This is a genomic window from Streptomyces sp. NPDC001980 (genome assembly GCF_040296885.1).
GTDB lineage: Bacteria > Actinomycetota > Actinomycetes > Streptomycetales > Streptomycetaceae > Streptomyces.
In genome coordinates, this window is sequence record NZ_JBEOYD010000005.1 from 343205 (window position 1) to 399777 (window position 56573).

The following is a 56573-nucleotide window of genomic DNA, read 5'->3' on the forward strand; positions in this document are numbered from 1 at the left end:
GGACGGACTCCTCCGCCAGCCCCAGCGCCGACCCCCACACGGCGTCCTCGATCCGCCCGGTCTCCCGCAACGCTTCCACGACCGCCGCGGCCTGCCGCCCGAACTTGTACGCCACGACCGTCCCCGGCCCGCCCAGCGCGTCCTTGAGCACCTCGGCCCCCGCCGTCACCGGCACCAGCGTCAGCGGCTCGGTCCCCTCGGTGAGCACGGCCCCGGACCGGGCGGCGAGATCCTGCATGGCGGTGATCCCGGGCACGGTCTCCACCACCACATCCGGCACCAGCTCGGCGATGGTCTGCGCGAGATACGTGAACGTCGAATAGACATTCGGATCCCCGATGGTGGCAAAGGCGACCGTCCCGTGCCCCCGCAGCAGCTCGGCCACCCTGGTCCCCGCCGCGTCCCAGGCGGCCTCCCGCCGCTCCCGGTCACTGCGCTCGTTCAGCGCGAAGACGACCCGTACGACCTTCTCCGCGCCGACGTAGTGCAGCACGGTGGCCTCGGCCCGCCCCCGCTCGCCGGTGTCCATCACCGGCACCACGACGACATCGGCCGCGCGCAGGGCGTTGACCCCCTTGACGGTCACCAGCTCCGGGTCACCGGGCCCCACGCCGACTCCGATCAACCTGCTGCTGCTCATGACGTCCGGCACCTCTCCACGAACCTTCGGGCCACACCGGGCTCGGACGCCCAGTGCGTGTGCAGATAACTCGCGTGCACACCCCGCTGTACAAAACCTTCGACCCGCGGCCGGGGCGTACGCACCCCCCACGCGGGAGCCGCCCCCGCCCCCGGCTCCACCACGGTCCGGTGGAACTCGTGCCCGCGCATCCGCGTCCCGGCGACGGCCAGCACACTGTCACTCACGGCAACGGCATCCCGATACCCCAGCGTGAGCCGCTCCGACATCCGCGCGGTCACGTCGAGCACCCCGCACATGGGCAGCCCGTCGAGCTCCCGCCCCAGATACAGCAGCCCCGCACACTCGGCGGCGACCGGCCCACCGCGCTCCGCGAAGGCGGCGACGTCCTTCCTCAGCGACTCGTTGGCCGACAACTCACCGCCGTACACCTCGGGAAACCCACCCCCGATGACCAACCCGCAGGTCTCGTCGGGCAGTCGCTCATCCCGAAGCGGATCGAACACGACGACTTCGGCCCCGGCCGCGGCAAGCAACTCGGTGTGTTCGGCGTAGGAGAAGGTGAAGGCGGCCCCACCGGCAACCGCAACAACCGGCCTCTCCGGCGTCTGAGGGTGAAGGCCGTCCTGCACTCCTTCAAGCCGGTTCGGCGTCTGAGGACGAAGGCCGTACCCCACCCCCTCCAGCCCGTCCGGCGTCTGAGGACGAAGGCCGTCCCGCACCCCCACCAGCCCGTCCGGCGCTTGAGGACGAGGCCTTTCGGGCCGAAGCGGGGGTCCGGGGGCGGCAGCCCCCGAAGCGGGCGGTCGAAGGGGGCCCACCCCCTGGAGGGACGGGACGGGTAGGGGCGGCGGGGGCGAGGAAACCAGGGCCTCAGCCGCATCCCACGCCGCACCCGGCACCGCCCCGGCCCCCCGCGCGAGCCCCATCAGCCCCTCCAGGTCACACCCGTCGGCGACCTGCGCAGCCATCGCCGCCACCGCCACACCCGCCTCCCCCCGCCGCTCGGCCACCGGCACCAACCCCAGATGCCGGGACGGCGTATCCACCTGCGCCACCCGCCGCAACACCCCGAACACCGGCACCCCCGCCGCGTCCAGCGCCTCCCGCAGCAACTCCTCGTGCCGGTCCGACCCCACCTTGTTCAGGATCACACCCCCGACCCGTACCTCCGGATCCCACGACGCGAACCCGTGCACCAGCGCCGCCACCGACCGCGACTGCGACGACGCGTCCACGACCAGCACCACCGGCGCCCGCAACAGCTTCGCGACATGAGCGGTGGACGCCAGCTCCCCTTCGCCCGCGGCCCCGTCGTACAGCCCCATCACACCCTCGACGACGGCCAGGTCACAGCCCCGCGCACCGTGCGCGAACAGCGGACCGATCAGTTCCGGGCCGCACAGGTACGCGTCGAGGTTCCGCCCCACCCGCCCGGTCGCGAGCGTGTGGTACCCGGGGTCGATGTAGTCCGGCCCGACCTTGTGCGGGGACACGGCGAGCCCCCGCGCGGCGAACGCGGCCATCAGCCCCGTGGCAACGGTGGTCTTGCCGCTGCCCGAGGAGGGCGCGGCGACGACCAGCCGGGGCACGGACGAGGACATCACCACTCGATGCCCCTCTGCCCCTTCTGCCCCGCGTCCATCGGGTGCTTGACCTTCGACATGTCGGTGACGAGATCGGCGAAGTCGACGAGCTTCTCCGGCGCGTTCCGCCCGGTGATCACGACATGCTGGGTCCCGGGCCGGTTCCGCAGCACGTCGACGACCTCGTCCGTGTCGACCCACCCCCAGTGCATCGGGTACGCGAACTCGTCCAGCACGTACAGCCGGTACGTCTCGGCCGCCAGATCCCGCTTGACCTGCTCCCAGCCCTCCCGAGCCTTCTCCTCGTTGTCCATCTGCGCGTCGCGCTGGACCCAGGACCAGCCCTCGCCCATCTTGTGCCAGTCGACGGAGCCGCCCTCGCCGGAGGCGCCCAGCACCCGCAGCGCGTTCTCCTCGCCGACCTTCCACTTCGCCGACTTGACGAACTGGAACACCCCGATGGGCCACCCCTGGTTCCAGGCTCGCAGCGCGAGCCCGAACGCGGCGGTGGACTTGCCCTTCCCGATCCCGGTGTGCACGACCACCAGTGGGCGATTACGGCGCTGACGGGTCGTCAGGCCGTCGTCGGGCACGACACTCGGCTGTCCCTGCGGCATTACGCGGCCCTCCTCGAACGACCCTGAACGTCCTTCACCAGTCCGGCGATCGAGTCCGCCCGCAGTTCGTCGAGCGTGACCGCGGTACCGCCCAGCTCGCCCGCCAACTGCCCGGCGAGCCCCAGCCGTACCGGGCCGGACTCGCAGTCCACGACCACCGAGGCGACCCCGTCGGCGGCGAAGAGCCGGGCCGCCCTGCCGGCGAGCGCGACCGGCTCGGGCCCACCGGTGGCCCGCCCGTCCGTCACCACGACCACCAGTGCCCGCCGCGCCGGATCCCGCAACCGCTCCACCCGCAGCACGCCGTGCGCCTTGAGCAGCCCGGCGGCGAGCGGCGTACGACCGCCGGTCGGCAGCGACTCCAGCCGGGACGCGGCCGCCTCCACCGACGAGGTCGGCGGCAGCGCCACATCGGCCGCGGCCCCCCGGAAGGTCACCAGCCCCACCTTGTCCCGCCGCTGGTAGGCGTCGAGCAGCAGCGACAGCACGGCACCCTTCACCGCGCTCATCCGCTGCCGGGCCGCCATCGACCCGGACGCGTCGACCACGAAGAGCACGAGGTTCCCCTCGCGGCCCTCCCGGGTCGCCTGCCGCAGATCGTCCCGCCGGAGCACGAGCCCCGGCCCGGACCGCCCGCGCGCCCGCTGGTGCGGGGCGGCGGCCTGCACGGTCGCCGCCAGGTGCAGCTTGGTCAGGGCACCGCGCGGCCGTCGCGCACCCGTGGTCCGCCCGTGCTCGGTCCGCGCCCGGGACCGCCGACCGGCGGCCCCCTCGCCGATCCCCGGCACACTCAGCACCTTGGTGCGAAAGGGCTCGGCGGCCTGAGCAGGAGCCTGCTCCCCGGCACCGGCCTGCCGCGGCACGCCGTCGCTCTCCCCGGCCTCCGGCCGGGCAGAGCCATCCGCGTCACCGTCACCCTGCGGCCCCTCGTCGGGCTTCGGCTGCCCGCCACCCCCACCGGGACCGTCCGGCTCCGGATCGTCGTCCCCGGACTCCCCGGACTCCCCGGAGAACTCCTCCAGCGTCTGGTCCAGCTTGTCCTCGTCGAGGCCGGGCGCGTCGAAGGGGTTGCGGCGCCTGCGGTGCGGCAGCGCCAGCAGCGCGGCCTGCCGTACGTCCTCGGCGAGCACCTCGGTCCGCCCGGCCCACGCGGCCAGCGCGGTCGCGGTCCGGGCCATCACGATGTCGGCGCGCATCCCGTCGACCTCGAAGGCCGCGCAGGTCGCCGCGATCTGCCGCAACGCCCCGTCGCCCAGCCGCACCGACGGCAGCAACTCCCGTGCCGCCATGATCCGTTGCCGGACGGCGGCCTCCTCGCCGGCCCAACGCGTCGCGAAACCCGCCGGATCGTCGTCGTACGCGAGCCGCCGCCGTACGACCTCCACCCGCTGGTCGGGCTCTCGGGAGGCGGCCACCTCGACCGTGAGGCCGAACCGGTCGAGCAACTGCGGCCGCAGTTCGCCCTCTTCCGGGTTCATCGTGCCGACGAGCAGGAAGCGCGCCGCGTGCCGGACCGACACGCCCTCGCGCTCGACGTACGACGCGCCCATCGCGGCCGCGTCCAGCAGCAGGTCGACCAGGTGGTCGTGGAGGAGGTTGACCTCGTCGACGTAGAGGATGCCCCGGTGCGCGTCGGCCAGCAGGCCCGGCTCGAAGGCCTTCACGCCCTCCGCCAGGGCGCGTTCGATGTCGAGGGCGCCCACCAGTCGGTCCTCGGAGGCGCCGACGGGCAGTTCGACCATGCGCGCCGGGCGGGACTCGTAGGCGCCCGGCTCGTGCGGGCCGTCGGGGCAGGCGGGGTCCGGGGCGGCCGGGTCGCAGGAGAAGCGGCAGCCTGCGACGACGTCCACGGTCGGCAGCAGCGCGGAGAGGGCACGTACGGCGGTGCTCTTCGCCGTGCCCTTCTCGCCGCGCACCAGCACGCCGCCGACCGCCGGTGAGACGGCGTTCAGCAGCAGCGCGAGCCGCAGGTCGTCCTGGCCGACGACGGCGGTGAACGGGAACGGGGTACTCACTGGTCGTCGCCCTCCGAGTTGCCTTCCAGGTCGCCTTCGAGCTCAAGGTAGGTGGCGCGCAGCCGCTCCAGGGTGTCGGCGTCCGGCTCGGCCCACAGGCCCCGGTCGGCGGCCTCCAGGAGCCGTTCGGTGATGCCGCGCAGCGCCCACGGGTTGGACTTCTTCATGAAGTCCCGGTTCTCCGCGTCGAAGACGTACTCCGCGCTGAGCTTCTCGTACATCCAGTCGTCGACCACGCCCGCCGTGGCGTCGTAGCCGAAGAGGTAGTCGACGGTCGCCGCCATCTCGAAGGCGCCCTTGTAGCCGTGCCGGCGCATGGCCGCCATCCAGCGGGGGTTGACCACGCGGGCCCGGAAGACGCGGTGCGTCTCCTCGCCCAGCGTCCGGGTCCTCACCTGGTCCGGCGTGGCCGAATCACCCACGTACGCCTCCGGGTTGGCGCCGGTCAGGTGGCGCACCATGGCGACCATGCCACCGTGGTACTGGAAGTAGTCGTCGGCGTCCACGAGGTCGTGCTCGCGGGTGTCCACGTTCTTCGCGGCGACGGCGATCCGCCTGAACGCGGTCTCCATGTCCCCGCGCGCCGCCCGCCCGTCGAGCCCGCGCCCGTAGGCGTAGCCGCCCCACACCGCGTACACCTCGGCGAGGTCGGCGTCGGAGCGCCAGTTGCGGGCGTCGATCAACGGCAGCAGCCCGGCCCCGTAGGCCCCCGGCTTGGAGCCGAAGATACGGGAGGTCGCGCGCCGCCGGTCGCCGTGCTCGGCGGTGTCCTCGTCGGCGTGCGCCCGCACGTAGTTGGACTCCGCCGGCTCGTCCAGCTCGGCGACCGTGCGTACCGCGTCGTCGATCAGCCCGACCACGTGCGGGAACGCGTCCCGGAAGAAGCCCGAGATGCGGACCGTGACGTCGATGCGCGGCCGGCCCAGCTCGTCCAGCGGGATCACCTCGAAGCCGGTGACGCGCCGCGACGCGTCGTCCCAGACGGGGCGGCAGCCCAGCAGCGCCAGGATCTCGGCGATGTCGTCGCCCTGGGTGCGCATCGCGGAGGTGCCCCACACGGTCAGGCCGACGGACTTCGGGTGGGCGCCGGTGTCCTGGAGGTACCGCTGCACGAGCGAGTCCGCAAGGGACTGGCCGACCTCCCAACTCAGGCGGGAGGGAATGGCCTTGGGGTCGACCGAGTAGAAGTTCCGGCCGGTGGGGAGGACGTTGACCAGGCCTCGGGTGGGGGAGCCGGACGGGCCGGCCGGGACGTAACCGCCGTCCAGGGCCTTCAGGATGTGCCCGATCTCGTCCGTGGTCCGCGCGAGCCGCGGCACCACCTCGGTGCACGCGAACTCCAACACCGCCACCGCGTCCGGGAGTTCGGTGCCGCCGAGAACCTCCCGCACCAGCGCGCGGCTCTCGGCGGCCGCCCAGTCCCGCTGCTCCATGCCCTCCGCGACCCGGCGGCACAGCTGTTCCAGCAGGTCGATCGCGTCGGCCGCGGTACGCGACGGACCCTCGACCAGATCCGACAGCTCGACCGGCACCTTCACCGGCGCGCCCGGCTCGGCCAGCAGCTCCTTCTCGCTGAGCCCGAAATGGGCCGCGAACGAGGCCCTGAGCCCCGGCAGCGCGTTCGCCTGCCCGCCCCACACCTGCGAGGCGCGCAGCACGGCCAGCACCAGGTTCACCCGCGGCTCGCCGACCGGACCGCCGCCGAGGATGTGCAGGCCGTCGCGGATCTGCACGTCCTTGATCTCGCACAGATAGCCGTCGATGTGCATCACGAACGAGTCGAAGTCGCCGTCCTCCGGCTGCTCGTCCACGTGCAGGTCGTGGTGGAGCTCGGCCGCCTTGACCAGTGTCCAGATCTGGGCGCGGACGGCCGGCGCCTTCGTCGGGTCCAGATCCGACACCAGCGCGTACTCGTCGAGCAGCTGCTCCAGCTTGGCCAGGTCGCCGTAGGTGTCGGCACGGGCCATCGGCGGCACCAGGTGGTCGACGACCGTGGCGTGCCCGCGCCGCTTGGCCTGGGTGCCCTCGCCGGGGTCGTTGACGATGAACGGGTAGATCAGCGGCAGGTCGCCGAGGACCGCGTCCGGCGCGCAGCCGGCGCCCAGGCCGAGGCCCTTGCCCGGCAGCCACTCCATCGTGCCGTGCTTGCCCATGTGGACGACGGCGTCCGCACCGAAGGAGTTCTCCAGCCACCGGTAGGCCGCCATGTAGTGGTGCGACGGCGGCATGTCCGGGTCGTGGTAGATCGCGATCGGGTTCTCCCCGAAGCCGCGCGGCGGCTGGATCATCACGACGACGTTCCCGAACCGGAGCGAGGCGAGCACGATGTCGTCGCCGTCGACGTACAGGCTGCCCGGCGGCTCGCCCCACGCCTCCCGCATCCCGTCCCGCAGCTCCGGGTCGAGCTTCTCGAACCAGGCCCGGTAGTCCGCGAGCGGCACCCGTGCGGGCGCTGCGGCCAGCTGCTCCTCGGTGAGCCACTCGACGTCGTGGCCACCGGCGTTGATGAGCCGGTGGATCAACTCGTCGCCGTTGTCCGGGTGTCCTTCGACCACGTACCCGGCATCCCGCAGCGCGTCCAGTACCCGCACCGCCGACGCGGGCGTGTCCAGACCGACCGCGTTGCCGACCCGGGAGTGCTTGGTCGGGTACGCGGTGAAGACCAGGGCGATCTTCTTCTCCGCGTTCGGCTTGTGCCTGAGCCGCGCGTGCCGTACGGCGATTCCGGCGACGCGTCCGGCCCGCTCGGGGTCGGCGACGTACACCGGGACATCGTCAGGTCCCTGTTCCTTGAAGGAGAACGGGACCGTGATCAGCCGTCCGTCGAACTCCGGGATCGCGACCTGCATCGCCGCGTCCATGGGGGAGAGGGCGGCGTCGGACTCGTCCCAGGCCTGCCGGGAGGAGGTCAGGCAGAGGCCCTGCAGCACCGGCACGTCGAGGTCGGCGAGCGCCCCGATGTCCCAGGCCTCCTCGTCGCCGCCGGCCGAGGCCTGCGAGGCGTGCGTGCCGCCGGCCGCCAGGACGGTCGCCACCAGCGCGTCGGCCTCCGCGAGGAGCTCGTACAGCCCGGGGTCCGCCCCGCGCAGCGAACCGCAGTACACCGGAAGGGCGTTGGCGCCGTGCGCCTCGATCGCGTCGCACAGGGTGTCCACGAAGCCCGTGTTGCCGCTCAGTTCGTGGGCCCGGTAGAAGAGCACCCCGACGGTCGGCCGGCCGCTCTCCCGGGTACGGGAACCGTGGACGCCGTACTCCGGCATCTTCTGCGGCTCGGCGAACCCCTCGCCGGTCAGCAGCACCGTGTCGGAGAGGAACCGGGCCAGCTCGGTGAGGTTGGCGGGGCCGCCCTCGACGAGGTACCTGAGGGCCTCGGCGACCACACCCGCCGGCACCGACGACTCCGCCATCAGCTCGGCGTCCGGCACCGCCTCGCCGCCGAGCAGCACGGTCGGGATCCCGGCGGCCTTCAGCGCGGCCAGCCCGTCCTCCCAGGCCCGCTTGCCGCCGAGCAGCCGTACGACGGCGATGTCCGCGCCCGCGAGGAGCGCGGGCAGCTCCTCCGTGACGTCGACGCGCGTCGGATTGCCGATCCGGTAGTCGGCACCGGAGGCGGCCCGGGCCGCCAGCAGATCGGTGTCGGCGGTCGACAACAACAACACAGTGCTCATGCGGGCGCTCCCGGTGGAATGAAAGGCAGTCCTTGTGGCGCGCCCGACTCGATGAGCCGCCAGAGCGCGTCCGTGTCCGCGTGCTGTTCGATCAGGTCGCCGAGCCGGTCGAGCTGCTCCTCGCGCAGCGCGGCGAACGAGGTGTCGGGGGCCGGCACGAACCGGCGGCCCGCGGCGGCCGCCACCTCGCGCAGGAAGGCCCGGCGGAAACCGTCCGACTCCAGGGAGCCGTGCCAGTGCGTGCCCCAGGTCTGGCCGACCCGGCAGCCGTCCAGGAACGGCTCGCCCCCGGTCACCTCACCGACCCCGTGATGGATCTCGTACCCCTCGACCCGCTCGCCGAGGGCCTCCCCGACGGGCCGGGTGAGCGTCTTCTCCCGGGCGAACCGGACCCGCACGGGCAGTACCCCGAGCCCGTCGACGGCCCCCTTACGGCTCTCGACCTCGTCCTCGATGTGCTCGCCGAGGATCTGGAAGCCACCGCAGATGCCGAGCACGGGCCGCCCGTCGGCGGCGCGCCGCCGGAGCGCCTCCGCGAGCCCCCGTTCGTGCAGCCACTCCAGGGCGCGGACCGTCCCCCGGGTGCCGGGGATGATGACGAGATCGGCGTCGGCCAGCTCCTCCGGCCGGTCCACGAACCGCACCACGACGCCCGGTTCGGCGGCCAGCGCGTCCACGTCCGTGAAGTTGGACATCAGCGGGATCGCGCAGACGGCGACCCGGAGCACGTCCTCGCCGACGGGCGGGGCCGTGTTCGACTCCCGGACGGTCCCGCGCAAGGAGACCCTCCCCCACGCTCGGCTTCGCTCGCGCGGGGGGACCCCCATCCCGTCCTCCTCGTCGATGCCGAGCCCGTGCCGGAAGGGGAGGACGCCGTAGGTGTGCCGCCCGGTGAGCCCGTGGAGCATGTCGAGGCCCGGCTCCAGGAGGGAGACGTCTCCGCGGAACTTGTTGACGAGGAACCCGGCGACGAGGGCCTGGTCCTCCGGCGAGAGCAGCGCGACGGTCCCGAAGAAGGAGGCGAAGACGCCGCCGCGGTCGATGTCGCCGACCACGAGCACGGGCAGCCCGGCGTTCCGGGCGATCCCCATGTTCACGATGTCGGTCCGGCGCAGGTTGATCTCCGCCGGACTGCCCGCCCCCTCACAGATCACCGCGTCATACGTGCCCCGCAACTCGGCGAGACAGTCGAGCACGGTCCCGAGCAGCTTCTGCTGCCGTCCGCCGTGATAGCCACGCGCGCTCAGCTCACCGACCGGCTTGCCGAGCAGCACGACCTGACTGCTCTGCTCGCCGCCGGGCTTGAGCAGCACGGGGTTCATCAGCGCGGTCGGCTCCACCCGGCAGGCCTGCGCCTGCATGGCCTGCGCCCGCCCGATCTCGGCACCCTCGCGCGTGACAAAGGAGTTGAGGGACATGTTCTGCGCCTTGAACGGCGCGACCTTCACACCCTGCCGCACCAGCCACCGGCAGATACCGGCGGTGACGACACTCTTCCCGGCGTCGGAGGTGGTACCGGCCACGAGGAGACCGCCGTTGTTCATGACGCCCTTCCCGAGAGCGATCCGCGCAGCAGCGCCCCGGCCGCGCTCACCCCCAACGCCAGCCACCCCACCCGCCGCGACAACCGCACCGCCCGTTCGATGTCCGCGACTTCCACAGCGCGCCCCTCCCCGTTCAGCACCGGCCGGTGCTCGACCCGCCCCCCGTACGACAACGTCCCCCCGAGCCGCACCCCCAACGCCCCGGCGAACGACGCCTCCACGGGCCCCGCGTTGGGACTCGGATGCTTCGCCGCGTCGGCCCGCCAGGCCCGTACGGCTCCCCGCCGGTCATCCCCGGCCACCGCGGCCAGCACGGCGGTGAGCCGGGCCCCCGGCCACCCGGCCACGTCGTCCAGCCGGGCCGAAGCCCACCCGTACCGCCGGTACCGCGCCGACTTGTGCCCCACCATGGCGTCCAGGGTGTTGACGGCCCGGAACCCCACAAGACCGGGGACGCCGCCCACGGCTCCCCACACCAGCGCGCCCACGACCGCGTCGCTCGTGTTCTCGGCGACGGACTCCACGACCGCCCGGGCGATCCCGTCGGCGTCCAGGGCCTGCGGATCCCGTCCGCACAGATGCGGCAGCCGGGCGCGGGCCGCCTCGACGTCGCCCGCCGCCAGGGCCCGCCCGATGCCGCGGGCCTCGCGCGCGAGCGAAGTACCGCCGACCACGGCCCAGGTGGCCGCGCCGGTGAGGGCCACGGACGCGGCGGTGGACGGTCGTACGATCCGCTGGGCCACGGCGCCCAGCGCCGCAGCGCCGCCGGCGCACACGGCGGTGTGCAGTGCGCCCCACCCGCGGTGGTCCCGCCACAGCACCCGCTCCACGGCCCCGGCCGCCCGCCCGAACACGGCGACCGGATGCCCCCGGCGCGGATCGCCGAGCAGCAGATCACCGAGGAGGCCGGCGGCGGCGCCGTACGCGAAGACGCGATCGGCACCCATCGGCTCAGCCGGCCGCGGGGTCGGGGACGGGCCGGGTACTCAACCTCGATCGGCAGCCGCGCATGGCGTTATGTCCTCACTCAGGGTGTCCGCGCCCTGGTTCGACGAGACCGGCGGTGGGAGTTCCTGGCTTCCGGGGATTGCTACCCCGGTGACAGTGGCGGGACCGCGCCGGATTCACACCGGCTTCCTCCCTTGCCGCCGTACATGGCTCCGGAAGTCCACCACGCCCCCGGAAGACCCGTCAACTTGCCTTTGACCTGCGAGGGGAGTGTGTGGGAAGGCCCACACCGGTTGTCCAGCGGGGCTTGTGGGGCATGCGGAAGGCTCCTCTCCGGGCGGACGGAGAGGAGCCTTCGCGGCGCCGACGAGGCCCTTTGTGTCAGGCCTTCTCGTATCAGGCCTTCTGCCAGGCCTTCTTGTCTCAGGCCTTCGCCACGATCAGGTGGATGCCGTAGGCCACGGCGGCCGCGCAGCCGGCGAAGCAGAGGTAGGCGGCCGTCACGGCCAGGGCCGCGGAGTCGCCCTGGGCGGTGGCGCGTTCGCGGGCGGACAGGCCCTTGACGCCGAGGGTGAAGAGGGCCACCAGGCCCACGGTGGCCACGAGGCTGACGCCGAAGACGGAGCCGATGGCTGCCCAGTCGATGTTCATGTCGGTTCTTCCTCGGGGTCAGACGGTGGCGGCCGGGTCGGTCGCGGGAGCGGCCGGGGCGGAGGCGGGGGCGGGGATGGTGGCGGTCAGGTCGTCCGTGACCGTGACCGGGCCCGCGGGCGGTGGGGTCACGGCGGCGATCGCCGTGGTCACCACGCCGGCCGGCTCCTCGGTGCCGACGACGTTGCTGCTGTCCACGACCTCGCGGCGGGAGAGCTTCCAGATCGCGGCGCTGGAGGCCACGAGGAAGACGGCGACGACGGCCGTGCCCCAGTCGCCGAGGTCCGTCACGGACTCGGCGAGCGCGCCGACCACCGCGGCGGCCGGGAGCGTGAGCACCCAGGCGACCATCATGCGGGTCGCGGTGGACCAGCGGACCGTGCCGCCCTTGCGGCCGAGGCCCGCGCCCATCACGGAGCCCGAGACGACGTGCGTGGTGGAGAGCGAGAAACCGAGGTGGGAGGAGGCCAGGATGGCGGTGGCCGCGCTGGTCTGGGCGGCGAAGCCCTGCTGCGGCCGGAGGTCGGTCAGGCCCGTGCCCATGGTGCGGATGATCCGCCAGCCGCCGATGTAGGTGCCGAGCGCGATGGCGAGGCCGGCCGAGAGGATGACCCAGGTGGGAGGGTTCGAGCCGGGGGCGATGGCACCGCCCGCGATCAGCGCGAGGGTGATGATGCCCATCGTCTTCTGCGCGTCGTTGGTGCCGTGCGCGAGCGAGACCAGGCCGGCGGAGGCGATCTGGCCGGCGCGGTAGCCCTTGCGGGTGGCCTCGTCCTCGGCGTTCTTCGAGAGCGTGTAGGAGAGGCGGGTGGAGAGCGCCGCCGCCAGGCCCGCGACGACGGGGGCGGCGACCGCCGGGAGCAGGACCTTGGTGACGAGCACGTCGCCGTGGACCGCGCCGAAGCCCGCGGAGGCGACGGTGGCGCCGATCAGACCGCCCATGAGGGCGTGCGAGGAACTGGAGGGCAGGCCCACCAGCCAGGTCACCAGGTTCCAGAGGATGGCGCCGACGAGGGCGGCGAAGATGACCTCGGGACGAATGCCGTTCTCGTCGACGAGACCCTTGGAGATCGTGTTGGCGACCTCCACCGAGAGGAAGGCGCCCACCAGGTTGAGCGCGGCGGACATCGTCACCGCGATCTTGGGCTTGAGCGCACCGGTCGAGATGGTCGTGGCCATCGCGTTGGCGGTGTCGTGGAAACCGTTCGTGAAATCAAACGCGAGTGCGGTGACCACCACAATCGCGAGGATCAGCGAGAAGTTTTCCATTTACCCAGGCAATCTTTCGAGGTCATTGGCTGTTGGACCGTAGGCAACCTGAATGAACGGAAGATGAACTGAGGGGGTCTTGGTGGTGTATGGGGTCGATTTCAGGGCGGCCCTGGGTGGGGCGAGCCGAGGCCGCCGTCCCGGTTCCGGTCCGGCGGCCCGGTCGCCGCTTGGCTAGAGGCCCAGGGTGAACGCCTTCAACCGGTCCGCCGACCCGTTGAAGAGATTCTGGTCACCCGGCAGGCTGCCGCTGTTGTCGTACTGCCAGAAGGTCCACGACTTCCATCCGGCCGGCAGCGTCCCGGCGTCCGCCGAGCCGTGGCGGGCGATCCACAGCGCGTGGTCGGCGGCGAAGGCGCTGCTGCCGCCGGTGCAGAGGTTCCACCAGTTCGTGGTCGTGTAGATCACCGGCCGCCGGCCGGTCTCCCGCTTCAGCTCGTCACTGAAGGACCTGATCCACTTGACCATCCGGGAGTTGCTCAGCCCGTAGCACTTGTGCTTCTTGTCGTACGGGTTGTACTCGACGTCGAGCGCGGGCGGCAGCGTCCAGCCGTCCGCCGTCCAGGTGCCGCCGTGGCTCACGAAGTACGCGGCCTGCCGGGCGCCCGACGACTTGTCCGGCAGGGCGAAGTGGTACGCACCCCGCCTGATTCCCGCCTTGCGTGAGCCGTTGTACTGCTGGCCGAAGTACGGGTTGCGGTAGGTGATGGACTCGGTGGCCTTGATGTAGACGAACCTGGCGCCCTTCGCCCTGGCGCCCGGCCAGTCGACGTTCTTCTGGTGCGAGGAGACGTCGTGCCCCTTCGGCAGGCTCGCCGCGGACGCCGGTGTCCCGGCGAACGCGGTCGCGGTGCCCGCGAGGGCGAGCGCCGCCACGGACGCCGCGAGGGCGCGGACGCGGTGGCGGGACGGCGGAATGCGGTCACGGGCCATGTTTCCCCCCGGAATGGCAACGTGTACGAAAAATCGTCCAGAGATTATTGGAAGATCGGCGTATCCTCGGCGATCTTCGGCCAAGCCAGGAAATGGGAATCTTTGTGGCGGTTTGCGCTCTACTGGATTCGGGACGTCCGGCCTAAAGTGCCCTGCCGCGCAGGCCGGTTGGGGCGTTGCCTGACAGGATCGGGCCATGGCTGAGCAGCAGCGGGACGAGCGTGACGGACGGGATGGACGGGCCGGCGCACAAGGTGTGTCGGAGTCGCGAAGGCGGGATGTACGCACGGAGGAGGCGGACGCCTGGCGCGAACTCGTCGTCGCCGCCCGCCGCACGGTCTCCGACGGACTGGTCGTCGGCACCTCCGGCAACGTCTCGGTCCGCGTCGGCGACACCGTGCTGGTCACACCGTCGGGCGTGCCCTACGACCGGCTCGGTCCGGACGACGTGACGGGCGTGGACCTCGCCGGCCGTCAGGTCCTCGGCACCCTGGTCCCGACCAGCGAGCTGCCGATGCACCTCGCGATCTACGGCAGCACCGGCGCCCGGGCCGTCGTCCACACCCACGCCGTCCACGCGACGGCCGTCTCCACGCTCGTCCCCGAGCTGCCGGCGATCCACTACATGTCCGCCGCGCTCGGCGGCGCGGTCCGGGTTGCCCCCTATGCGACGTACGGCACCGACGAGTTGGCCGAGAACATGCTCCGCGCCCTGACCGACCGCTCCGGCTGCCTCCTCCAGAACCACGGCACGATCACCTACGGCACCACCCTGGCCCAGGCCTACGACCGCACCGCCCAGCTGGAGTGGATGTGCCGCCTGTGGCTGACGGCGTCCGCGGTGCCCGGCCTGACCCCGAGCCTGCTCTCCCCGGCGCAGGTGGCGGAGGTGGGCGAGCGGCTGCGGGGGTACGGGCAGAAGCAGAAGGAGAGGTGAACGGGGGCGGGCCCTCCGCCCTCGCCTCCGCCGGCCCCTCGCCTCCACTGGCCGCCGACCCGCTCCGCCCCGACACTGGACAGGTGCGCCCAGTCAAAGTCACGGCCGCTGCCGTCGGTGCCGTACTCGCCGCCGGTGCGGCCGGCGTGGCCGCGGGGCGGTTCGCCAGTGACGCCGCGCTGAAGGCACCGCCCGGCCGGCCCCTGCCCACCGAACCCCGGCTCACCGTGCACGGCACCGCGGCCGGCCGCATCACCCTCACCCGGGACCTCGCCTCACTGCGCCCCGGCACCTACGGCCTGGCCGGGGACGGCTCGCACGCGGTCGTCGGCGCCGTCCTGGAGTCCGCCGCGAACACCGCCGACACCGTCGTACGGCGGCTGGAGCGGGTGACCCACGGCACCTTCGAGACCGGCGACAGGGCCTGGCTCACCGCCAACGTCCACATCGGCAACCCGGGCACGGCCCTGGACCTGGAGTACGCCGACATCGACCTGCCCGGCGAACTCGGCCCGCTGCCCGCCTGGTTCGTGCCCGGCCACCGGGACACCTGGGTGATCGCGGTGCACGGCCTCGGCACCACCCGCGAGCACCCCATGAACGTCATGGCGTTCCTGCACGCCCGTCGCCTGCCGGTCCTCGCCCTCGCCTACCGCGGCGACCTCGGCGCCCCGCGCCCCCCGGACGGCCTGAACCACCTCGGCGAGAGCGAGTGGCGCGACCTGGACGCGGCGATCCGTTACGCCGTCCGCTACGGCGCCCGCCGCGTCGTCCTGCACGGCTGGTCCACCGGCGCCACCATGGCGCTGCGCGCCGCCGCCCACTCGGCACTGCGCGAGCGGATCTCCGGGCTGATCCTGGACTCACCGGTACTCAGCTGGGAGGCCACCCTGCGCGCCCTCGCCCAGGCCCGGCGCACCCCCGAACCCCTGCTGCCGCTCGCGGTACGCGCCGCCCAAGGCCGCGCCGGCCTGCACGCCGACCACGCCGCCGACCCCGTCGACCCGGGACAGCTCACCGTGCCCACCCTGATCGTGCACGGCCCGGACGACACCGTGGCCCCCTGGGGGTACTCCCGCCGGCTCGCCGAGCGCCGCCCCGACCTGGTGGCCCTGCACACCGTCCCGGACGCCCCGCACGGCGCGATGTGGAACGCCGACCCGGAGGAGTACGAGGAGCGACTGCGCCGGTTCCTCACGCCCCTGATGTGATGCGCTCCGGCGCGTGCGCTCCCGGACGAGCGCGCCTCGGCGTCCGAGGACACCCCCGATGTGCCCGATGTGATTCTTCCCGCACCCGCCGGCCCTTCCCCTCCCCGACCCCGGCCGCCCTCCGTCCCGGACCGGAAACCCCGGTTCCAGTCGGTTCCGGAGGTTCCGTTTAACGCCGTACCACTGGCCTGAACATGTCTCCTCGCCTCCCCTTGCACCCCGTGCGTTGGCCAGCCCCGTCGCCCGCCGTGACATTCCGTTTGGGTTTTCGGACCGTCAACCGGAAGACTGCACCCGTGACGTCCCGTATCCCGCGCGACTCAAGGCTTCGACTCGTCCGAACGCGACCCCTGGCCGCCGCCCCCCGAGCGATGAACCAGCGGCCCGCGCGCCGCCCCGCACCCCGCCCGCCCGAGGGCACCCCGGCCCCCGCCGAGCTGGCCAGAATGGCTCGCTCCGGCCTGGCCGGCGCGGCCCGCGTCGCCCACTGGGCGGACACCGCTCTCGGGCCCGGCAGCGACGGCGCGACCGCCGACGGCATGGCCACCCTCTCCGACGCGTCCGCCGAACGCGCGTCCGACGACCTGGGTCTGACCGCCGCTCAGGTGCGCGCCGACTGGGACACCGCCCGCCTCGCCGGTCTGGTCGAGGTACACGGCGGCAGCGCGCGCCCCGGCTGGCGCCTGCGCGCCTGGGACCGTGACGACAGCGCCGTGCTGCGCGGCTGGGTCGCTCTCTTCGACGCCTGGTCGCTGGCCCACCCGGAGCCCGCCGAGTTCGAGCCCGCCGCCGTCGCCGAGGTCGTCTCGGCCATGCCCCAGGTGCTCTCCTTCCTCCAGCTGTCCGCCGGTCCCGTCCCGGTCGAGCAGCTCCTGGACCTGCTGGGACAGCGGGTCACCGAACTACGCACCGAGCGCTGCGAGGTCCCCTACGACACGGAGAACGGCACCGGGACCGCCAGGCCCCTCGCCGCCGTGCGCTCCGCCGACGCCGACCCGGCGGACCACGCCCCGGCCGAGGACCCGGCCCCCGCCGACGAGGCCGAGCTCGCCCCCCTCCTCGACTGGTCCCTGCACGCTCTGGCCTCCGTCGGCGCGCTGACCTGCGGCGACGGCCAGGCCACCCTCACCCCGCTGGGCAGCTGGGCGGTCTGGGTCAAGCTGGAGCAGATCTGCGTCGCCGCGCAGAGCCCCGCCGGCAACATCGAGGTCGCCGCCGAGGAGATGCTGCGCGGCTGCGCCCAGCTGCGCCCCAACGCGGCCCGCGCCGAGTACCGCGCCTGGCTCGCCGCCCGCCCCGTCGGCGGCGCCGTCACCGAACTCGTCGACGCCGCCCGCGGCGAGGACGCCCTGCTGCGCGGCCTCGCCTTCGAGGCGCTGCGCGTCGTCGGCGCCCCCGCCGAACCGGACGTCCGCGCGGTCGTCGACGAGCCGACCCTGCGGCCGTACGCCCTGCTGTGGCTGGCCGAGCACGACGGGGTCGACCCCGAGGACGCCCACGAGGTGCTCACCCGGGAAGAGGCCACCTGGCTCTGGGTGGACACGGCCGCCGCGGTCGCCGACCACGGCGAGGCCCCGCTGCTCGTCCGCCACCTGGAGTCGGCGCTGCAGCCCACCGTCCCCGCGCTGCTCGACGAGGTGCGCGCCGTCGGTCACCCGCGCACCGTGCAGGTCCTGGTCGCGCTGGCCGCCGCCCACCCCGACCCGGCGCTGGCCAAGGCCGTCCGCCGGGCCGCCTTCCAGGTGCACACCGGCGGCTAGCGGCCGGCACGGACCAGGCGGACCACGCGGGTCAGACGGCTATCTCCGGGGCGTACGTGCCGAAGCTCCAGATGTTGCCCTCGACGTCCCGGGCCATGTAGTCCCGCGAACCGTAGTCCTGGTCGGTCGGGGGCATCAGGATCTCGGCGCCGTGGTCGACGGCGCGCTGGTGGTGTGCGTCGACGTCGTCCACGACGATGTACACCCCGGTCGGGCCGCCGCCCTCCATCGCCGCGTCGAACCGGCCGCCGCGGCCCCTGGAGCCCAGCATGACCGCGCCGTTGCCCTGCACCAGCTCGGCGTGGAGCACCATGCCGTCCTCGCCCTCGTACACCGACAGTTCGGTGAAGCCGAAGGCCTCGGTCAGCTGCTTGATCGCCGCCTTCGCGTCCGTGTACAGCAGCGACGGATAGATGCTCGGCCGCCCGCCACTCGTGCCTGCCATCCCGATCACTCCCTCGTGCGTCGGTCCCCCGAAAGCCGTCGTTCCGGCCTGGTCCCCAGTCTTGCACCCGGCACTGACAACGCCCCCGGCCCGTACCGTCGTTGCAGGTCAGCGGGTCATCGGAAGGTGTTGCAGCGCGCCATGTCGCCGGTTCGGTAGCCCTGGTAGAACCACTGCCGGCGCTGCTCGGCCGACCCGTGCGTCCACGTCTCGGGCGTCACCCGCCCCTGGAACCGCTCCTGGATCCGGTCGTCGCCCACGGCCGCCGCCGCGTCCAGTCCGTCCTGGATGTCCGCGGCCGTCAGGCTGGTGACCAGCGGGCGGCCGGTCGACTCGTCCTTCGTGGTCGTGGCGTGGTGCGCCCACACCCCGGCGTAGCAGTCGGCCTGCAGCTCCACCCGCACCGAATTGCTGTTCACGCCGGTCATGTTGGACTGCGACCTGCTCAACGTGCCCATCAGGTCCTGCACATGGTGCCCGTACTCGTGCGCCACGACGTACGCCTGGGCGAACGGCCCGCCGCTCGCGCCGAACTTGGACCGCAGGTCGTCGAAGAAGCCGAGGTCCAGATAGACCTTCCGGTCGCCGGGGCAGTAGAACGGCCCCACCGCCGAGGTCGCCGTCCCGCAGGCGGTGCCGACCCGTCCGCCGAAGAAGACCGTGGGGGCGGCCGTGTAGGTGCCGTGGCGGCGCCGGAACTCCTGCGTCCAGTAGTCCTGCACGCTGTTGACCACCGCCACGATCCGGCAGTCCTCCTTGGTGTTCGCGTCCTTTCCGGTACGGCAGCTCTGCTGGACCTGCGCCAGCGACGAGGAGGTGGGCGCGGGCGAGCTGTCTCCCGAGGAGAGTCCCAGCTGGTCCGGGCCGACACCGAGGAACAGGGCGAGAAGCAGCGCGACCAGGCCGACGAGGCCGCCGCCGACGGTCTTCCTCCCGCCCGGGATCCGGCTGCCCCGGACGTCCTGCACCTCGGAGGTGTCCAGGTTCGCGTCGTCGTCGAACTGCATGGCGCACCGCCTTCTGCTCGCACCGTCCCCCCACCACCTTGCGGCATCCGCGCCGCCACTTCGCGCCGATGACCGGACCGACGCCCGAACGGGCGACGTCCCGTCCCGCCCCCGCGTCACGCCCGCCCGCCCGTCGCAGGCGTGGCTACGCTCTGCGCCTGACTCATGGCACAGGGGCGCCCGGCCGGGCGCCGAAGGGGGGAAGGGAAGGGGTGGCCGTTCTGCACCACGGGGGAACCGAGCCACCCGACGCCGAGCCGCTCCCGGAGCAGTCCGCGACGGCCCGCCGGGAGCAGCAGTCTCCGGCCGCCCTCCCGCACCAGCCTCCGCGTGCCCTCCCGGGAACACCCCCCGCCCGCAGATCCCTCAACCGCCTCCTCGCCCTCGCCCTCCTCCTCGCGGCCGGGCTCCTCGCCGTCGCCCACCAGATCCGCCCCGCCCCCTACGGCGACCACCTCACCTCCGGCCCGCCCGCGCACACCGCACGCGCGCGTGGCGGCGTCGTCGAGGCGTACGACGGGCAGACCCTGCGCTGGCGGTACGCGCGCGTGGGCCGGCGCCCGCTCAGCGTGCTGCCCACGCGCGGGCAGGCGATCACCGTCTGGGACGACGGGCTCGTCACCGACACCGACGGCCGCTCCGTGCGCTGGCACCGCGCCCTGCCCGCGGCGACCGACTGGCTGCGCGCCCGGGGCGGCGCCGGCGTCCTGCGCCCCCTGGGCCGCGGCATCCTCGCCGTCGTCACCCCGTCCCGCATCGCCGCGTACCGCACCGCCGACGGTGACCTGCGCTGGGTGCTGCCCGCCCGCGCGGGCTGCGCCTTCCGCCCCGAACGTGCCGTACGTCACGGCCATGCCCTGCTCGTCGCCCAGCCCTGCGCGGACGGCGCCTGGACCGCGCAGCTCGTCGCCGTGGACGACCTGGGCGGAATCGCCCCGCACCGCACCCCGCTGGGCAACGAACGGCCCGGCGCCGGCCGTCCCGAACACCCGCGCACCGAAAAAGCGCTTGCGCGGCCCCGTTAGACTTGGCCCATGGCCATTCTCCTCGCGCATTAGACGGCGGGAACGTCCTCAGCCGCCCACCCGTCACTATCCGTACGCTCTGGAGTCTGTCCGTGATCTCCGCCTCCGGTATCGAGCTGCGCGCCGGTGCGCGCGTCCTCATCGAGAACGCCACATTTCGGGTCGCCAAGGGTGACCGCATCGGCCTGGTCGGCCGCAACGGCGCCGGCAAGACCACCCTCACCAAGGTGCTGGCCGGTGACGGCATCCCCGCCGCGGGCACCGTCACCCGCTCCGGCGAGGTCGGCTACCTCCCGCAGGACCCCCGCACCGGCGACCTCGACGTCCTCGCCCGCGACCGCGTCCTGTCCGCGCGCGGCCTGGACGTACTGATCCGCAAGATGCGCGAGAACGAACAGCGCATCGCCAACGGCCAGGGCGCCACCCGCGAGAAGGCGCTCAGGCAGTACGAGCGCCAGGAGACCGAGTTCCTCACCAAGGGCGGTTACGCCGCCGAGGCGGAGGCCGCCACCATCGCCGCCGCGCTCAACCTGCCCGACCGGGTGCTCGGCCAGCCCCTGCACACGCTCTCCGGCGGTCAGCGCCGCCGTATCGAGCTGGCCCGCATCCTGTTCTCGGACGCCGACACCCTGCTGCTCGACGAGCCGACCAACCACCTCGACGCGGACTCGATCGTCTGGCTGCGCGACTACCTGAAGACCTACCGCGGCGGCTTCATCGTGATCTCCCACGACGTCGACCTGGTCGAGACGGTCGTCAACAAGGTCTTCTACCTGGACGCGAACCGCTCCCAGATCGACGTCTACAACATGGGCTGGAAGCTCTACCAGCAGCAGCGCGAGGCCGACGAGAAGCGCCGCAAGCGGGAGCGTGCCAACGCCGAGAAGAAGGCCGCCGCACTGCACTCGCAGGCCGACAAGATGCGCGCCAAGGCCACCAAGACGGTCGCCGCGCAGAACATGGCCCGCCGCGCCGACAAGCTGCTGTCCGGCCTGGACGCCGTCCGCGTCTCCGACAAGGTCGCCAAGCTGCGCTTCCCGGAACCCTCGCCCTGCGGCAAGACCCCGCTGACCGCAGAGGGCCTGTCGAAGTCGTACGGCTCGCTGGAGATCTTCACCGACGTCGACCTGGCCATCGACAAGGGTTCCCGGGTCGTCATCCTGGGTCTCAACGGCGCCGGCAAGACCACCCTGCTGCGGCTGCTCGGCGGCGTCGAGCAGCCCGACACCGGCGAGGTCATCGAGGGGCACGGTCTCAAGCTCGGCTACTACGCCCAGGAGCACGAGACCCTGGACCCGGAGCGCACGGTTCTGGAGAACATGCGCTCGGCGGCCCCCGACCTGGACCTCGTCGAGGTCCGCAAGACGCTCGGCTCGTTCCTGTTCTCCGGCGACGACGTCGACAAGCCGGCCGGTGTCCTCTCCGGCGGCGAGAAGACCCGTCTCGCCCTCGCCACCCTGGTCGTCTCCTCCGCGAACGTCCTGCTCCTGGACGAGCCGACCAACAACCTCGACCCCGCCAGCCGCGAGGAGATCCTCGGCGCCCTGCGCACCTACAAGGGCGCGGTCGTCCTCGTCACCCACGACGAGGGCGCCGTGGAGGCGCTCCAGCCCGAGCGGATCATCCTGCTGCCCGACGGTGTCGAGGACCTGTGGGGCGCCGACTACGCCGACCTGGTCGCCCTCGCCTGAGGTCCGACGAGATCCGACGAGATCCGAAGATCCGATCGCGTCGCCCTCGTTTGATCGAATGCCTGATCCACTGGCTATGGATCATTCGGCCTATCGGTGATCCATCATCTGTGTGAGATCTCCTCGTATCGAGGTGTGTCCTACATCGATTTCGCGGCCGATCCCTTTGTCGACAAGGGATCGGCCGTTCTGCGTGCCTGACCTGGCACTTCACAGAAGAACCCGTTCGGCCTCATGGACAACCCGCGACGGAATCACAGATTCCGTATGTGGGGATGCGCTCCTGTCGTCACAACGATGTCTCACGGACCTTGCCGAATGGGTGGCCATCACGCCCCGGAGGGGTGATCATGAGGGGACCAGAGCGCACTTCCCATGAGGAGGCACGGGTGGCCGAGACTCTGAAGAAGGGCAGCCGGGTGACCGGCGCCGCGCGCGACAAGCTCGCGGCAGACCTGAAGAAAAAGTACGACTCCGGTGCGAGCATTCGGGCACTGGCCGAGGAAACCGGCCGCTCGTATGGCTTCGTCCACCGGATGCTCAGCGAGTCGGGTGTCACGCTGCGTGGGCGTGGCGGGGCGACGCGGGGCAAGAAAGCCGCGTCCTGACCCCGGGCGGCCCATCGGCTTCGATGGTGGCCACCCGGTCGGTTACCTGATCGGCCGGGTGGTTACTGTGCAGTCACTTAGCATGCCGTACGGCAATGCGTGATGACCGCACACATCGGAGGCGCCCCATGGCTTCGCCCGACCAGGAGTTCGCTCCTGTTCTCGACAAGGACGGCGTACGGCTCACCGTCGACGACGCGCTCGCCACGGTGACGCTGACCAATCCGGCCAAGCGCAACGCCCAGAGCCCCGCACTGTGGCGGGCGTTGGCCGAGGCCGGGCGGTCGCTGCCGGGGTCGGTCCGGGTCGTCGTGCTGCGCGGTGAGGGGCAGTCCTTCTCCGCGGGCCTCGACCGGCAGATGTTCACGCCGGAGGGGATCCCGGGCGAGCCGACCTTCATCGAGCTCGCGCGCCGCGACGACGCCGAACTCGACGCGTCCATCGCCGAATTCCAGGAGGCGTTCACCTGGTGGCGGCAGAGCGACATCGTGTCGATCGCCGCCGTGCAGGGGCACGCCATCGGGGCCGGCTTCCAGCTGGCCCTCGCCTGTGACCTGCGCGTCGTCGCGGACGACGTGCAGTTCGCCATGCGCGAGACGAGTCTCGGGCTGGTGCCCGACCTGACCGGCACGCACCCGCTCGTCTCCCTGGTCGGCTACGCCCGCGCGCTGGAGATCTGCGCGACCGGACGCTACGTCCAGGCCGAGGAGGCGGTGGCCTCCGGGCTGGCGAGCGTTGCCGTGCCGGTGGGCGAACTCGACGCGGCGGTACGGGACCTGGCCGGTGCGCTGCTGGCTGCGCCGCGGGATGCGGTCGTGGAGACCAAGGCGTTGCTGCGGGGAGCCGCCGGCCGTACCTACGACGAGCAGCGGGCTGCGGAGCGGCAGGCTCAGGCTCGGCGGCTGCGGGACCTTGCGGGGGCAGGCGAGTAGTTCACCGCGGGCCGGTGGGGGCTGGTCGCGCCCACGCGGCGGTAGCCGCATATCGATACAGCCCCGCGCCCCTGACGGGGCGCTTCAGCTGACGTCCGTCACCAGTACAGCCACGGTGGGCCGGTCCTCCAGCGCCTCGCCGACCGCCGTACGGACCCGCCGGGCCACCTCCACGGCCCGCGGGCCGTCGGCCAGCGCGACCTCCACCCGCACGTGCCGGCGCGGCAGCGCGGCGTCGAAGTGGACCTCCCGGCTCAGCGCCCCCGTCACCCGGGCCACCCCCGGCACCGCCAGCGCCGCCGCCGTCACCCGGGCCCCGTCGGGATCCGTCCCCTCCCGGACCGACGGCGGCCGAGGCGCACGTACGGCCTCCGGCTCCGCCGTCTCCTCCTCCAGTAGGTCGGTCACCCGCAGGTCCGTCTCGATCACCGTCAGCCCGAGCCGTTCCGTGGCCGCCGCCAGTGCCCGGCGCAGCCGGGACGCCGTCGTGGGCAGGGGCTCGGCGGCCGTCGCCGCGAAGTCCGCCGACAGCCGCAGCGGCCCCGGCGGTACCGCCCCGGGCGGTGCCGGTACGACGGCCTTCGCCACGTCCGCCGGATCCGCCAGGGCGATCCGCACCGTACCCAGCCGCACCCCCGCCACCCCGGCCGCCGCCCGCCGCAGGACCGCGTCCGCCGCCAACTCCGCGAGCCACGCCCCGTCCTGCGGCCCGCCCAGCGGAAGCAGCCTGCCGAAGCTCAGAAGGTGCCTCACCGTGTCTGTCCGTCGGTCCGCCGTCATTGCTCCAGCCTGCCGCATCTCCGGGGCACGACAGGACATCCGCACGTACCGTGGTCGCAGGACGACGACGGGAAGGGACGCACGGCGATGACCGAGATGGCGGCGGAGCCCGAGAAGGACCCGACGGTACAGACCCGGAAGACCGTCAAACGCGGCGGCGGAGACCCGGCGACCCGCGGACGGACGACGATCGCCGACGGAGTCGTGGAGAAGATCGCCGGGCTGGCGGCCCGGGACGTGGTCGGCGTGCACGCGATGGGCAGCGGCCTCGCCCGCACCTTCGGCGTCGTGCGCGACCGGGTGCCCGGTGGCTCCAAGTCCGTGAGCCGGGGCGTGAAGGCCGAGGTCGGCGAGGTGCAGACCGCGCTGGACCTGGAGATCGTCGTGGACTACGGCGTGTCGATCGCCGACGTGGCCCACGCGGTCCGGGAGAACGTGATCGCCGCGGTGGAGCGCATGACCGGTCTCGAAGTGGTCGAGGTCAACATCGCGGTGAGTGATGTGAAGCTTCCGGAGGAAGAGGAAGAAGAGCCGGAGTCCCGGCTCCAGTGACCGCTGACCGGGACCACTGAGGGGAGCGCACCATGAGCATGGCCGTGGTCGGCATGATCGCCGGCATGGCGCTGGGCTTCGCCGGGTACTTCGGCGGGTTCGGCGCCTTTCTGCTGGTGGCGGCGCTCGGAGCCATCGGGTTCGTCGTCGGACGGTTCGCGGAGGGGGACCTCGAACTCGGTGACTTCTTCCGCGCCCGTGACGACCGGCGCGACCGCCGGCGATGACCTCCGCGAGCGGTGAGACGCGCGGCGCCCCGACGGCCGTGGCGCCCGGCGAGCGCGGTGCCATCCGGGTCGCCGACCGGGTGGTGGCGAAGATCGCCGCACAGGCGGCCCGCGAGGCGCTCGGCCCCCTCCCCAGGGACGTCGTACCCCCGCACGCGACCGTGGTCACGCACCATGACACGGCCCGCGTCCGGGTCCACCTCGAACTGGACTACCCGTCCGACATCGGCGCCCGGTGCGCGGCGGTGCGTCGACATGTGGTCGAGCGGGTAGGCGCGTTGGTGGACATGGACGTCCGGGAGGTCGCCGTCCACGTCGAACGGCTGCACCCGGCCCAGACCCAGGGGAGGGCGTGATGAGCACGGAGCAGACACCGGTCATCGAGAAGCCACTGCCACCGGCCGCCGCGCCCCCGGCCGGCCACGAGCCCCGCTTCTGGTCGCCGCGCCGCGCCCCCGCGACCCTGGTCGCCGTGCTCGTCCTGGTGACCACGGGCGCCTTCCTGTACGACATCGCCGCCGTACGAGCCCATCACCCCGCCATGCACTGGCGCCGCGAGCTGGCCCGCCAACTCGCTCTGCAGCCCCTCGACGACACCTGGGTCCTGGTGGGCGCGGGCATCGCCGCCGCCCTCGGCCTGTGGCTGCTGGTCCTGGCCGTCACACCCGGCCTGCGGGACCTGCTGCCCATGCGGCGCACCCACCCCGACGTCCGCGCCGGACTGCGCCGCGACGCGGCCGCCCTGTTGCTGCGCGACCGGGCCATGGAGATCTCCGGCGTGCGCCGGGTGCGGGTACGGCTGCACCGGTCCCGCGCCCACGTCCTCGCCGTCTCCCACTTCCGCGAACTCGACGAGGTGCGCGGCGACCTGGAGGCGGCCCTGACCGACGCGATCCGTGCCATGGGGCTGGCCCACCCACCCGCCCTGACCCTGCATGTGATCCGCCCCGGCCGGAAGGGGTGACGCCGTGCTCGGCACCGTCAACCGGATCCTGATCGGCCTCGCGGGCCTCCTGCTCCTCGCTCTCGGCGGCTCGGTCCTGGCCGTCGGCCTCGGCGCCCCGCCCCCGTCCTGGTGGATCCACAACGGCCGCCACGACGTCCTGCTCACCCCGGCCGAGCGCACCCACTGGCGCGCCGCGGGCTGGTGGTGGCCGACGGTCCTGGCCGCACTGGCCGTGCTGTTCCTGCTCTCCCTCTGGTGGCTGACCGCCCAACTGCGCCGACGCCGCCTGACCGAGGTCCTGGTGGACACCGGAGACGGCGAGAGCGCGCTGCTGCGCGGCAGGGCCCTGGAGACGGTCCTGGCCACGGACGCGGCCCACCAGGAGGGCGTGTCCCACGCCCAGGCGGTCCTGAGGGGCACGCGTACGGCACCGCAGGTACGGGTGTGGCTTCAGCTGGAGCCGGACGTGGCCCCGGAGGAGGCTCTGACGGACCTGACGAACCAGGCACTGACGCACGCCCGGAACTCGGCGGCGCTGCAGAGGCTCCCCGCGGAGGTCCGACTGACGTCAGTCAAACACCGTGCGGAGAGGGTCACTTGAAAACGCCTTCCACGGAGGCGCCCCTTTAGGGGCGCGGGGCTGTATCGATGTGCGGCTGCCGCCGCGTGGGCGCGACAGGCCCCCACGCACCCGCACCCGTAACACGACCGTCAGAACCCGTGCCTCATCCCCCCGTCCACCGGCACCATGATCCCCGTCAGATAAGAAGCCGCCGGAGACATCAGGAACGCCGCCACCCGCCCGAACTCCTCCGGCGCCCCGTACCGCCGCAACGGAATCCGGGACTCGTGCTCGGCCCGCGTCGCCTCCGGGTCGGCGGACATCGTGTCCAGCTCCCGCACCCGGTCCGTGTCGATCCGGGACGGCAGCAACCCCACCACCCGGATCCCGCGCGGCCCGAGTTCGTCGGCCAGCGACTTGGCGAACCCGGCCAGCCCCGGCCGCAGCCCGTTGGAGATCGTCAGCCCGGGAATCGGCTCGTACACCGACGCGGACAGCACGAACCCGATGACCCCGCCGTCCCCCAACTCGGCCGCGGCCGCGCGGGCGAGCCGTACGGCTCCCAGGAACACCGACTCGAAGGCGCTCTGCCACTGCTCGTCCGTGTTGTCGGCGACGAACCCGGCCGCGGGCCCGCCCACGCTCACGAGGATCCCGTCGAACCCTCCGAAACGTTCACGCGCGGTCGCGATCAGCCGCTCCGGCGCCGCCGGGTCCGCGTTGTCGACGGCCACGCCCACGGCGTTCGGCCCCAGTTCGGCCGCCACGTCGGCGGCCCGCTTCTCGTCCCGCCCGGTCACCACGACCTTCGCCCCGTCCGCGGCCAGCTCACGCGCGGCCGCGTGGCCCAGCCCGCGGGTCGCTCCGGTGACGACGTACACCCGGTCCTTCAGTCCAAGATCCATGGTCCTTATCCTGCCTGCTCGCCGCCGAAGAGCGTGAGGGCGGTGTTCACCAGGCCGATGTGACTGAACGCCTGCGGGAAGTTGCCCAGCTGGCGCCCGGTCTCCGGGTCGTACTCCTCGGACAGCAGTCCCACGTCGTTGACGAGGCCCACCAGCCGTTCGAACAGTTCCTTCGCCTCGTCGGTGCGGCCCGTCATGTGCAGCGCGTCGGCGAGCCAGAACGAGCAGGCCAGGAAGGCGCCCTCGCCGCCCGGCATCCCGTCGACGCCGATCGCGTCGGTGTCGTAGCGGCGCAGGAACCCGCTCTGGCCCAGGTCGTCGCGGATCGCGTCCACCGTGCCGACCACCCGGGGGTCGTCCGGCGGCAGGAAGCCGACGCGCGGGATCAGCAGCAGGGAGGCGTCGAGTTCGCGCGAGCCGTAGTACTGCGTGAAGGTGTTGCGCTTCGGGTCGTACCCCTTCTCGCACACCTCCCGGTGCACCTCGTCGCGCAACGCGCGCCATCGCAGCAGCTCGCCCTTGAGCTCCGCGTGGTCCTCCAGGGTCTGTACAGCCCGGTCCGCGGCCACCCACACCAGCACCTTGGAGTGCACGAAGTGGCGGCGGCCGCCGCGCACCTCCCACAGGCCCTCGTCCGGCTGCCGCCAGGCCTTCTCCAGGAACTTCATCAGCGCGCACTGGATGGCCCACATGTGCGGCTTGGTGGGCAGACCGGCGGTGCGCGCCAGCGACAGCGAGTCCATCACCTCGCCGTACACGTCCAGCTGGAGCTGGTCGACGGCGCTGTTGCCGACGCGTACCGGCCTGGAGTCGGCGAAGCCGGGCAGCCAGTCCAGTTCGAACTCGGGCAGCCGGCGCTCGCCCGCGAGGCCGTACATGATCTGCAGGTCCGCCGGGTCGCCGGCGACCGCGCGCACCAGCCAGTCGCGCCAGCGCTCGGCCTCCTTGTGGTAGCCGGCGGCGAGCAGGGCGCCGAGGGTGAGGGTGGAGTCGCGCAGCCAGCAGAACCGGTAGTCCCAGTTGCGCACCCCGCCCAGCTCCTCGGGCAGCGAGCTGGTGGCCGCGGCGACGATGCCGCCGGTCGGCGCGTAGCTGAGCGCCTTGAGGGTGATCAGGGAGCGCACGACCGTGTCCCGGTGCGGGCCGTCGTAGGTGCAGCGGGCGGTCCAGCGCCGCCAGTCGGTCACGCTGGACCGCAGCGCCTCGTACGGGTCCACGAGCGGCGGCCGCGGCTGGTGCGAAGGGTGCCAGGTGAGCACGAACGCGACCCGCTCGCCCTCCGCGACGGTGAACTCCGAGTGCGTGCCGAAGTCCTCGCCCCAGGTCCGTACGGACGGTTCGCTGCGCAGCCACACCGCGTCAGGACCGGCGACCGCGACCCGGTGGCCGCCGGAGCGGCGCATCCACGGGATGACGGAGCCGTAGTCGAAGCGGAGCCGGAGCGTGCTGCGCACGGTGACGCGGCCGCTGACACCCTCGACGATGCGTACGACGTCCGGCGCGCGGTCGCGCTGGGGCATCAGATCGGTGACGCGGACCGTGCCCTCGGCGGTCTCCCACTCGGTGTCCAGGACCAGGGTGTCGGGCCGGTAGCCGCGCCGGGTGCACGTCGTGGCGCCGTCGGGGGCGATCCGCCAGTGGCCGTGGTCCTCGTCGCCCAGGAGCCTGGCGAAACAGGCCGCCGAGTCGAAGCGGGGCAGGCACAGCCAGTCGATGGAGCCGTCCCGGCCGACCAGGGCCGCGGTCTGCTCGTCGCCGATGAGCGCGTAGTCCTCGATGCGTCGGTCCACGGGAGCCGGTTTCCCTGCCGGCCGGAGGGCCAACCAGGGGGTGGGCCGGGGGAGTGACAGGCCGTCCGCGTGACCGGCCGGCCCGGCGGTCTCAGACGGCGGCCGGTTCCGCTTCCGCGGCCGTCTCCTTCTCCGCCGCCTCCGCACGCGTGCGTGCCTCACGGCGGGCCAGCACGAAGAAGCCGTAGGGGACGCCCGCGGCGAACAGCCACCACTGGATCATGTACGCGTAGTTCAGCGGGGCGTCTTCCTTGCCCGGGTCGGAGATCTGCTCCGGGGTGTCGCCCTTGGGCTCGGGCGCCGTCTGCTGGATGTAGCCGCCGAGCACCTGCTTGCCGAGCCGGCGGGCCTGCTCCTCGCTGTTGATCAGCATGATCTGCCGGGCGGGCAGGCCCTTGAGGTCCTTGATGCCGCTCGCCGCGGTGGTCTCGTCGGGCATCAGCCGGCCCTGGACGGTGACCTTGCCGGCCGGCGGCGCCGGGATCTTGGGGAAGGCGGTCTGGCTCGGGCCGTCCGACGGGATCCAGCCCCGGTTGACCAGCAGCACCTTGCCGTCGGTCAGGACGAAGGGGGTGAGAACGTGATAGCCGACCTCGTCGTCGGAGTTGGTACGGCGGCGGACGACGACCTCGTCGGCGGTGTCGAAGGTGCCGGTCGCGGTGACGGTGTGGTACCGCTCCTTGCGCGTCACGGCGTGCCCCGGCTCGGTCACCTGCTCGACCGGCACCGGCTTGGCACCGAGGGCGTCGGCGACCAGCTGGTTGCGGGCGCTGCGTTCCTCGTACCGGTGCTTCTGCCAGAACCCCAGCCGGATCATCGTCGGGATCAGAAGCAGCGAGATGAGGGTGAGGATCACCCACTGCCGAGTCAACAGGAAGCGGTACACCCCACGACCGTACAACTCGGTCGTGGGGCGCGTTCGGGCGGGTACCGGGTCAGACGCGGTCGACGATGCCCGCCTTCCCGGCCTCGCGGGCGCAGTGGCCGCCGCAGAACCACTGGTTGTCCGCCTCGACGCCCTGGCCGATGATCGAGACCTTGCAGTGCTCGCAGAGCGGGGCCATGCGGTGGATCGCACAGGAGAAGCAGTCGAAGACATGGACCGCGCCCTGCGCGTGCACCTCGAAGGTCATTCCGTAGTCATTGCCGCAAACTTCACATTTCGCCATGCGCCACAGGGTGAGCGGTCGGCCGCGCGCGGGCGAGCGGGCGCCGGGCGAGTCGTACGGCAATCACCCGTCCGTACGGCCCGTGCGGACGGGTGTACGGCCCGCGCGCGGTCATTTCTCCGTGGCCGGCGCCACGTCCCGCAGCAGCTGCCCGAAGGCCGCCTCGTCGACCACCGGTGTCCCGAACTGGCGGGCCTTGAGGACCTTCGACGTGCCCGAGTCGGGGTCGTTGGTGACGAGCAGACTGGTGAGCCGCGAGATGCTCGTCGAGACGTGCAGACCGGCCTCGACGGCCCGGTCCTCCAGCAGCTCCCGCTCGACCGAGGTGTCCCCGGAGAACGCCACCCGCATGCCCTGCTGCAGCGGTCTGCCGTCCTCGTACCGTCCGGGGTTCGGGTGGGGGCACGCCGGCCGCCTGCGGGACGGCCGCCAGCTGTTCGGCCGGTAGCCGCCGAATCCGCCGCTCGCCTGGGGCCCGATCCGGGGCGTGTCCGACCACTCCGTCAGGGGGCGGCACTCGAGGAGCGGCAGCCGTACGTTGCCCGCCGCCGCGGCCCGCAGGCTGGGCCGGAACGCCTCCGCGAGCACGCGCGCGTCGTCCAGCGCGTGGTGCGCCCGCCGCTGCACGACACCGAAGTGCGCCGCCAGGGTCTCCAGTTTGTGGTTGGGCAGCGGCAGGTCCAGCTCCTTGGCGAGCGCGATCGTGCACAGCCGCTGCCGCACCGGGGCCTCGGCCTTCGCGCGCGCGTACTCCCGCGCGATCATCTGCCAGTCGAAGACCGCGTTGTGCGCGACCAGCACCCGGCCGTCCAGCCGGGCCGAGAACTCCTCGGCGATGTCGGTGAAGAGCGGCGCGCCGGCGAGCACCTCGCTCGTCAGGCCGTGGATCCACACGGGACCCGGATCGCGCTCGGGGTTGACCAGCGTGTACCAGTGGTCCTCGACCTCGCCGCGCTCGTCCAGCCGGTAGACGGCCGCGCTGATTATCCGGTCGTCCCGGGCCAGTCCGGTGGTCTCCACGTCGACGACGGCGTATCCCCTGGGATACGCGGCCGGCCACGGGGTGCCGGGGGACACTGCGGTCGTAGGGTCTTCGAGCATGGTCATTGAGGATACGGGCCCGCACCGACAGCCCGGTCCGTCAGGTCGCCCGCCGCAGCCGCCCGTTCGAATGTCCTGATGCCTCCGCCCTGACGCCTCGTCCTGCTGACGCTTCGTCCTCCTGATGCCTCGCCCGTCCCGACGGCTCGGCCCGTCGCACGGCCGTGGACTTTGTCCTGATTGCCCTTCGCGTGGCTATGGACCTTTTCGCCGCCCGGTGCAAGCGTGCACCCCGCCCGGAGCACGGACGGCCGACGGAAGGGCGGTACGGCGGATGGCACGCGTACGGTACGGCGCTCGGACCGATGCGGAGATCGCGGCCGCGCGCACCACGAAGCTCCCGGACGTCTGGTCCACCGGGGTGGTGGCCGTCTGGGAGACCGACCCGGACGCGGTCGCGGCCGTCCTGCCGCCACCGCTCAAGCCCACCGGCCGGCCGCTGGCCCGCGTCAGCATCAGCAAGGTCGAACTGCCCGGATACCCGCTCGGCGCGGGCTCGTTCGCGGTCGCCGCCGCGCACGGCACGGTCGAGGGCTGGTACCCGCTGGTCATGCCGATGACCCACGAGCGTGCTCTCACCGGCGGCCGCGAGGTCTTCGGCGAGCCCAAGAAGCTCGGCGAGGTGACCGTCGAGCGGGACGGCTCGCAGGTCCGCGCGGCCCTTGCCCGGCACGGCGTCGCCTTCGTCGAGGTGCGCGGCACGGCCGACGGCCCGCTGCCGCTGCCCGAGCCCGCCCCGAAGACCGACTTCTACTTCAAGTTCCTCCCGGCGGTGGACGGTTCGGGCTTCGACGGCGACCCGCTGCTGGTGCACTGCGTACGCGAGGAGAAGGTCCGCCGCCTGGAGCGCGTCACCGGGGAGGTGATCCTCCGTGAGTCGGCGTACGACCCGGTCGCCGACCTGCCGGTGCTGCGCCTGCTGGACCTCACCCTCGGCGAGAAGACCAGCGGCCAGCGCGGCCGGGTCGCCGAACGGGTTGACGCGCAGGCCCTGTTGCCGTACGTCCACCAGCGCTACGACGACCCGCGCCAGATCCACGACGCGCCGCCGGAGGAGCGCGAAGGGAGCGAGGCCTGATGGAACTCCGTGCCGGACAGGTCGCCGTCGTCACCGGCGCGGCGAGCGGGATCGGGCTCGCGATGGCCAGGAGGTTCGCCGCCGAGGGGCTGAAGGTGGTCCTCGCCGACGTGGAGCCGGCCGCCCTGGAGAAGGCCGCCGACGGTCTGCGCGCGGAGGGCGCCGACGCCCACGCGTGCGTGGTCGACGTCGGCGTCCGCGAACAGGTCCTGGAGCTGGCCGAGTCGGCCTACGACACCTACGGCGCGGTGCACGTCCTGTGCAACAACGCCGGGGTCGGCTCGGGCGCCGAGGGCCGCATGTGGGAGCACGAACCGAACGACTGGAAGTGGGCGTTCGAGGTCAATGTGTGGGGTGTTTTCAACGGTGTACAGGCTTTCCTGCCCAGGATGATCAAGTCGGGTCAACCCGGTCATGTGGTCAATACATCCTCCGGTGACGGCGGTATCGCCCCGCTGCCCACGGCCTCCGTGTACGCGGTCACGAAGGCGGCCGTCGTCACGATGACCGAGTCCCTGTACGCCCATCTCAGGGCGGAGCACGCGCGCGTGGGCGCCTCGGTGCTCTTCCCGGGGCCGCACATGCTGCGCACGGGCCTGTGGGAGTCGCACCGCAACCGCCCGGACCGCTATGCCAAGGAACGGCCGCGCCGGACGCCGTACCGCAGCCTCGACCAGTGGGAGACGGCGATGCGCGCGGCGGGCAAGGAGGTCGCCTTCACGCCCGTCGAGGAGGTCGCCGACTTCGTCGTGGCGGGCATCCGCGCGGACCGCTTCTGGCTGCTCCCGGAGAGCGGGCACAGCGACGCCCAGATCCGGGCGCGGGCGCGCTCGATGCTGGACCGGACGAACCCCTCGTACCTCGAAAGCTTCATCCTGGACTGAACAGGGGGCAGTGGTGACCGCGTACGACGACCCATACCTGATCATCTCCTCCGACTGCCACGCCGGGCTGCCCACCGAGGAGTACCGGCCCTATCTGGACGCCCGGTTCCACCGGGACTTCGACGAGTTCCTCGCCGGGCGGGAGCGCCGCCGGGAGGAGATGACCCGGCTCGGCATCCGCAACGAGGCGTTCGCGGCCAAGTGGTTCCAGGACAACGAGGAGGGGCTGCGCGGGGGCTGGGACGCCGCCCAGCGCGTGAAGGAGCTGGACGGCGACGGGGTGGCCGCCGAGGTGGTCTTCCCGGACGCCGACGCGGTCGACAGCCGGACCGCCGCGCCCTTCGGGGTCGGCCTCGGCCTGTCCGGGGACCACGACCCGGAGCTGGGCATGGCGGGCGCCCAGGCCCACAACCGCTGGCTGGCCGACTTCGTGTCCGAGCACCCCGAACGGCACTGCGGGGTGGCCCTCTTGCCGGTCACGGCCCCGACGGACCGGGTGGTCGCCGAGGTGTACCGGGCGAAGGAGTCCGGCCTCGGCGCCCTGATGATCCCCGCCATGTGGGTCGACAAGGAGCCGTACCACGACCGCCGTTACGACCCGGTCTGGGCCGCGGCGGCCGAGTGCGGGATGCCGGTCCTCACCCACTCCGGTGCGGCCCCGCGCCACGAGTACGGCGACCATCTCGGCATCTACGTCAGCGAGGTCACGTGGTGGCCGGCCCGCCCGCTGTGGTTCCTGCTCTGGTCCGGCGTCTTCGAACGCCATCCCGGACTGCGGTTCGGCGTCGCCGAGTCGGGCTGCTGGTGGCTGCCGAACCTGCTGTGGTTCATGGACCGCCTCTACCTCGGCGCGCACGGCGGCAAGAAACTCTCCCCCTTCGAGGAGCTGACCCGCCCGCCGCACGAGTACCTGGACCGGCAGGTCTTCGTCTGCGCCACCAACACCAAGCGCCGGGAACTCGCCCAGCGCTACGAGATCGGCGTCGACAACATCCTCTGGGGCAGCGACTTCCCGCACCCCGAGGGCACCTGGCCCGACACGCGCGCGTGGCTGCGCCGCACCTTCCACGACATCCCGGTGACCGAGACCCGCCGGATGCTCGGCCTCGCGGCGGCCGAGGCCTTCGGCTTCGACGTGGACCGCCTGACGCCGCTCGCCCGACGTATCGGCCCCACCCCGTCCGACCTCGGCCAGCCGGCCGACCAGGCGGCGGTGCAGGCGTCCTGGGCCCGCTCGCGCGAGGTGGGCCGCCACTGGCTGACCGACAACGACTTCCCAGTTCTGGGGGTGACGTCGTGAGCGACGACCGCTACACGGTGATCTCGGCCGACTGCCATGCGGGGGCCGACCTCCTCGACTACCGCCCCTACCTGGAGAAGCGCCACCACGACGACTTCGACGGGTGGGCAGCGACCTACGTCAACCCGTACGAGGACCTGCTCGCCGACTCGGCGGACCGGAACTGGAACTCCGCGCGGCGGCTCGCGGAGCTGGAGGAGGACGGGATCGTCGCGGAGGTGATCTTCCCGAACACCATCCCGCCGTTCTTCCCGTCCGGCTCGCTCATGGCCCCCGCGCCGACCGCGGCGGAGTTCGAGCGGCGCTGGGCCGGCCTGCGCGCCCACAACCGCTGGCTGGCCGACTTCTGCGCCGCCGCACCGGGGCGCCGGGCGGGCGTCTTCCAGATCCTCCTCAACGACGTCGAGGAGGCCGTGAAGGAGATCCGCCGGGCGGCCGGGGCAGGCCTGAAAGGCGGTCTGATGCTCCCGGGCACCCCGCCCGGCTCGGGCCTTCCCGAACTGCACGCGCGCGTGTACGACCCGATCTGGGCCGTCTGCGCGGAACTCGGCGTCCCCGTCAACCACCACGCGGGTTCCGCCTCCCCGCCGCTCGGCGACGAACCGGCCGCCCGCGCGGTCTTCATGGTCGAGACGACCTGGTTCTCGCACCGCGCGCTCTGGCACCTGGTCTTCGGCGGCGCCTTCCGCCGCCACCCGGACCTGAAACTGGTCCTGACCGAACAGGGTTCCGGCTGGATCCCCGGGGTCCTGGCCATGCTGGACTACTACCACGGCCGCCTGCTGGCGGCGGCGCAGGCGACGACCGCGGAGGCGAAGTTCGGGGTGGGCCTCGCGGCGGCGATGGGCAGGCCGCCCTCCGAGGTGTGGCACGAGAACTGCTTCGTCGGCGCCAGCTTCATGCGCCCGCACGAGGTGCCGCTGCGCGACCGCATCGGCCTGGACAAGATCATGTGGGGCAGCGACTACCCGCACGACGAGGGGACGTACCCGTACACCAGGGAGGGCCTGCGCTTCGCCTTCGCCGGCGTCCCGCGCGACGAGCTCGCGGCGATGCTCGGCGGCAACGCGGCCCGCGTGTACGGCTTCGACCTGGACCTCCTGGACCCGATCGCGGCGAAGGTGGGACCGACGGTGGCGGAGATCGCCGAGCCGCTGCCGGACCCGCCGGCGGACGCGACGAGCCCGGTGTTCGCGCGGGGCGCCTCGGTACGGGTCTGGTGACGTCGGTACGGCGCCCGTGGCCCCCGGGGTGCGATCCTCCCTGCTGTGACCGAACCTACGCACGACAACGAGGCCCACGGGGGAGCGCTCGGCTCCCGGCTGAACTGGCTGCGGGCGGCCGTACTGGGCGCGAACGACGGCATCGTGTCGACGGCGGGCATCGTCGTCGGCGTCGCGGGCGCCACCGCCGACCGGGGCGCCCTGCTGACGGCGGGCCTGGCCGGCCTGCTCGCCGGATCCATGTCGATGGCGGCGGGGGAGTACGTCTCGGTGTCCACCCAGCGCGACTCCGAACTCGCCGCACTGGCGCAGGAGAAGCGTGAGCTGAAGGAGCAGCCCGAGGCGGAACTGGAGGAACTGACCGAACTGCTGGAGCGCCGCGGCCTGTCCCGGGAGGTGGCCGGCGAGGCGGCGGTCCAGCTGACGGAACGCGACGCCCTGAAGGCCCACGCGAGCGTGGAACTGGGCATCGACCCCGACCAGCTGACCAACCCCTGGAACGCGGCCCTCGCCAGTTTCCTGGCGTTCACGGTGGGGGCGCTGCTCCCGCTGCTCGCGATCGTCCTGCCGCCCTCCGACTGGCGGCTCCCGGTGACGGTGTGCTCGGTACTGGCGGCGCTGGTCCTGACCGGCTGGGCCAGCGCACGCCTGGGAGCGGCCGCGGTGGGCCCGGCGGTGCTCCGGAACGTCCTGGGCGGGGCGCTGGCCATGGGGGTCACCTATGCGGCGGGGAGGCTGCTGGGAGCGATCGGGGTCTAGCCCGTTGGCGGAGATCGCCAACAAGCAAGCGCATACCACCGGTCATACTTGTGGGTAACAACGTCTAGCCGCGGCCGGCCGGCGGTTCTACGGTGCCCACATGCCGAACCTGCCCGATGTCGTGCTGTGGTCGATACCCGCCTTCGTGCTGCTCACCGTGATCGAGGTGATCAGCTACCGCATCCATCCCGACGACGATGCCGCCGGGTACCAGGCCAAGGACGCGGCCACGAGCATCGGCATGGGGCTGGGGTCGCTCGTCTTCGACTTCGTGTGGAAGATCCCGATCGTCATGATCTACATGGCGATATACGAACTGACCCCACTGCGTGTCCCCGTCCTGTGGTGGACGGTCCCGCTGATGCTGCTCGCGCAGGACTTCTTCTACTACTGGTCCCACCGCGGCCACCACGTCATCCGCATCCTGTGGGCCTGCCACGTCGTCCACCACTCCAGCAAGAAGTTCAACCTCTCCACCGCGCTGCGCCAGCCCTGGACCTCGCTGACCGTCTGGCCGTTCTACGTCCCGCTGGTGGCCGTGGGGGTGCACCCGGCCGCGCTCGCCTTCTGCTCCTCCGCCAACCTCGTCTACCAGTTCTGGATCCACACCGAACGCATCGACAAGATGCCCCGCTGGTTCGAGTTCGTGTTCAACACGCCGTCCCATCACCGCGTGCACCACGCCTCCCAGGGCGGCTACCTGGACCGCAACTTCGGCGGGATCCTGATCGTCTGGGACCGGCTGTTCGGGTCCTGGGTGCCGGAGGTCGAACGGCCCGTGTACGGGTTGACCAAGAACATCAACACGTTCAACCCCGTCAAGGTGGCCACCCACGAGTACGTCGCCATCGCCAAGGACATCAGGGCCGCGCGCAGTTGGCGGGAGCGGGCCGGGCGGGTGTTCCGGGGACCCGGCTGGGCGCCGGCGCCCGCCGTGGAGCAGGCCGAGGAGTCCGTGGCCGCGTGAGAGCGTCCCGGGAGCTGCTCGCCGCCTTCGCCCTCGCCGTCGTCCTCGACCTCGCCTGCCTGGCCGTCGGCTTCCGCACCGGGCATGTCGTCGCCAAGGTGCTCCTGATGCCCCTGCTCGCGGCGTCCGCCGCCCGCGCGGGCGCCCCGCGGCTCCTGGTCGCCGCCCTGCTGTGCGGCTGGGGCGGCGACGTCCTGCTCCTCTCCGACGCCGACCCCGCCTTCATGGCGGGCATGGCCTCCTTCGCCGCCGGACACGTCTGCTATCTCGTCCTCTTCCGCCGCCAGGGCCCGCCACACGCGCGTGCGCGTCTGCTCGCCCTCGCCTACGCCGCCGCCCTCGTCACCCTGGTCGCCCTGCTCTGGCCCGACCTGCCCACCGGCCTGCGCGTCCCCGTGGCCGGCTACAGCACCCTGCTCACCGCCATGGCGTACACCGCCGCCACCCGGCTCGGCCCTCTCGCCGGGATCGGCGGCGCGCTCTTCATGCTCTCCGACACGCTGATCGCGACCGGCGTCGCCGACTGGCCGCAGCTGCCACGACCCGACCTCTGGATCATGCTCACCTACGCGGCGGCACAGTTCCTGCTGGTCCGCGGCACCCTCGACGCGCGCCCCGCACCGGCCACGGCGTACCGTGAAGTGCGCTCGACCACCCCCTGAGCGCACCCACGCCACTGCACGAGAGGGACCCTCGCCATGCGCGCCACCACCATCCACGCCCCGTTCGACATGCGCGTGGAGGACGTGCCCGAGCCCGTGGTGCAGCTGCCCACCGACGCCGTCGTACGGGTGCTGCGCGCCTGCATCTGCGGCAGCGACCTGTGGGCGTACCGCGGCGAGGCGGCCCGGCAGCCGGGGCAGCGCATCGGGCACGAGTTCCTCGGCGTGGTCGAGGAGACCGGCTCCGAGGTGGGCACCGTGCGGCGCGGCGACCTCGTGGTCGCCCCCTTCATGTGGTCCGACGGCGTCTGCGACTACTGCCGCGAGGGCCTGACCACGTCCTGCGAGCACGGCGGCTTCTGGGGCGCCGTCGGGTACGACGGCGGCCAGGGCGAGGCCGTGCGGGTCCCGTTCGCCGACGGCACCCTGGTCCAGCTGCCCAAGGACGCCGCCTCCGACGACCACCTGCTCTCCGCCCTGCTGACCCTCTCCGACGTGCTCGGCACCGGCCACCACGCGGCCCTCGGCGCGGGCGCCCGGCCCGGCGCCACGGTCGCCGTCGTCGGGGACGGCGCGGTCGGCCTGTGCGCCGTGCTGGCCGCCAAGCGGCTGGGCGCCGAGCGGATCATCGCGCTGGGCCGGCACGAGGTGCGCACCGACATCGCGCGCCGCTTCGGCGCCACCGACGTCGTCGCCGAACGCGGGGACGCGGCCGTGGACGCCGTACGCGCACTCACCCGGGGTCAGGGCGCGCACGCCGTCGTCGAGGCCGTGGGCACCGAGCAGTCCATGCGGACGGCCGTCGAGATCACCCGTGACGGCGGCGCGATCGGCTTCGTCGGCGTCCCGCACGGCAGCGGCACTGGCCTGGACCTCGGCGTCATGTTCGACCGGAACATCGCCCTGCGCGGCGGTGTCGCCCCGGTCCGCGCCTACATCCCCGACCTGCTGCCCGACGTCCTCGACGGCACGATCGACCCGTCGCCGGTCTTCGACCTCACCGTCGGCATCGAGGGCGTGCCCGGCGGCTACAAGGCGATGGACGAGCGCACCGCGCTGAAGGTGCTCGTCACGAACGGCTGAATCCATGAACGACGGGTGTCGTTGACCATGTTGATCGGAGGGCCGTGTTGATCAAGTCCACCTGATCGGCAGCGGCAGCGCCGTCAGTACCCCCGACACCGCGACCACCACCCCCAGCACGGCCACCTCGGCCCGCGCGGGTACGTAAGCGGTCAGCGGATCGGCCGCCCGGCGCAGCCGGAACCGGGCCCACAGCGCGAGCACGGCGACGGCGGCGACGAGGATCACCTTGGCCAGCAGGGTGCGCCCGTACGCCGTCGTCGTCAGTTGGTCCAGGACCGTGTCCAGGGGCATCCGCCGCAGCGAACTCCACACGCCCGTCGCGGTGATGGCCGCGAGCAGTACGGCCGCCACGCGCGCGTAGAGGCCGAGCAGCGCAGCCCCGGCCTCCCGGCCGTGCCACCGGCGCAGCATGCGCAGCGCGTGCAGCAGACCGCCCACCCAGAGCGTCGCGCACGTCAGATGCACCAGGGTCAGCGCGGAGCCGAGCAGCGGGTTGGGCTCGGGCGCGGGATGGGCGCGCAGCGCCTCGGCGACGGCCACCGCCGCCAGCGGCCACACCTGGGCCGCCGGGCGGCGCGAGCGGGCGCACAGGCCGGCCAGCAGAAAGGCGTTGACCTCGATCAGCGCCAGCTTGCCGTCGCGCGACTGGTACAGGCCGCCCACGTCGATGTCGGCGAGCGAGCGCGGCACCAGGTTGCCCGTCGACACGACCGACGCGAGCCCCAGCGCGGCGACGAAACCGGCGCCGGCCGCGAACACCGCCCAGCCGGACGGCCGTTCGGGCGGCGCGTCCGGCAGCCGACGGGCCAGCCGGTCCACGAACAGCTCACCCGCGGGCACGCACAGGGCGGCGAACAGCACGCCGCGCAGCAGGGCGATACCGCCCACCCCGGGCGCCGCGGCCTCCCCGGTGCCCCGCAGCGCGACGGACGGCCCGAGCAGCGGTACCAGCGCGGCCACCGCCGCCAGCACCAGGACGGCGACGGCCCGCCAGGTCCCCGGGCGTCTCGCGGGGCCGCTCGCGGCCACCTCGGCGGTCGATCGTGTCAACGGCCCCCCTGATCTCCACCGGCCATGACAGAAGCGGGCAAGTACAGGAAAACAGCTGACGGAACGGCATACCACCCATTCGTACGTTTCCGGCCACCCTGGGGCGCGCGCTCACGCCCGGCGAGCCGGGTCCGGCCGCACCTCAGGCCCGGGCGGCTGTGCCCAACGGGCCGTATCCGCCCCCCACGGCACCGGCGGCCGCGCCCAGTCGGCCGGGCCGCCGGCGAAGGACAACGGCGGACGCGCGTACCGCAACCGCCCCAGCGCGCTGTCCGTCTCGGCGAGCCAGGCGTCCGGCCCCTCGTACGGCTCGCCGCCCTCCGGTCCGGACTCCATCCCGGCCTTCTCCTCCTCGATCTCCGCCATGAGCCACCGTGCGGTCCGCGCGAGGGCCAGCCGTACGAACCTGCTGCCGCCGTCGCGTGACTGCTCGGTCAGCGCCCGCAACACACCGGCCGCCAGCAGATAGCCGGTGCCGTGGTCCAACGCCTGCGCGGGCAGCGCGCCCGGCCGGTCCGGCTCACCCTCGATCTCCGCGATGCCGGTGGCGACCTGCACCAGGCTGTCGAAGCCGCGCCGCCCGCCCCACGGCCCGTACGCGCCCCACGCCGACACCTGGGCCACGACCAGCCCCGGCCGCCGCTCGGCCAGTGCCTCGGGGGAGAGCCCGAACCGGTCCAGGGCGCCCGGCCGGTAGCCGGTGACCACGACGTCCGCCGAGGCCAGCAGCTCCTCGAAGCCCGCCCGGTCCGTCGTCAGGTCGAGCGTCGCCGAGCGCTTCCCGAAGCCCGTGTCGGCGTGTTGGTCGGGGAGTTCGGGCAGCCACGGCGCGTCCAGGCGCAGCACGTCCGCGCCCAGCAGCCCGAGGGTGCGGGTGGCGACCGGGCCGGCGAGGACCCGGGTCAGGTCCAGGACGCGCAGCCCGGCGGCGGGCAGCAGGGGAGTGGCGTCGGCGTCGAGCGGCGGGAGCACGCGCGCGTGCGCCGTGTCCAGGCGGCCCCGCTCGACGAGGGGGCGCGCGGCCACCGCGACCGCCTGCTCGTGCCCGGCCCACTCCCCGGGCGAGCGCAGCGCCACAGCGAGTCCGCCGACGGCGTAGACCGCGTCCTCCACCTCCAGCGCGGGCCGCGCGGCGATCCTGGCCGCGACCTCCTCCGGAGAGGCGTTCTCCGGCAGGCCGAGCGCGCTCAGCAACCGAGCTCCGTGGTGGGGGTAGTTGGCGTGCGTACGCACCCACCCGCCCGCCGCACGCCAGAACCGGGACAGCGGGGCGAACTGCACCGGCGCCCGCCCGTCGACCAGCAGGTGCCGCTCGCTGGTGAACGCCGTCGCCACGGCCCCGTCGTCCACCCGGACCCGGGGCACCTCCGCGGCCCCGGTCCGCCGTGCCCCCAGCTCGGCGGCGGCCAGCGCGCACACGCCGACGCAGGCGCGGGCGAGCTGCCGCACCGGAAGGTGCGCCGGGAGCGTGCCCGTGCGCGTCACGGTCGTGACCCGCGCGGGCAGCGACGGATCACCGCCCAGCGCGGACCACGCGTACTTGATTCCAGTCATGACTGTACTATGCATTATTGACTGGATCAATATATGTACTCCAGAGCTACCTGGTCACCGCCGCCAGTGCGTCGGCCGTGCCCCAGCCGTAGAAGCCGTTGTGGTTCTTGGAGCCCTCGCACACCGCGTCGATCTTGCCGTCTCCGTTGATGTCGTACGGGTCGGTGCACGGCGTGGCGGTCGCCTCGGCGTACAACAGGGCCTTCACCAGGGCGGCGGAGGCGTGCGGATGGGTTGACTTGATCAATGCGGCGACGCCGACGACGTGCGGGGTCGCCATCGACGTGCCGGCCATGTAGCCCCACTTGCCGCCCGGCAGTGGGCCCAGGATCAGGCCGCTGGTCGCTGGGGGTTCCGGCGCCTGGTAGGCCGTGGAGTCGCCGCCGGGCGCGGCGATGTCGATGACCCCGAGGCCGTAGTTGGAGAACGACGACTTGAGGCCCTTCGCGCCGGTGGCCGCGACCGTGACGACGCCCGGCAGCTGGGTCGGTATGTCGAAGCACTTGTGCGGGTCGATCACCCGGTCGACGGGCGTGCCGTCGTTCGGCGAGACCGGGTCGGTGATCGAGTGGGAGGCCAGGTCGTAGCTCTCGTTGCCGGCCGCCGCGACGTTGACCGTGCCCTTCCGCTCCGCGAACTGCGAGGCCCGGGTGATGGCGTCGACGAGCGCCTTCTGGTCCGGGTCGTCGGTGCAGTTGAAGTACCAGGGGTCGGTGTAATAGCTGTTGTTGGTGACGTCGATGTGGTGCTCGGCCGCCCAGACGAAGCCGCAGACCACGGCCTCGGTGTAGAAGTACCCGGCAGTGGTGGCGACCTTGATGCCGGCCACCTTGACGCCCGGCGCCACGCCGGTGATGCCGATCCCGTTCTTGGCCCCGGCGATCTCGCCCGCCACGTGCGTGCCGTGCGGGCTCTCGGCGGCGGTGGGCCGCCAGGCGCCGTAGGTCGTGTCCGGCTTGCCCGTGACGCAGTTGGTGGACTGCGCGGCGGAGAAGTTGGGAGCGATGTCCGGGTGGGTGTCGTCGACGCCCGTGTCGATGACGGCGACGGTGACCTTCGAACTGCCCAGGGTCTTCTCGTGCGCCTTGTCCGCCTTGATGGCCGGCAGGTCCCACTGCAGCGGCTCCAGCGGGTCCTGCCCGTCGGTCGCCTGTGCGTCCGCCGCCGAGACCTGCTCGGAGGTCAGCACCTCGGGTGTGCCGACGTCGGTGGTCGACTGGGCGGGCAGCGGCGCGTTGCGGGTGTTCCCGGCCGAGTCGACGCCGGGCACCTTGCGGATGATCTTGGCGAAGTCGGCGTTCGACGAATGGACGACGATCACACCGATCTCGTCGTACGCGATCACCACCGAACCGCCGGCCTGCTCGATCGCCTTCTGGACGCGTTCGGAAGTGCGGTGTCCGGGACGGACGTTGACGACGTAGCTGAGGGACGTCGGGTCACTGGCAGCGGCCGCGGAGGCGGCCGCGGACGTGCCGGTGTCGGCTGCGGACGCCGAGACGTTGGGCAGGAAGGCGAGGGCCGTGGCCATGGCCATGCCGAGCGGGAGGGCGAGGACGCGACGGTAGCGCTGCTGGGGCGCGGTCATCTGAGGTCTCCAGTTCGTTCGCGGAACGGGCATGCCGTGCGGGAGGTCCTGCTCTGCGGTGACTACTTGACCGCGCGGAGCGCGTCGACGACACCGGAGCCGTAGAAGCCGTTGACGTGCTTGCCGCCCACACAGGTGGCGTCGACGACGCCGTCGCCGTCCCCGTCGTACGGGCCGGCCGGGCAGCCCGGGTTGTCCGCCTCGGCCTTCAAGAGGGCCAGCAGCTGGGCCGGAGTGGCGTGCGGGTGCGTCGACTTCAGCAGCGCGGCCACGGCGGCCACGTGCGGGGACGCCATCGAGGTGCCCTGGAGGAAGCCGTACTGGTCGTTCGGCAGGGTGGACAGGACGCGGCCGTTCTTCGACGGCGTGTCCGGGATCTGGTACTTGTCGCCGCCCGGGCCCGCCACGTCGATGACGCCCTGGCCGTAGCTGGAGTAGTACGACTTCGTGTTGTCGACGCCTACCGCGCTCACGGTGACCACACCGGGCAGCTGGGTCGGGACGTCGAAGCACTCGTGCGGGTCGACCGTCCGGGCGGTGGCCGTCGAGTCGTCCGGGCTGGAGTCGTCCGTGAGGGCGTGCGAGTCGAGGTCGTCGTTGGAGTTCCCCGCCGAGGCCACATTGAGAGTGCCCTTGCGTTGGGCGTACAGCTGCGCCTTGTTGACCGCGTCAACGATGGCACGTTGATCGGGGTCGTCCATGCAGTTGTACAGCCATGGATCGACGTAGTAGCTGTTGTTGGTGATCTCGATGCCGTGGTCGGCGGCGAAGACGAAGGCGCAGACGACGCTCTCCGGGTAGAACAGTTGCGTCGAGTCGGGCTGAGCCACGGTGATGCTCGCGACCTTCACGCCGGGTGCCACGCCGGCCACGCCGATCCCGTTGCGGGCGGCGGCTATCTCACCGGCGACATGGGTGCCGTGGTAGTGGGCGGCGTCCGCCGGCCGCCAGGCGCCGTACGTCGTGTCCGCCTTGCCGCTCACGCAGTTGGCGGACTGCGCGGCGGAGAAGTTCGGGGCGATGTCCGGGTGGGTGTCGTCGACGCCGGTGTCGATGATGCCGACCGTCACCGAGCGGCTCCCCGGGTTGATCGCGGCGGCCTTGTCGGCACCGATCGTCCGCAGGTCCCACTGGTCGGCCTCAAGGGGCTCCTGGCCCGCGGTCGCCCGCTGCTCGGCCTTCGCGGCCGCCGCCTTCGACAGGACCTGTACGGCACCCTCGTCCGTGGTCCCCGCCGCGCTCAGCGCGGCCGTCCGGGTGGCGCCGGCCGACTGCACCCCGCGCACCGCGCGCAAAGCCGTGCCGAACTCCGGGTTCGCCGAGTGCACGACGATCACGCCGATCTTGTCGTACGTCGCGATGATCGTGCCGCCGTTGCGGGTGACCGCCCGCTGCACCGACTCGATGGTGCGATGGTCCGTCCTGGTGTTGACGACGTAGGCCAGGTTCGGCCCGTCCGCCGACTGTGCGGCCCGCGTGGCCAGCGGGGCCGCGGAAGCCACCGCCGGCACCAGGCCGAGCGAGGCGGTCAGCGACAGGACGACCGGGACGGCGAGCGCCAGCCCGGGTCTGGAACGCAGATGAGCCATGGGGTCTCCACATCATCCGGAACATCAGCCGAAAGACATCAACCGAAACGGGCCCGCCCAGGACGCGAGTGGCGCTTGGGCAGGTACATGACGGGTGGTGCAGGGCCGAAGCTATCTCCCGCACTCACCGGCCAGCAATGACCGGAGGTGACTTGCGCCGACGACTTCCGAAAGAACTCGGGCGAGTTGAACCTGCCCACGCGTGGCGCCGTGACCTTGAGGAGGGAGCCACAGCAGGATCGAGGCCCCCTGTCGGAATCACGCACCGGAGTCACATCACGACTCCGCGTGTGTGGTCCACATGTCTGTGAGGTCAGAATCCGCATGTCCGTATCGCGAGGAGACTCCGTGGCTACCGAGACACCACCGCCCTCGAAAACGCAGACCCGGCACCCCTCCGGCGAGGAGTTCGCCGAGGTGCAGCAGAGTCCGGAGTTCGCCGAACTGCGGCACTCCTACCGCTCCTTCGCCTTCCCGCTGACCTTCGCCTTCATCGCCTGGTACCTGCTGTACGTCCTGCTCTCCAGCTACGCGGACGACTTCATGGGCACCAAGGTCGTCGGCAACATCAACGTGGCCCTGGTCCTCGGCCTCGCCCAGTTCCTCACCACGTTCCTCATCGCCTGGTGGTACGCCCGGCACGCCGCCGCCAAGCTCGACCCCAAGGCCGAGGCCATCAAGTCCCGGATGGAGGGCGGCGCATGAGCCCCGCGATCACGCTGGCGGCCGGTGAGGCCAGTGAGCACCGGACGCTGATCATCACCCTGTTCGCGGTGTTCGTCGCCGCGACCCTCGTCATCACCGTCTGGGCGGGCCGCCAGACCAAGGACGCCGCCGACTTCTACGCGGGCGGCCGCCAGTTCACCGGCTTCCAGAACGGCCTCGCGGTCTCCGGCGACTACATGTCCGCCGCGTCCTTCCTCGGCATCGCCGGCGCCATCGCCCTGTTCGGCTACGACGGCTTCCTGTACTCCATCGGCTTCCTGGTCGCCTGGCTCGTCGCCCTGCTCCTGGTCGCCGAGCCGCTGCGCAACTCCGGCCGCTACACCATGGGCGACGTGCTGGCCTACCGCATGCGCCAGCGCCCGGTCCGCACCGCCGCCGGCACCTCGACGATCGTCGTCTCGATCTTCTACCTGCTGGCCCAGATGGCGGGAGCGGGCGTCCTCGTCTCCCTCCTCCTCGGCATCACCAGCGACGGCGGCAAGATCGCCATCGTCGCCCTGGTCGGCGTCCTGATGATCGTCTACGTCACCATCGGCGGCATGAAGGGCACCACCTGGGTCCAGATGGTCAAGGCCGTGCTGCTCATCGCGGGCGCCCTGCTGCTGACCTTCATGGTCCTGGCCAAGTTCCACTTCAACGTCTCCGACCTGCTCGGCAAGGCCGCCGACAACAGCGGCAAGGGCGCCGCCTTCCTGGAGCCCGGCCTGAAGTACGGCGCCACCGGCACCAGCAAGCTGGACTTCCTCTCCCTCGGCATCGCCCTGGTCCTCGGCACCGCCGGACTGCCGCACATCCTGATCCGCTTCTACACCGTGCCCACCGCCAAGGCGGCCCGGAAGTCGGTGTTCTGGGCGATCGGCCTGATCGGCGCCTTCTACCTGATGACCCTCGCCCTCGGCTTCGGCGCGGCCGCGCTGATCAAGCCCGACGAGATCATCGCGTCCAACAAGTCCGGCAACACCGCGGCCCCCCTCCTCGCCCTCCACCTGGGCGGCGTCGACTCCAACTGGGGCGCGATCCTGCTGGCCACGATCTCGGCGGTGGCCTTCGCGACGATCCTCGCGGTGGTGGCGGGCCTCACCCTGGCGTCCTCGTCGTCCTTCGCGCACGACATCTACGCCAACGTCATCAAGAAGGGCCAGGCCACCGAGAAGCAGGAGATCAACGCGGCCCGGTACGCCACCGTCGGCATCGGCGCCGTCTCCATCCTCCTCGGCGCCCTCGCCCGCGACCTGAACGTCGCCGGCCTGGTCGCCCTGGCCTTCGCGGTCGCCGCCTCCGCCAACCTGCCGACCATCCTCTACAGCCTCTTCTGGAAGCGGTTCACCACCGCCGGAGCCCTCTGGTCGATCTACGGCGGCCTGGTCACCGCGGTCGGCCTGGTGCTGTTCTCGCCGGTGGTGTCCGGCAAGGAGACGTCGATGTTCCCGGGCGTCGACTTCCACTGGTTCCCGCTGGAGAACCCGGGCATCATCTCGATCCCGGTCGGATTCCTCCTCGGCGTCGTGGGCACTCTGCTGTCCAAGGAGGCCCCGGACGCCGCCAAGTACGCGGAACTCGAAGTGCGGTCCTTGACCGGCACCGGAGCGCACTGAGCTTCGTACGACTGGCCGCGTCGACAGGATCATAGGATCCTACGACGCGGCCGCGTCGTACCTCGTGGTATCAGGCCTCTCCCGATGTCAGTGCTGTCACGTAGGCTCACAAGTGACAGCAAGGATCTGATCCGGAACGAGGGAGGGGGCCCGCGTGCTCATCGACACCTATGGCCGAGTGGCAACCGACCTGAGAGTCTCGCTGACCGACCGGTGCAACCTGCGCTGTACGTACTGCATGCCCGAGGAGGGCCTGCAGTGGCTGGCCAAGCCCGACCTGCTCACGGACGACGAGATCGTCCGGCTGATCGACATCGCCGTCCGCCTGCTGGGCGTCGAGGAGGTCCGCTTCACCGGCGGCGAGCCGTTGCTGCGCCCCGGCCTGGTCGGCATCGTCGAGCGGGTGGCGGCCCTGGCCCCCCGCCCCCGGATGTCCCTGACGACCAACGGCATCGGCCTGCGCCGTACCGCGACGGCCCTCAAGGCGGTCGGCCTGGACCGGGTCAACGTCTCCCTGGACACCCTCCGCCCGGACGTCTTCAAGACCCTGACCCGCCGCGACCGCCACCAGGACGTCCTCGACGGCCTTCAGGCCGCCCGCGACGCCGGTCTCACCCCGGTCAAGGTCAACACGGTCCTGATGCCCGGCCTGAACGAGGACGAGGCCCCCGACCTCCTCGCCTGGGCGGTGGCCCACGGCTACGAGCTGCGCTTCATCGAGCAGATGCCCCTGGACGCCCAGCACGGCTGGAAGCGCGACAGCATGGTGACGGCCGGGGACATCCTCGCCTCCCTCCGCACCCGCTTCGACCTCACCCCCGAGGGCGCGGACGACCGCGGCTCGGCCCCCGCGGAGCGCTGGCTGGTCGACGGCGGCCCGCACCGCGTCGGCGTCATCGCCTCGGTCACCCGCCCGTTCTGCGCGGCCTGCGACCGCACCCGCCTCACGGCCGACGGCCAGATACGGACCTGCCTGTTCGCGCGGGAGGAGACGGACCTGCGCGGCGCGCTCCGCTCGGGCGCGCCGGACGAGGAGATCGCCCGCAGGTGGCGGCTGGCGATGTGGGGGAAGAAGGCGGGGGCGGGACTGGACGATCCGCAGTTCGTGCAGCCGGACCGGCCGATGTCCGCGATCGGCGGCTAGCCGGGTCCACCCGGCCTGCCCGGCCTTTCTATCCGTCCTGCTCAGGTGATTCGGGCGATTCCCACTCCCGCAACAGCACGACGTCCTTCAGGAACCCCCGCACCCCCAGGAACTGCGAGAGGTGCTCCCGGTGCTCCTCACACGCGAGCCAGGTCTTGCGCCGCTCCGGTGTGTGGATCTTCGGGTTGTTCCACGCCAGCACCCACACCGCGGCGGCGCGACAGCCCTTCGCCGAACAAATAACGTCACTCACGACTTCGTCTCGCACTGCTTCGTCTCGCAAAAAAAGCCCCGTAAACAAGGCGACGCCGAGCAGCCACGGGGGGAGCTGCCCGGCGTCGGTCCGTCGCTCCGACGGGGGATGCGGAGCGCGTACGCAGTATGTCACGGGTCACCCTTGGCCCGGCACTGGAACTGCACGATAGATCTGAGCATTTCTTGAGCTTCGGGCGGAACCGCCACCCGTCCGCGCGGCGTCCATGATGCTCAGACCGACTCCGGCCGCTCGCCGCTCACGGCCCCTGCCGCCGGATCCGCCACCACGTCCTCCGGGACGGATTCCGCCTGCGTCTCCTCCGCCCGCGGCGGCGCGATCATCAGCCGGGTGGGCGCGACCCCGAAGGTCGACGGAAGCGACGGCGGCCGCTCCCGTCCGGCGTTGGCGATGACGACGGCGACATAGGGGAGCAGCGCCCCGAGCACCAAGGCCACGACGGCGACGTACCGTTCGACGTTCCACAACGTCACCGCGAGGATCACCGACATGGTCCGGATGCCCATCGAGATGACGTACCGTCGCTGCCGGCCGCGTACGTCCTCCGCCAGGCCGGTACGGGCTCCGGTGATCCGGAACACCTGGACGTTGCCGTCGCCGCGCTGCTTCCGCATCACATTCCACCATCCGCCCGCATCGGACTCTCCCCGCCCCGTACCCGGTCCGCACCCCCTCGGGGAACCGGTCCAGGACCCTTCCCACGGTACGCCGCGCCTGCGCTGCCTTCGAGACCGGGTCGCCCTCCCGCCTGCGTGAACGCCCTGCGCCGTAGCGCGTACGGGCGTACCGACATGCGCCGTACGGCGTACGGGCCGAGACTTGGCGTAATGCTCACGTCGAGCCGTACGAGGAGGCAGTCATGGGCTGGTTGTGGGCGATCATCGTGGGTTTCGTGCTGGGCCTGATCGCGAAGGCGGTCATCCCGGGCAAGCAGCACAGCCCCCTGTGGCTGACGACCATCTTCGGCATCCTGGGTGCCATCGCCGGCAACGCGATCGCCCGCGCGGCGGGCGTGGCGGAGACGAGGGGCATCGACTGGACCCGTCACCTGTTCCAGCTGGTGGCGGCGATCATCATCGTCTTCCTGGGCGACATGGCGTACACGGCGACGCTGGGGAAGCGGAAACAGCGCATCTGAAGGTCCCGTACTTCACGACGCCCCCGAGCCGAAGCGCCCCGAAAGGGGCGCGGGGAACTGCGCGACCAGCCACGACGAACCCGCGGCCGACAACGCACCCCGCACCCCAACGGCGCTCAGGAACCGACGACCTCCACGGCCGCCAGGTTCTTCTTCCCCCGCCGCAGCACCAGCCACCGCCCGTGCAGCAGTTCCGCAGGAACCGGCACCGCGTCCTCGGCGGTCACCTTCACGTTGTTCACGTAGGCCCCGCCCTCCTTCACGGTCCGCCGCGCGGCGGACTTGGAGGCCACCAGCCCGACCTCGGCGAACAGGTCGACCACCGGACCCAGCTCGGCGACCTTGACATGCGGCACCTCGGACAGCGCCGCGGCCAGCGTCCGGTCGTCCAGCTCCGCCAGCTCGCCCTGCCCGAACAGCGCCCTGGACGCCGCGATCACCGCGGCGGTCTGGTCGGCCCCATGGACGAGCGTCGTCAGCTCCTCGGCCAGCGCCCGCTGCGCGGCCCGCGCCTGCGGACGCTCCTCGGTCTGCTTCTCCAGCTCCTCGATCTCCTCATGAGACCTGAAGCTGAAGATCCGCAGGAACTTGGAGACGTCCCGGTCGTCAGCGTTCAGCCAGAACTGGTAGAAGGCGTACGGCGTGGTCATCTCCGGGTCGAGCCAGACCGTGCCGGACTCCGTCTTGCCGAACTTGGTGCCGTCGGCCTTGGTGATCAGCGGTGTGCCCAGTGCGTGCACCACGGCGTCGGGCTCGACCTTGTGGATCAGGTCGGTGCCCGAGGTGAGGTTGCCCCACTGGTCGCTGCCACCGGTCTGCAGCGTGCAGCCGTACCGCCGGTACAGCTGGAGGAAGTCCATGCCCTGGAGGATCTGGTAACTGAACTCCGTGTAGCTGATGCCCTCCTGGGACTCCAGGCGCCGGGCCACGGCTTCCTTCGCGATCATCTTGTTCACGCGGAAGTGCTTGCCGATGTCACGCAGGAACTCGATGGCCGACAGGCCCTGCGTCCAGTCCAGGTTGTTGACCATGACCGCCGCGTTCGGACCCTCGAAGTCCAGCAGCGGAGCGATCTGGGCGCGCAGCCGCTCGACCCACTGGGCGACGACCTCGGGGGCGTTGAGCGTGCGCTCGGAGTTCGGCTTCGGGTCACCGATCAGGCCGGTGGCACCCCCGACCAGGCCCAGCGGGCGGTTCCCCGCCTGCTGGATCCGGCGCATCGTCAGGATCTGCACGAGGTTGCCGAGGTGCAGGCTGGGCGCGGTCGGGTCGAAACCGCAATAGAACGTGACGGGACCGTCCGCGAACGCCTTGCGCAATGCGTCCTCGTCCGTGGAGAGGGCGATGAGCCCCCGCCACTTCAGCTCGTCGACGATGTCCGTCACGGTTCTCGTATCTCCTTGGGTGGTCTCGTCAGCAGGTACGAGGTTATACGCCCTGGCTGACAGAGCTCATATTGAAGTCGGGCACCCGCAGCGCGGGCATCGCAGCCCTAGTGAACCAGTCGCTCCACTCCCTCGGCAGCGTCTTTTCCGTGCGCCCGGCCTCGGTCGCCCGCCCCAGCAGGTCCACCGGCGACTCGTTGAACCTGAAGTTGTTCACCTGCCCGGTGACCTGGCCGTTCTCCACCAGGTAGACGCCGTCCCGGGTCAGGCCCGTGAGCAGCAGCGTCGCCGGGTCGACCTCGCGGATGTACCAGAGGCAGGTCAGCAGCAGCCCGCGCTCGGTCGACGCGACCATGTCGTCCAGGGAGCGGTCCTGGCCGCCGTCGAGGATCAGGTTGCCGCCCGCCGGGGCGACCGGCAGCCCGGTGAGGCCCGCGGTGTGCCGGGTGGTGGTCAGGTGCTTCAGCGTGCCGCCCGCGACCCACTCGGTGGTGCCGACGGGCAGCCCGTTGTCGAAGACCGACTGGTCGCCGCCGGAGGAGTGCGCGACGACGAAGGGCGCCGATTCCAGGCCCGGCTCGTTCGGGTCGCTGCGCAGGGTCAGCGGCAGGTCGGTCAGCTTCTCGCCGACGCGGGTGCCGCCGCCCGGCTTGGAGAACACGGTCCGGCCCTCGGCCGCGTCCCGCCCGGACGCCGACCACAGCTGGTAGATCAGCAGGTCGGCGACGGCGGTCGGCGGCAGCAGCGTCTCGTACCGGCCGGCCGGCAGGTCCACGCGCCGCTCGGCCCAGCCGAGCCGTACCGCGAGCTCGGCGTCGAGCGCGCCGGGGTCGACGTCCTTGAAGTCCCGCGTGGAGCGTCCGGCCCAGGCCGAGCGCGTACGGTCCGGCGACTTGGCGTTCAGCTCCAGCGTCCCGGTGGGCTGGTCGTGCCTGAGGCGCAGCCCGGTCGAGGTGCCCACGTACGTCGACACCAGCTCGTGGTTGGCGAAGCCGTACAGCTCGCGGCCACCGGCACGCGCGCGTGCGAAGGCCTCGCCGAGTGCCGGGGCGAAGTCGGCGAACACGGCGGAGGAGGTCTCGGCGGGCGCGTCGGTGAAGTCCGGGGCCTCCGGTACGCCGGTGACCAGCGGCTGGGCGTCCTCGGCGGCCCCGGCGCCGCGCGCGGCGGCCTCGGCGGCCCGCACCAGCGGCTCCAGGTCGTCGGCGGTCACGGCCGACCGGGACACGACACCCGAGGCGGTGCCCTCCTTGCCGTCCACGGTGGCGACGACGGTGAGCGAACGGCCGCGCGTGACGCCGTTGGTGGTGAGCGCGTTGCCGGCCCAGCGCAGGTTGGCGGTGGAGTGCTCGTCGGCGATGACCACGCAGCCGTCCGCCCGGGACAGTTCCAGAGCGCGCTCGACGATCTCGTGCGGCTTGTTGCTACGGGCGCTCATCGACCGGCCTCCTGCGTGGTGTTGAGGATGTTGACGCCCTTGAAGAGGGCCGAGGGGCAGCCGTGCGACACCGCGGCGACCTGTCCCGGCTGTGCCTTGCCGCAGTTGAAGGCGCCGCCGAGGACGTACGTCTGGGGGCCGCCGACGGCCGCCATGGAGCCCCAGAAGTCGGTGGTCGTCGCCTGGTAGGCGACATCGCGCAGCTGCCCGGTGATCCGGCCGTTCTCGATCCTGAAGAACCGTTGTCCGGTAAATTGAAAATTGTACCTTTGCATGTCGATCGACCAGGAGCGGTCGCCGACCACGTAGATTCCGCGGTCGACCCCGCCGATCAGGTCCTCCGTCGCCAGCCCGGCCGGGTCCGGCTGCAGGGACACGTTGGCCATGCGCTGCACGGGGACGTGTCCGGGGGAGTCGGCGTACGCGCATCCGTTGGAGCGGTCGAAGCCGGTCAGCCGGGCGATCCTGCGGTCCAGCTGGTAGCCGACGAGCGTGCCGTCCCTGACCAGGTCCCAGGACTGGGCCGCGACGCCCTCGTCGTCGTACCCGACGGTCGCCAGGCCGTGCTCGGCGGTGCGGTCGCCGGTGACGTTCATCAGGTCGGAGCCGTACTTCAGCTTGCCGAGCTGGTCGAAGGTGGCGAAGGAGGTGCCGGCGTAGGCGGCCTCGTAGCCGAGCGCGCGGTCCAGTTCGGTGGCGTGGCCGATGGACTCGTGGATGGTCAGCCACAGGTTGGAGGGATCGACCACCAGGTCGTACAGGCCCGCCTCGACGCTCGGCGCCCGCATCTTCTCGGCCAGCAGCTCCGGGATCTGCTCCAGCTCGGCGTCCCAGTCCCAGCCGGTGCCGGTGAGGTACTCCCAGCCACGGCCGACCGGCGGCGCGATGGTCCGCATCGAGTCGAACTCGCCACTGGACTCGTCGACCGACACGGCCGTCAGCTGCGGATGCAGCCGCACCCGCTGCTGGGTCGTCACGGTCCCGGCCGTGTCCGCGTAGAACTTGTTCTCGTGCACGGTGAGCAGCGAGGCGTCGACGTGGTTGACGCCGTTCGCCGCCAGCAGCCGCGCGCTCCACTCCGCGAGCAGCGCCGACTTCTCCTCGTCCGGCACGGTGAACGGATCGATCTCGTACGCCGAGACCCACGTCTTCTCCGCGTGCACCGGCTCGCCGGCCAGTTCCACCCGCTCGTCCGACCCGGCGGCCTTGATGACCTGCGCCGAGAGTTTCGCCATGGCCACCGCCTGCGAGGCGACCTTGGCGGCCGCGTCGAGGGTCAGGTCCACCCCCGACGCGAAGCCCCACGTGCCGCCGTGCACGACCCGGACCGCGTACCCCAGGTCGGTGGTGTCCGAGGATCCGGCGGGCTTGGCGTCCCGCAGCCGCCAGGACGCGCTGCGCACCCGCTCGAACCGGAAGTCCGCGTGCTCGGCCCCCAGCGCACGCGCGCGTGCCAGCGCGGCGTCGGCCAGGGCCCGTAGCGGAAGCGCTGTGAAGGCTTCGTCGATGGAATGAGGCACGGAGGTCTCCCTGCTGTCGTGGCCTGTCCGTCCGATCATGTCGCGCCCGCGGGCGCACGGACCACAGGTTTCGGCCCGGCGTCGCGGCTTTCTGTAGGGACCCGACAGTGACACTCCCGAGCCACTGTCGGTGCCCGCTTGCCCGCGGCGATGGCCGGACCGATAGGTTTTCGATGAAGCCGCCTGTCGTGTCAGCTGTTCGGGCGGGTTGTCAGACCGATCGAAAGGTGATCCGTTGAGCCGCTCGGTTCTCGTCACTGGAGGCAACCGGGGCATCGGCCTCGCCATCGCCCGCGCTTTCGCCGACAACGGCGACAAGGTTGCCGTCACGTACCGCTCCGGTGAGCCGCCGGCCCTGCTCAAGGAACTGGGCGTCCTGGCCGTCAAGTGCGACATCACCGACTCCGAGCAGGTGGAGCAGGCCTACAAGGAGATCGAGGACGCGCACGGCCCGGTCGAGGTCCTGATCGCCAACGCCGGCATCACCAAGGACACGCTCCTGATGCGGATGTCCGAGGAGGACTTCACCTCGGTCGTCGACACCAACCTCACCGGCACCTTCCGGGTCGTCAAGCGCGCCAACCGCGGCATGCTGCGCGCCAAGAAGGGCCGCGTCGTCCTCATCTCGTCGGTCGTCGGCCTCTACGGCGGCCCCGGCCAGGCCAACTACGCCGCCTCCAAGGCCGCCCTGGTCGGCTTCGCGCGCTCCCTCGCCCGTGAGCTGGGCTCGCGCAACATCACCTTCAACGTCGTCGCGCCCGGCTTCGTCGACACCGACATGACCAAGGTGCTCACCGACGAGCAGCGCGCCACCATCGTGTCGCAGGTGCCGCTCGGCCGGTACGCGGAGCCCGAGGAGGTCGCCGCGACGGTGCGGTTCCTCGCCTCGGACGACGCCTCGTACATCACTGGAGCCGTCATCCCCGTTGACGGCGGACTGGGAATGGGTCACTGATCACCATGAGTGGAATCCTCGAGGGCAAGCGCATCCTGATCACGGGTGTGCTGATGGAGTCCTCCATCGCCTTCCACGCGGCCAAGCTGGCCCAGGAGCAGGGTGCCGAGATCATCCTCACCGCGTTCCCGCGGCCCACCCTGACCGAGCGCATCGCCAAGAAGCTGCCGAAGCCCACCAAGGTCATCGAGCTCGACGTGACGAACGATGAGCACCTCGGCCGCCTTGCCGACCTCGTCGGCGAGGAGCTCGGCGGCCTCGACGGCGTCGTCCACTCCATCGGCTTCGCCCCCCAGGACGCCCTCGGTGGCAACTTCCTCAACACGCCGTTCGAGTCCGTCGCCACCGCCATGCACGTCTCGGCGTACTCCCTGAAGTCGCTGACCATGGCCTGCCTGCCGCTGATGCAGAACGGCGGCTCGGTCGTCGGCCTCACCTTCGACGCCCAGTACGCCTGGCCGCAGTACGACTGGATGGGCCCGGCCAAGGCCGCCCTGGAGGCCACCAGCCGCTACCTTGCGCGCGACCTGGGCAAGCAGAACATCCGCTGCAACCTCATCGCCGCCGGCCCCATCGGCTCCATGGCCGCCAAGTCCATCCCGGGCTTCAGCGAGCTGGCCGCGGTCTGGGACCACCGCTCCCCGCTGGAGTGGGACCTGAAGGACCCGGAGCCGGCCGGCAAGGGCATCGTCGCCCTGCTGAGCGACTGGTTCCCGAAGACCACCGGCGAGATCGTCCACGTGGACGGCGGTCTGCACGCCATCGGCGCCTGACCCGCACGGACTCGTCGAGGCCCGCATCCCGCGAGGGGTGCGGGCCTCACCCGTTCGGCCCACCGGCCGGGTGATCACCCGCCGGGCGGCGCACCCTGGAGACGCGGCGGCGCACCCTGGTTGCGCGTTCACCGCGCGATGTCCCTCCCCAGCCCGGCCGAGGAGGTCCCCTTGTGCGCCTTTCCCGCAGCCTGGCCCCGGTGACCCTGGCCCTCGCCCTCGTGGTGTCGCTGCCCTGCACCGCGGAGTCCCACGCGCGCGTGCCGAGCGGACACGGGCCGGCCCCGCAGCTGTTCGGCGCGTCCTGCCGGACCACCGTCCGCGGCTCCCACGTGGTGGCCTACTGCCACAACCCCTACGTCGACA

Annotated in this window: 53 protein-coding genes, 1 pseudogene and 1 riboswitch (2 of these 55 running past the window's edge); of the genes and pseudogenes, 27 read left to right on the forward strand and 27 right to left on the reverse strand. The window is 72.1% G+C overall.

Features of this window, described 5'->3' with window-relative positions; genetic code table 11:
- The 10 genes and pseudogenes from cobI to ABT137_RS10540 all read right to left on the reverse strand — a co-directional run.
- A protein-coding gene (gene cobI, locus ABT137_RS10495; RefSeq protein WP_351705575.1) for a precorrin-2 C(20)-methyltransferase crosses the window boundary here: on the reverse strand, positions 1-652 show its 5' portion. The gene continues 95 nt to the left of window position 1, outside the view; the window shows 652 of its 747 coding nt (coding positions 1-652); it begins with the start codon at positions 650-652; its stop codon lies beyond the left edge, outside the window.
- A pseudogene (locus ABT137_RS10500) lies at positions 637-2241 on the reverse strand (cobyrinic acid a,c-diamide synthase CobB); the annotation flags it as partial. The pseudogene ABT137_RS10500 and the gene cobI, both read right to left, overlap by 16 nt.
- Positions 2242-2243: 2 nt before the next feature.
- Positions 2244-2843: a cob(I)yrinic acid a,c-diamide adenosyltransferase gene (gene cobO, locus ABT137_RS10505; protein WP_351705581.1), complete on the reverse strand. Its 600-nt coding sequence runs from the start codon at positions 2841-2843 to the stop codon at positions 2244-2246.
- Positions 2843-4858, reverse strand: coding sequence for a putative cobaltochelatase (locus tag ABT137_RS10510; protein WP_351705584.1), 2016 nt, complete (start codon positions 4856-4858; stop codon positions 2843-2845). The genes cobO and ABT137_RS10510 overlap by 1 nt, the downstream gene beginning before the upstream one ends.
- Positions 4855-8526 carry a cobaltochelatase subunit CobN gene (gene cobN, locus ABT137_RS10515; RefSeq protein WP_351705586.1) on the reverse strand — a complete coding sequence of 1224 codons (3672 nt, stop codon included), beginning with the start codon at positions 8524-8526 and terminating at the stop codon, positions 4855-4857. The genes ABT137_RS10510 and cobN overlap by 4 nt, the downstream gene beginning before the upstream one ends.
- Complete coding sequence (locus tag ABT137_RS10520) at positions 8523-10070, reverse strand: cobyric acid synthase (protein WP_351705589.1); 1548 nt, start codon at positions 10068-10070, stop codon at positions 8523-8525. Before ABT137_RS10520 ends, cobN begins: the two co-directional genes overlap by 4 nt.
- On the reverse strand, positions 10067-11017 hold the full coding sequence (locus ABT137_RS10525; RefSeq protein ID WP_351705592.1) for a cobalamin biosynthesis protein: 951 nt from the start codon (positions 11015-11017) through the stop codon (positions 10067-10069). The genes ABT137_RS10520 and ABT137_RS10525 overlap by 4 nt, the downstream gene beginning before the upstream one ends.
- Positions 11018-11118: 101 nt before the next feature.
- Positions 11119-11258, reverse strand: a riboswitch (cobalamin riboswitch).
- 183 nt (positions 11259-11441) lie between these two features.
- On the reverse strand, positions 11442-11669 hold the full coding sequence (locus ABT137_RS10530) for a hypothetical protein (RefSeq protein WP_351705595.1): 228 nt from the start codon (positions 11667-11669) through the stop codon (positions 11442-11444).
- Between the two features lie 18 nt (positions 11670-11687).
- A complete protein-coding gene (locus ABT137_RS10535; protein WP_351705598.1) occupies positions 11688-12938 on the reverse strand; it encodes an inorganic phosphate transporter in 1251 nt (416 codons plus the stop codon).
- A gap of 174 nt (positions 12939-13112) precedes the next feature.
- The gene (locus tag ABT137_RS10540) at positions 13113-13871 is read right to left on the reverse strand and encodes a lysozyme (protein ID WP_351705601.1); all 759 of its coding nucleotides are present in this window, start codon (positions 13869-13871) and stop codon (positions 13113-13115) included.
- A gap of 196 nt (positions 13872-14067) precedes the next feature.
- Between ABT137_RS10540 and ABT137_RS10545 the strand changes: the two genes are divergently transcribed.
- The 3 genes from ABT137_RS10545 (at position 14068) to ABT137_RS10555 (ending at position 17779) form a co-directional block, all read left to right on the forward strand.
- The gene (locus tag ABT137_RS10545) at positions 14068-14808 is read left to right on the forward strand and encodes a class II aldolase/adducin family protein (protein WP_351705604.1); all 741 of its coding nucleotides are present in this window, start codon (positions 14068-14070) and stop codon (positions 14806-14808) included.
- 83 nt (positions 14809-14891) lie between these two features.
- Positions 14892-16019 carry an alpha/beta hydrolase gene (locus ABT137_RS10550; protein ID WP_351705607.1) on the forward strand — a complete coding sequence of 376 codons (1128 nt, stop codon included), beginning with the start codon at positions 14892-14894 and terminating at the stop codon, positions 16017-16019.
- A gap of 371 nt (positions 16020-16390) precedes the next feature.
- On the forward strand, positions 16391-17779 hold the full coding sequence (locus tag ABT137_RS10555) for a hypothetical protein (protein WP_351705610.1): 1389 nt from the start codon (positions 16391-16393) through the stop codon (positions 17777-17779).
- Between the two features lie 31 nt (positions 17780-17810).
- Here ABT137_RS10555 and ABT137_RS10560 read toward each other — a convergent pair whose 3' ends face one another.
- Both ABT137_RS10560 and ypfJ read right to left on the reverse strand, forming a co-directional pair.
- Positions 17811-18224 carry a VOC family protein gene (locus ABT137_RS10560; RefSeq protein WP_351705613.1) on the reverse strand — a complete coding sequence of 138 codons (414 nt, stop codon included), beginning with the start codon at positions 18222-18224 and terminating at the stop codon, positions 17811-17813.
- Between the two features lie 116 nt (positions 18225-18340).
- Positions 18341-19231, reverse strand: coding sequence for a KPN_02809 family neutral zinc metallopeptidase (ypfJ, locus tag ABT137_RS10565; protein WP_351705616.1), 891 nt, complete (start codon positions 19229-19231; stop codon positions 18341-18343).
- 212 nt (positions 19232-19443) lie between these two features.
- Between ypfJ and ABT137_RS10570 the strand changes: the two genes are divergently transcribed.
- The 4 genes from ABT137_RS10570 to ABT137_RS10585 all read left to right on the forward strand — a co-directional run bounded on the left by ABT137_RS10570 (position 19444) and on the right by ABT137_RS10585 (position 23487).
- On the forward strand, positions 19444-20256 hold the full coding sequence (locus tag ABT137_RS10570) for a hypothetical protein (protein WP_351705619.1): 813 nt from the start codon (positions 19444-19446) through the stop codon (positions 20254-20256).
- Positions 20257-20348: 92 nt separating this feature from the next.
- Entirely contained in the window at positions 20349-21947 is a 1599-nt protein-coding gene (locus ABT137_RS10575; RefSeq protein ID WP_351705622.1) for an ABC-F family ATP-binding cassette domain-containing protein, read from the forward strand.
- 389 nt (positions 21948-22336) lie between these two features.
- Positions 22337-22555 (forward strand): helix-turn-helix domain-containing protein, encoded by a 219-nt coding sequence (locus ABT137_RS10580; protein ID WP_046727957.1) that lies wholly within the window; start codon positions 22337-22339, stop codon positions 22553-22555.
- Positions 22556-22683: 128 nt separating this feature from the next.
- Positions 22684-23487, forward strand: coding sequence for an enoyl-CoA hydratase/isomerase family protein (locus ABT137_RS10585; RefSeq protein ID WP_351705624.1), 804 nt, complete (start codon positions 22684-22686; stop codon positions 23485-23487).
- Between the two features lie 84 nt (positions 23488-23571).
- Here the strand turns inward: ABT137_RS10585 and ABT137_RS10590 are convergent, their stop codons facing one another.
- A complete protein-coding gene (locus ABT137_RS10590) occupies positions 23572-24267 on the reverse strand; it encodes a nucleopolyhedrovirus P10 family protein (protein WP_351705627.1) in 696 nt (231 codons plus the stop codon).
- A gap of 87 nt (positions 24268-24354) precedes the next feature.
- On the opposite strand from ABT137_RS10590, the gene ABT137_RS10595 reads away from it, so the two are divergent.
- The 5 genes from ABT137_RS10595 to amaP are packed head-to-tail and all read left to right on the forward strand — an operon-like array spanning position 24355 to position 26593.
- Positions 24355-24819, forward strand: a complete 465-nt coding sequence (locus ABT137_RS10595) for an Asp23/Gls24 family envelope stress response protein (protein ID WP_351705630.1) — start codon at positions 24355-24357, stop codon at positions 24817-24819.
- Positions 24820-24851: 32 nt separating this feature from the next.
- On the forward strand, positions 24852-25046 hold the full coding sequence (locus ABT137_RS10600) for a hypothetical protein (protein WP_351705633.1): 195 nt from the start codon (positions 24852-24854) through the stop codon (positions 25044-25046).
- A complete protein-coding gene (locus ABT137_RS10605) occupies positions 25043-25402 on the forward strand; it encodes an Asp23/Gls24 family envelope stress response protein (protein ID WP_351705635.1) in 360 nt (119 codons plus the stop codon). The genes ABT137_RS10600 and ABT137_RS10605 overlap by 4 nt, the downstream gene beginning before the upstream one ends.
- Positions 25402-26010, forward strand: coding sequence for a DUF6286 domain-containing protein (locus ABT137_RS10610; RefSeq protein WP_351705638.1), 609 nt, complete (start codon positions 25402-25404; stop codon positions 26008-26010). Before ABT137_RS10605 ends, ABT137_RS10610 begins: the two co-directional genes overlap by 1 nt.
- Before the next feature lie 4 nt (positions 26011-26014).
- Positions 26015-26593 carry an alkaline shock response membrane anchor protein AmaP gene (amaP, locus tag ABT137_RS10615; protein WP_351705641.1) on the forward strand — a complete coding sequence of 193 codons (579 nt, stop codon included), beginning with the start codon at positions 26015-26017 and terminating at the stop codon, positions 26591-26593.
- Between the two features lie 110 nt (positions 26594-26703).
- On the opposite strand, the gene ABT137_RS10620 is transcribed toward amaP, so the two are convergent.
- The 5 genes from ABT137_RS10620 to ABT137_RS10640 all read right to left on the reverse strand — a co-directional run bounded on the left by ABT137_RS10620 (position 26704) and on the right by ABT137_RS10640 (position 31519).
- Positions 26704-27459: an SDR family oxidoreductase gene (locus ABT137_RS10620; RefSeq protein ID WP_351705644.1), complete on the reverse strand. Its 756-nt coding sequence runs from the start codon at positions 27457-27459 to the stop codon at positions 26704-26706.
- A gap of 5 nt (positions 27460-27464) precedes the next feature.
- Positions 27465-29249, reverse strand: a complete 1785-nt coding sequence (locus ABT137_RS10625; RefSeq protein ID WP_351705647.1) for a glycoside hydrolase family 15 protein — start codon at positions 29247-29249, stop codon at positions 27465-27467.
- Positions 29250-29340: 91 nt separating this feature from the next.
- Entirely contained in the window at positions 29341-30135 is a 795-nt protein-coding gene (locus tag ABT137_RS10630) for an SURF1 family cytochrome oxidase biogenesis protein (RefSeq protein WP_351705650.1), read from the reverse strand.
- A gap of 49 nt (positions 30136-30184) precedes the next feature.
- A complete protein-coding gene (locus ABT137_RS10635) occupies positions 30185-30418 on the reverse strand; it encodes a metallothionein (RefSeq protein ID WP_351705653.1) in 234 nt (77 codons plus the stop codon).
- Positions 30419-30529: 111 nt separating this feature from the next.
- Positions 30530-31519, reverse strand: coding sequence for a DEDDh family exonuclease (locus tag ABT137_RS10640; protein ID WP_351705656.1), 990 nt, complete (start codon positions 31517-31519; stop codon positions 30530-30532).
- Between the two features lie 274 nt (positions 31520-31793).
- Here ABT137_RS10640 and ABT137_RS10645 point away from each other — a divergent pair, with 274 nt between their 5' ends.
- From ABT137_RS10645 to ABT137_RS10680, 8 genes are all read left to right on the forward strand, one after another.
- Positions 31794-32597 (forward strand): acetoacetate decarboxylase family protein, encoded by an 804-nt coding sequence (locus ABT137_RS10645; RefSeq protein WP_351705659.1) that lies wholly within the window; start codon positions 31794-31796, stop codon positions 32595-32597.
- Positions 32597-33481: an SDR family NAD(P)-dependent oxidoreductase gene (locus ABT137_RS10650; protein ID WP_351705662.1), complete on the forward strand. Its 885-nt coding sequence runs from the start codon at positions 32597-32599 to the stop codon at positions 33479-33481. Before ABT137_RS10645 ends, ABT137_RS10650 begins: the two co-directional genes overlap by 1 nt.
- A gap of 13 nt (positions 33482-33494) precedes the next feature.
- Positions 33495-34781: an amidohydrolase family protein gene (locus ABT137_RS10655; protein ID WP_351705665.1), complete on the forward strand. Its 1287-nt coding sequence runs from the start codon at positions 33495-33497 to the stop codon at positions 34779-34781.
- Positions 34778-36004: an amidohydrolase family protein gene (locus ABT137_RS10660; protein ID WP_351705668.1), complete on the forward strand. Its 1227-nt coding sequence runs from the start codon at positions 34778-34780 to the stop codon at positions 36002-36004. Before ABT137_RS10655 ends, ABT137_RS10660 begins: the two co-directional genes overlap by 4 nt.
- A gap of 45 nt (positions 36005-36049) precedes the next feature.
- Positions 36050-36763 (forward strand): VIT1/CCC1 transporter family protein, encoded by a 714-nt coding sequence (locus tag ABT137_RS10665; protein ID WP_351705671.1) that lies wholly within the window; start codon positions 36050-36052, stop codon positions 36761-36763.
- Between the two features lie 100 nt (positions 36764-36863).
- Positions 36864-37730: a sterol desaturase family protein gene (locus ABT137_RS10670; protein WP_351705674.1), complete on the forward strand. Its 867-nt coding sequence runs from the start codon at positions 36864-36866 to the stop codon at positions 37728-37730.
- Positions 37727-38392, forward strand: a complete 666-nt coding sequence (locus ABT137_RS10675; protein ID WP_351705677.1) for a lysoplasmalogenase — start codon at positions 37727-37729, stop codon at positions 38390-38392. The genes ABT137_RS10670 and ABT137_RS10675 overlap by 4 nt, the downstream gene beginning before the upstream one ends.
- Before the next feature lie 36 nt (positions 38393-38428).
- Positions 38429-39475, forward strand: coding sequence for a zinc-dependent alcohol dehydrogenase family protein (locus tag ABT137_RS10680; protein WP_351705680.1), 1047 nt, complete (start codon positions 38429-38431; stop codon positions 39473-39475).
- Positions 39476-39526: 51 nt separating this feature from the next.
- Here the strand turns inward: ABT137_RS10680 and ABT137_RS10685 are convergent, their stop codons facing one another.
- The 4 genes from ABT137_RS10685 to ABT137_RS10700 all read right to left on the reverse strand — a co-directional run bounded on the left by ABT137_RS10685 (position 39527) and on the right by ABT137_RS10700 (position 45259).
- Positions 39527-40528, reverse strand: coding sequence for a CopD family protein (locus ABT137_RS10685; RefSeq protein ID WP_351705682.1), 1002 nt, complete (start codon positions 40526-40528; stop codon positions 39527-39529).
- Positions 40529-40639: 111 nt separating this feature from the next.
- Positions 40640-42082, reverse strand: coding sequence for a CoA transferase (locus ABT137_RS10690; protein ID WP_351705684.1), 1443 nt, complete (start codon positions 42080-42082; stop codon positions 40640-40642).
- A 46-nt stretch (positions 42083-42128) separates the two neighbouring features.
- A complete protein-coding gene (locus tag ABT137_RS10695; RefSeq protein ID WP_351705687.1) occupies positions 42129-43670 on the reverse strand; it encodes a S8 family peptidase in 1542 nt (513 codons plus the stop codon).
- A gap of 62 nt (positions 43671-43732) precedes the next feature.
- Positions 43733-45259 carry a S8 family peptidase gene (locus tag ABT137_RS10700; RefSeq protein ID WP_351705690.1) on the reverse strand — a complete coding sequence of 509 codons (1527 nt, stop codon included), beginning with the start codon at positions 45257-45259 and terminating at the stop codon, positions 43733-43735.
- Positions 45260-45607: 348 nt separating this feature from the next.
- Here ABT137_RS10700 and ABT137_RS10705 point away from each other — a divergent pair, with 348 nt between their 5' ends.
- The 3 genes from ABT137_RS10705 (at position 45608) to moaA (ending at position 48724) form a co-directional block, all read left to right on the forward strand.
- On the forward strand, positions 45608-45964 hold the full coding sequence (locus ABT137_RS10705) for a DUF485 domain-containing protein (protein ID WP_351705693.1): 357 nt from the start codon (positions 45608-45610) through the stop codon (positions 45962-45964).
- Entirely contained in the window at positions 45961-47580 is a 1620-nt protein-coding gene (locus tag ABT137_RS10710; RefSeq protein ID WP_351705696.1) for a monocarboxylic acid transporter, read from the forward strand. Before ABT137_RS10705 ends, ABT137_RS10710 begins: the two co-directional genes overlap by 4 nt.
- Before the next feature lie 154 nt (positions 47581-47734).
- Positions 47735-48724, forward strand: a complete 990-nt coding sequence (gene moaA, locus ABT137_RS10715) for a GTP 3',8-cyclase MoaA (RefSeq protein WP_351705698.1) — start codon at positions 47735-47737, stop codon at positions 48722-48724.
- 28 nt (positions 48725-48752) lie between these two features.
- On the opposite strand, the gene ABT137_RS10720 is transcribed toward moaA, so the two are convergent.
- Positions 48753-48977, reverse strand: coding sequence for a hypothetical protein (locus tag ABT137_RS10720; RefSeq protein WP_351498496.1), 225 nt, complete (start codon positions 48975-48977; stop codon positions 48753-48755).
- A gap of 233 nt (positions 48978-49210) precedes the next feature.
- Positions 49211-49612 carry a DUF3099 domain-containing protein gene (locus tag ABT137_RS10725; protein WP_351705701.1) on the reverse strand — a complete coding sequence of 134 codons (402 nt, stop codon included), beginning with the start codon at positions 49610-49612 and terminating at the stop codon, positions 49211-49213.
- A gap of 245 nt (positions 49613-49857) precedes the next feature.
- Here ABT137_RS10725 and ABT137_RS10730 point away from each other — a divergent pair, with 245 nt between their 5' ends.
- Positions 49858-50136, forward strand: coding sequence for a GlsB/YeaQ/YmgE family stress response membrane protein (locus ABT137_RS10730; protein ID WP_351705704.1), 279 nt, complete (start codon positions 49858-49860; stop codon positions 50134-50136).
- A 116-nt stretch (positions 50137-50252) separates the two neighbouring features.
- Here the strand turns inward: ABT137_RS10730 and tyrS are convergent, their stop codons facing one another.
- The 3 genes from tyrS to ABT137_RS10745 are packed head-to-tail and all read right to left on the reverse strand — an operon-like array spanning position 50253 to position 54479.
- Positions 50253-51521, reverse strand: a complete 1269-nt coding sequence (gene tyrS, locus ABT137_RS10735; protein WP_351705707.1) for a tyrosine--tRNA ligase — start codon at positions 51519-51521, stop codon at positions 50253-50255.
- Between the two features lie 43 nt (positions 51522-51564).
- Positions 51565-52959 carry a metallopeptidase TldD-related protein gene (locus tag ABT137_RS10740; RefSeq protein WP_351705710.1) on the reverse strand — a complete coding sequence of 465 codons (1395 nt, stop codon included), beginning with the start codon at positions 52957-52959 and terminating at the stop codon, positions 51565-51567.
- Positions 52956-54479: a TldD/PmbA family protein gene (locus ABT137_RS10745; protein WP_351705713.1), complete on the reverse strand. Its 1524-nt coding sequence runs from the start codon at positions 54477-54479 to the stop codon at positions 52956-52958. The genes ABT137_RS10740 and ABT137_RS10745 overlap by 4 nt, the downstream gene beginning before the upstream one ends.
- Before the next feature lie 235 nt (positions 54480-54714).
- On the opposite strand from ABT137_RS10745, the gene fabG reads away from it, so the two are divergent.
- From fabG to ABT137_RS10760, 3 genes are all read left to right on the forward strand, one after another.
- Positions 54715-55434: a 3-oxoacyl-[acyl-carrier-protein] reductase gene (gene fabG, locus ABT137_RS10750; protein ID WP_351705716.1), complete on the forward strand. Its 720-nt coding sequence runs from the start codon at positions 54715-54717 to the stop codon at positions 55432-55434.
- A 5-nt stretch (positions 55435-55439) separates the two neighbouring features.
- Positions 55440-56207, forward strand: coding sequence for an enoyl-ACP reductase FabI (gene fabI / locus ABT137_RS10755; protein ID WP_351705719.1), 768 nt, complete (start codon positions 55440-55442; stop codon positions 56205-56207).
- A 173-nt stretch (positions 56208-56380) separates the two neighbouring features.
- Positions 56381-56573: the 5' portion of a hypothetical protein gene (locus ABT137_RS10760; protein WP_351705722.1), read on the forward strand. 158 nt of this gene lie beyond the right edge of the window; the window shows 193 of its 351 coding nt (coding positions 1-193); its start codon is at positions 56381-56383; its stop codon lies off the right edge, out of view.

Bases quoted from the DNA above. Each gene is read 5' to 3' on its own strand.
- cobO (WP_351705581.1), bottom strand. From the start codon at position 2,843: ATGCCGCAGGGACAGCCGAGTGTCGTGCCCGACGACGGCCTGACGACC.
- cobN (WP_351705586.1), bottom strand. From the start codon at position 8,526: ATGAGCACTGTGTTGTTGTTGTCGACCGCCGACACCGATCTGCTGGCG.
- ABT137_RS10520 (WP_351705589.1), bottom strand. From the start codon at position 10,070: ATGAACAACGGCGGTCTCCTCGTGGCCGGTACCACCTCCGACGCCGGG.
- ABT137_RS10525 (WP_351705592.1), bottom strand. From the start codon at position 11,017: ATGGGTGCCGATCGCGTCTTCGCGTACGGCGCCGCCGCCGGCCTCCTC.
- ABT137_RS10530 (WP_351705595.1), bottom strand. From the start codon at position 11,669: ATGAACATCGACTGGGCAGCCATCGGCTCCGTCTTCGGCGTCAGCCTC.
- ABT137_RS10535 (WP_351705598.1), bottom strand. From the start codon at position 12,938: ATGGAAAACTTCTCGCTGATCCTCGCGATTGTGGTGGTCACCGCACTC.
- ABT137_RS10540 (WP_351705601.1), bottom strand. From the start codon at position 13,871: ATGGCCCGTGACCGCATTCCGCCGTCCCGCCACCGCGTCCGCGCCCTC.
- ABT137_RS10545 (WP_351705604.1), top strand. From the start codon at position 14,068: ATGGCTGAGCAGCAGCGGGACGAGCGTGACGGACGGGATGGACGGGCC.
- ABT137_RS10555 (WP_351705610.1), top strand. From the start codon at position 16,391: ATGAACCAGCGGCCCGCGCGCCGCCCCGCACCCCGCCCGCCCGAGGGC.
- ABT137_RS10560 (WP_351705613.1), bottom strand. From the start codon at position 18,224: ATGGCAGGCACGAGTGGCGGGCGGCCGAGCATCTATCCGTCGCTGCTG.
- ypfJ (WP_351705616.1), bottom strand. From the start codon at position 19,231: ATGCAGTTCGACGACGACGCGAACCTGGACACCTCCGAGGTGCAGGAC.
- ABT137_RS10585 (WP_351705624.1), top strand. From the start codon at position 22,684: ATGGCTTCGCCCGACCAGGAGTTCGCTCCTGTTCTCGACAAGGACGGC.
- ABT137_RS10590 (WP_351705627.1), bottom strand. From the start codon at position 24,267: ATGACGGCGGACCGACGGACAGACACGGTGAGGCACCTTCTGAGCTTC.
- ABT137_RS10595 (WP_351705630.1), top strand. From the start codon at position 24,355: ATGACCGAGATGGCGGCGGAGCCCGAGAAGGACCCGACGGTACAGACC.
- ABT137_RS10600 (WP_351705633.1), top strand. From the start codon at position 24,852: ATGAGCATGGCCGTGGTCGGCATGATCGCCGGCATGGCGCTGGGCTTC.
- ABT137_RS10605 (WP_351705635.1), top strand. From the start codon at position 25,043: ATGACCTCCGCGAGCGGTGAGACGCGCGGCGCCCCGACGGCCGTGGCG.
- ABT137_RS10610 (WP_351705638.1), top strand. From the start codon at position 25,402: ATGAGCACGGAGCAGACACCGGTCATCGAGAAGCCACTGCCACCGGCC.
- ABT137_RS10620 (WP_351705644.1), bottom strand. From the start codon at position 27,459: ATGGATCTTGGACTGAAGGACCGGGTGTACGTCGTCACCGGAGCGACC.
- ABT137_RS10635 (WP_351705653.1), bottom strand. From the start codon at position 30,418: ATGGCGAAATGTGAAGTTTGCGGCAATGACTACGGAATGACCTTCGAG.
- ABT137_RS10640 (WP_351705656.1), bottom strand. From the start codon at position 31,519: ATGCTCGAAGACCCTACGACCGCAGTGTCCCCCGGCACCCCGTGGCCG.
- ABT137_RS10645 (WP_351705659.1), top strand. From the start codon at position 31,794: ATGGCACGCGTACGGTACGGCGCTCGGACCGATGCGGAGATCGCGGCC.
- ABT137_RS10650 (WP_351705662.1), top strand. From the start codon at position 32,597: ATGGAACTCCGTGCCGGACAGGTCGCCGTCGTCACCGGCGCGGCGAGC.
- ABT137_RS10670 (WP_351705674.1), top strand. From the start codon at position 36,864: ATGCCGAACCTGCCCGATGTCGTGCTGTGGTCGATACCCGCCTTCGTG.
- ABT137_RS10680 (WP_351705680.1), top strand. From the start codon at position 38,429: ATGCGCGCCACCACCATCCACGCCCCGTTCGACATGCGCGTGGAGGAC.
- ABT137_RS10690 (WP_351705684.1), bottom strand. From the start codon at position 42,082: ATGACTGGAATCAAGTACGCGTGGTCCGCGCTGGGCGGTGATCCGTCG.
- ABT137_RS10695 (WP_351705687.1), bottom strand. From the start codon at position 43,670: ATGACCGCGCCCCAGCAGCGCTACCGTCGCGTCCTCGCCCTCCCGCTC.
- ABT137_RS10700 (WP_351705690.1), bottom strand. From the start codon at position 45,259: ATGGCTCATCTGCGTTCCAGACCCGGGCTGGCGCTCGCCGTCCCGGTC.
- ABT137_RS10710 (WP_351705696.1), top strand. From the start codon at position 45,961: ATGAGCCCCGCGATCACGCTGGCGGCCGGTGAGGCCAGTGAGCACCGG.
- ABT137_RS10725 (WP_351705701.1), bottom strand. From the start codon at position 49,612: ATGCGGAAGCAGCGCGGCGACGGCAACGTCCAGGTGTTCCGGATCACC.
- ABT137_RS10730 (WP_351705704.1), top strand. From the start codon at position 49,858: ATGGGCTGGTTGTGGGCGATCATCGTGGGTTTCGTGCTGGGCCTGATC.
- ABT137_RS10740 (WP_351705710.1), bottom strand. From the start codon at position 52,959: ATGAGCGCCCGTAGCAACAAGCCGCACGAGATCGTCGAGCGCGCTCTG.
- fabI (WP_351705719.1), top strand. From the start codon at position 55,440: ATGAGTGGAATCCTCGAGGGCAAGCGCATCCTGATCACGGGTGTGCTG.